The sequence below is a fragment of the Rhodococcus sp. P4_F3_2 genome, from assembly GCF_056401335.1.
Genome location: NZ_JBFUJN010000028.1, coordinates 1 through 57,671, shown reverse-complemented (window position 1 = coordinate 57,671; position 57,671 = coordinate 1). Strand labels below are relative to the sequence as shown.

Below are 57,671 nucleotides of genomic sequence, written 5' to 3'. Positions count from 1 at the left end.
CGATCGCGTCGACACCGATCGCATGAACACCGAAGACGACTCGACGACGGTCCTCGAATTCCTTCAAGGTGGTGCTCCGGCCCCGGCATTGCCGAACAACACGGTCGAATCGATGCTCGCCGGCATACCGGTTCCGGCATTACCCGGAATCGAAGATCTGTTCGCGCCGTTGATCGAACTCGGGAAGAGCCTCGGCACCGGCACTTTTGCCGGCACCGATCCCGTCGGCATCTTCAACCAGGCGTCCACTCTCATCGACCAAGCCATGGGACTGTCCCAAAGGGCAGTCGCCGAGGTGGGCCAGACCTGGAACAGCACCGGCAGCGAAGCCGCGACCGAACTGTCGCGATCCGCCCAGAACAGCGGCGCAGAATTGAGCGAACGCGGAACCGCGATATCGAAAACCGCTGCTGCCGCCGCGGAATCGGTGCAGCGAGGCAACGCGAATCTCGCGGCGATCGCGCAGTCCTTCGCGACCACGGTTGCAGCTGCTGCACCGATCGCGTGGACACCACCAGGACAGGCGATGCTGATTGCCTCCGCAGCCGAACACATGCAGGCAGCCGTCGCGGCGGTGACACAGACTCGCGGGGAAATGCTCGGGCACACCGCTGCCATGAACGCCCTTGCCGGGTCGATCCCCGTGCCGACTCCACCGATCGGTGAGGCTCTCGCCAACCTTGCCACTCCGGAGGCGCTCGCCGACGCCGCCCGTCAGATCGCCCAACCTCTGGCGGCATCAGCCGCGTCGGCATCGCCGCTGTCTGGATCGCCGCTGTCTGGATCGACCGATGCCGGCGACGCACCGTTCTCCACCCGCTCAGGCGCCGACGCCGTTCGGACCTCGGCAGCGCAGGCAGGCGCCGGACTTCCGACCGGCGTCGACAAGCTGTGGGGCGCAGGCAATTCGTCGACGTCACTCGCAGCCGGCGGGTCGCCGTCGCCCAGTGCGACAGCGAGCTCCGGCGGAGCATGGGTGGGTGGAAGCGGCACTACCGGTGGAACGATGAGAGGTGCAGCGGGAGTTGCTGCAGTTCAACCGGTTCCGGTAGCAACGCCCGGCCTGGGTGCACCATCTTCGGCGGTCGGCAGTAGCGGCATATCGCCGGGCGGCATGATGGGCGGCGGTCCTCGCGGAACGCGGGACGACGAGTCGTCACGCACGACTCCGGGGTATCTCGTCAGCGCCGGTGACGAAAACTCGATGGTCGACGATCTACCGATGGTGTCACCGCCCGTGCTCGGTGCCGAGAATCCCGATCAGTACCTGTTCCGAGATCTCTGATCGGGACTCCCCGGCCGGGGCGGCATTACAACCTCAAACGAAGCCCAACTCCCGTACCGCCGCACGCTCCTGCTCCAATTCGCTGACGGACAGGTCAATCCGTTCGCGTGAGAAGTCGTCGATCGCGAGATCCGGAACGATAGCGAATTCACCATCGGCACAGGTCACCGGGAAGGACGAGATCAATCCTTCGGGCACCCCGTAGGAACCGTCCGAACAGACGGCCATGGATACCCAGTCGTCCTCGGCCGTTCCGATCACCCAGTCACGGACGTGGTCGATCGACGCGCTGGCCGCACTTGCCGCAGAGGACGATCCACGCGCAGCAATGATGGCGGTGCCTCGCACCTGCACAGTCGGGATGAAATCGTTCTCCACCCAGTCTCGGTCGTTGATCACCGCGAGCGCAGGCTCACCCGCGACGGTCGCGTGGGACAGGTCCGGGTACTGCGTCGCCGAATGGTTTCCCCAGACGGACACCTTGCGCACCGACGACGCACGAACGCCGGTCTTCTTCACCACCTGCGCAATCGCTCGGTTGTGGTCGAGGCGCGTCAGCGCACTGAACCGAGTATCGGGTACATCCGGCGCGTTGTTCATCGCGATGAGAGCGTTGGTGTTGGCCGGGTTTCCGACGACCAGCACCTTGACGTCCGAGGCTGCGTTGTTGTTGATCGCCTTCCCATGCGCTGCGAAAATAGCGCCGTTCGCGCTCAGCAAGTCGGCGCGCTCCATCCCCTTGCTCCGCGGACGTGCACCGACCAGCATCCCGACGTTCGCGCCGGAGAAGGCGACATCGGGATCGTCGGTGATGTCGATGGAGCTCAGCAAGGGAAATGCGCCGTCTTCGAGCTCCATCGCGACGCCTTCGGCTGCGGACACGGCGGCGGGAATCTCGAGCAGTCGAAGTTTGATCGGTACGTCAGCGCCGAGCATCTCCCCCGCAGCTATGCGGAAAAGCATGCCGTATGCGATCTGACCCGACGCTCCGGTCACCGTGACGGTTACGGGCGCAATACTCATTGCCGACTCCTCACCTGCCGTTTTCACGACTGTCCGTTCTACAACGCTGTAAGAACGGTTTCCACGCTAGTCGAGTAATCCGGCCACTTCGTGGTCCGTCAGTGTGGTTCTCGGCACTCGTCCCTCCGCCGTCACGAGTTCGACGGCGCGGTAGAGCGGACGCTCGGCCAGTCCGGCGCCGCGGGCTTCGGCACGCAACTGTTCGATCAGCACCGAGGACAACGCGGCAGCCGGTACCAACTCACTGGCCGCCAGGGCGTCGGCGAGCTTGCGGAGTGCAAGGATCTCCAATTCGCGCCCGCCCCCTGCCGTGTAGAGCGCGAGCGGTATTCGCACGGTGGACCGACCGTCACCGAGTGTCAGGCTGACCTCGCTGATCCGGCCGGATCGCACCGTCAACGCCGCCGTGAGCACCTCGGCCACGTCGACGTCGTTGGTGCGAAAACCAGCTTGTGCTCGAATCCTGTTGCCATACAAGGTGATATGCCGGCGCAGCGTCATCAGAATCGCCAGTGACGTCGGAACCGCGATGACGGCACCGACGATCACTCCGACCGTCATCGTCGAGAACACACTGACGATCAACCCGACGACCACACCGAAGACCACCACAACAACGGCGAACTTCTTCAGCCGCGGCGCGATCAACGCCACGGGAACCAGATCGAGCGAAACCGGTTCAGCCTCAGTGCTCAACGAGATCCCCGAGCTTGTCGACAACTTGGTCGAGCGGCACCGTCTCCTGCTCACCCGTCGCCAATTGTTTGACAACGACAACGCCCTCTTCGAGCTCGCGCTCGCCGAGAACCAACGCGACTGCGGCGCCCGAGCGATCGGCCGCTTTCATCGAGCCCTTGACGCCACGATTTCCGTACGCCAGGTCGACGCGAATCCCATTGGCACGCAACTGGTGTGCGATCTTCACCAGTGCCGCCTTCGCCTCGGCTCCCATCGGTACACAGAAGACGTCGACACGTGCCGGTGGCGCAACCGACTTACCCTCGGCCTCGAGCGCGAGAACCGTGCGGTCGACGCCGATTCCGAACCCGATCCCCGAGAGCGGCTGTCCGCCCAGCTGTTCCATCAGTCCGTCGTAACGACCACCACCACCGATTCCGGACTGCGCGCCCAGTCCGTCGTGCACGAATTCGAAGGTCGTCTTGGTGTAGTAGTCGAGGCCGCGGACCATGCGCGGGTTGACGACGTAGGGAACTCCCAAGGCGTCGAGGTGCGCTAGTACCTCGTCGAAGTGCGCCTTGCAGCTCTCCGAGAGGTGATCGAGCATGAGCGGTGCGCCGGCCGTCATCTCGCGTACATCTGGGCGCTTGTCGTCGAGCACCCGAAGCGGGTTGATCTCGGCGCGTCGACGCGTGTCTTCGTCGAGCGGGAGTGCAAAGAGAAACTCCTGCAGCAGTTCGCGGTACTGCGGTCGGCAGGTGTCATCGCCGAGAGAGGTGATTTCGAGGCGGAAGCCGTCGAGCCCCAACGACCGGAATCCGGCGTCGGCGATCGCGATGACCTCAGCGTCGAGCGCGGGGTCGTCGATCCCGATGGCCTCGACGCCGACCTGCTGCAACTGGCGGTAGCGGCCGGCCTGCGGGCGCTCGTAGCGGAAGAACGGGCCCGCGTAGCTGACCTTGACCGGCAACTGTCCACGATCGAGGCTGTGCTCGATGACGGCACGCATGACACCGGCGGTTCCCTCGGGACGCAACGTCACCGAACGGTCACCGCGATCGGCGAACGTGTACATCTCTTTGCTGACGACGTCGGTCGACTCACCGACACCGCGCGCGAACAGGCCGGTGTCCTCGAAGATCGGCAATTCGATGTGGCCGTACCCGGCCAACCTGGCGGCGCGCGTCAAACCGTCACGAACGGCGACGAATTCGGCTGACTGCGGCGGAACGTAGTCCGGAATTCCCTTGGGTGCAGAGAAGGTGCTGGCTTTACTCACGAGAGGTACTTTTCCTTATTCTTGTGCGCTGAGTCCAACGAGAAACGGGTTCGAGCTTCGCTCGGCGCCGATCGAACTGTTGCCACCGTGCCCGGGCAGGACCACGGTCTCGTCACCGAGTACCAGTAGCTTCCGGGCGATCGAAGCGAGCAACTGCTCGTGATTTCCGCCTGGCAGGTCGCTGCGCCCGATGGAACCCTGGAACAGGGTGTCACCGGTGAACGCCAAGTCCGCAGGCCCGCTCTCGGTGTTCGCCTGGGTGCGGAACACCACCGATCCCTGCGTGTGCCCGGGCGTGTGGTCCACGACGAACGTCATTCCGGCCTCGGTGATCTTGTCTCCGTCACTCAGTTCGATCACCTCGTCCGGCTCCACGAACGTCATGCCCTGAATGAATTCCTTCATCGTCGGGCCGATCCCTCGTGCCGGATCGCTGAGCATGTAGCGATCCTCGGGATGGATGTACGCGGGCACGGAGTACCGCTCACAGACCTCGCGGGCCGACCACACGTGATCGAGGTGACCGTGGGTCAGAAGTACTGCATTGACCGACATGTCCTTGGAGTCGAGATATTCGAAGAGCGGCTCGGCTGCATCCTGACCCGGATCGACGACTACGCATTCGCACGCGTCGTCCTGAGCGAGTATGTAGCAGTTGGTTTGGAACATCCCGGCCGGAAAACCAGTGACGAGCACGGGGGCAACTCCTCTTCGAAGGGTGGAAACGAACAACACGCTGTCGGTTACAGCCTAAGCTGCTGCCCCGCCAGTAAGTTCTCAGGTTGCAATGGGAGACTCTGACGACGAGTAGAGCCGCTTGCCGAAGCCGACCCCAGGGTGTCGCTCGGCGGGCCGACCACGATCCACCCGCGATACGGAGGACTACAGCAGTGCCGAGTAACGAGCAACGCCGCGAGGCGGCGAAACGCAAGCTCGAGCGTCAGCTCGAACGTCGCGCAGAACGTGCCCGCAAGCGCAAGCAGATGACGATAGCCGGAACTGCGCTCGGCGTGGTCGTCGTAGTCGGTGTCGTCGGTGGACTCATCTGGTTCAGCAATCGCAGTGACGACGACGCGAACACCACCAACACTGCTGCCGACGATTCGAGCCTCACGCCGCAGACCGCGGGTGCAATGCCGGCCGGTCTGTCGACGCCGCTGGCCGACACGGTTTCCTGCTCGTACCCGGCTGACGGCGCTACCGCGTCCAAGGCCAACAACCCTCCTCGTACCGACGGGATTCCCACCACCGCGCCGGACGCGACGCCGAGCATCAGCGTCGAGACCTCGCAGGGAAACATCGGGCTCACGCTCGACGGAACGAAGTCTCCGTGCACGGTCAACAGCTTCGTGAGCTTGGCGCAGCAGGATTACTTCAACGACACCACCTGCCACCGCATGACGACGAGCCCCTCGCTCCAGGTTCTGCAGTGCGGTGACCCGTCGGGCACCGGCTCCGGCGGACCGGGCTACGGATTCGACAACGAGTTCCCCACCACGGCGTACGCCACCACCGACCCGGCAGCGCAAGAGCCAGTCACCTACGCGCGCGGCACGGTTGCGATGGCCAACACCGGGACACCCGGTAGCAACGGCAGCCAGTTCTTCCTCGTCTACGGCGACTCACAACTCCCGCCGCAGTACACGGTTTTCGGCACGATCGACGAGACCGGTCTCGCCACTTTGGACAAGGTCGCGGCCGGCGGATCGACACCAGAGGGTGACGGCAAGCCGAATCTGACCACCGACATCAAGACAGTAAGGCTCGACTGATGCGACGTAATCCTGTGATGCGCTTTCCTGTAGTTATTGCCGCTGCAAGCGCCGCAGCGCTGCTTCTGGCTGGTTGTTCCAGTGATTCCGGTAGCTCGGACTCGCCGTCCAGCACCTCCAAGGCGAAGACGACAACGGCTGCCATGCCGCCGCTCGACATGTCACAGTTCGACGCACTCCCGCCTGTCCCGACTCCGGCGTCGGCGACTGTCGACTGCTCGTACCCGAGCGCGGCGGGCGCTGCAAAGACCGTCAATCCGCCGAACTCCACGGGCGTGTCCACCGAGGGAACCGTCAACGTCGCGCTCACGACTACGGCCGGCCCGATCGGGATGGAACTGAACCGGGCAGAAGCCCCATGCACGGTCAACAGCATCGTGAGCTTGACCGAGCAGAAGTATTTCGACGACACCCCGTGCCATCGACTGGTCACCACACCCGGTCTTCAGATCCTGCAGTGCGGCGATCCCTCGGGCAAGGGCACGGGCGGACCGGGCTACGGATTCGACAACGAGTACCCGACCACTGCGTACTCCGCTAACGATCCGGCGCTCTCCTTGCCTGCCGTCTACCCCCGCGGCACGCTCGCAATGGCCAACTCGGGTGCACCGGGCAGCAACGGCAGCCAGTTCTTCCTCGTCTACGAGGATTCGGTCTTGCCGCCCAACTACACGGTCTTCGGAAAGATCGACGACGCCGGCCTGGCGACGATCGAGAAGATCGCAGCCGACGGCGACGTGTGCGCCTTTATTAACCCCCCGCGGTTAATAAAGGCGCACAGCAGTTTACGAAGCAGAGGTCACGCGGTAGACGTCGTAGACGCCTTCCACATTGCGAACCACGTTGAGCACATGACCCAGATGCTTTGGGTCACCCATCTCGAAGGTGAACTTGCTGATCGCCACTCGGTCACCTGAGGTGGTGACCGAGGCCGACAGGATGTTCACCTTCTCGTCGGCCAACGCCTTGGTGACGTCGGAAAGCAACCGATGACGGTCGAGCGCCTCGATCTGGATCGCGACCAGGAACACCGAGGTCGCTGACGGTGCCCATTCGACGTCGATGATTCGCTCCGACTGATCGTGGAGCGAGTTGGCGTTGGTGCAGTCGGTACGGTGCACGCTGACCGCCCCACCGCGCGTGACGAAGCCCAGAATCGAATCGCCCGGAACCGGCGTGCAACACTTTGCGAGTTTTGCCACCGTACCGGGTGCTCCGGGAACCAGAATTCCGGAGTCACCCGTACTGCGGGTGCGCACCGGCATGGTCGACGGCGTCGAACGCTCGGCCAGTTCCTCCTCGACGGCGCCGACGCCGCCCAGATGAGCAACCAGTCGCTGCACGACGTGGTGCGCCGACACCTGGCTCTCGCCTACCGCCGTGTACAACGCCGAGACGTCGGGATAGCGAAGTTCGTGCGCGATCGTGCTCATCGATTCGGCGTTCATCAACCGCTGCAACGGAAGTCCCACACGGCGGACTTCCTTCGCGATCTGATCCTTGCCGGACTCGAGCGCCTCCTCGCGGCGTTCCTTCGCGAACCACTGACGGATCTTCGCCTTGGCACGCGGCGAGACGACAAACGTCTGCCAATCTCGACTCGGCCCGGCGGTTGCGGCCTTCGACGTGAAGACCTCCACCACTTCGCCGTTTTCGAGAGTTCGTTCCAGCGCGACCAGTCGGCCGTTGACCCTGGCACCGATGCATCGGTGCCCGACCTCGGTGTGCACCGCATACGCGAAATCGACGGGGGTCGATCCGGCAGGCAACGTGATCACGTCACCCTTCGGTGTGAAGACGAAGATCTCCTTGACCGCGAGGTCGTAACGCAACGATTCGAGGAACTCCCCCGGATCGGCCGCTTCTCGTTGCCAGTCGAGTAGCTGACGCATCCACGCCATGTCGTCGACCTCGGCGATGTCGCCCGCGTGCTTGCCCTTGGTCTCCTTGTACCGCCAGTGCGCGGCGATACCGAACTCGGCGGTCCGGTGCATGTCCTGGGTCCGGATCTGGACCTCCAGGGGCTTGCCTTCCGGTCCCACGACGGTGGTGTGCAGCGACTGGTAGACGCCGTAGCGCGGTTGTGCGATGTAGTCCTTGAAGCGTCCGGCCATCGGCTGCCACAGCGAGTGGACAACACCGACCGCGGCGTAACAGTCACGCACTTCTTCGCACAGAATGCGCACGCCGACCAGATCGTGGATGTCGTCGAAATCGCGGCCCTTGACGATCATCTTCTGGTAGATCGACCAGTAGTGCTTGGGCCGGCCCTCGACGATGGCGTTGATCCGCGAGGCGGACAGAGTCGAGTTGATCTCGGCGCGAACCTTGGCCAGATAGGTGTCACGAGAAGGCGCGCGATCGGCGACCAGTCGAACGATCTCGTCATACTTTTTCGGGTGCAGGATAGCGAACGAGAGATCCTCGAGTTCCCACTTGACGGTCGCCATTCCAAGTCGATGTGCAAGTGGCGCAATGACTTCGAGAGTCTCTCGCGCCTTACGTGCCTGCTTCTCGGGCGGCAGGAATCGCATCGTGCGCATGTTGTGCAGACGATCCGCGACCTTGATCACGAGCACGCGCGGGTCCCGCGCCATCGCGATGATCATCTTGCGGATGGTTTCGCCCTCGGCGGCGGTACCCAGAACGACCTTGTCGAGTTTGGTGACTCCGTCGACGAGGTGAGCGACCTCGTCACCGAAGTCCTTGGTCAACTCGTCGAGTGAGTACCCGGTGTCCTCGACGGTGTCGTGCAGCAGGGCTGCGACGAGGGTGGTGGTGTCCATACCCAACTCGGCCAGAATGCTTGCGACGGCCAACGGATGCGTGATGTACGGATCGCCGGACTTGCGACGCTGGCTCGAATGTCTGTCCTCGGCGACGTCGTACGCACGCTGGAGCAGCGCGAGGTCGGCCTTCGGATACAGCTCACGGTGGAGGCTGACCAACGGCTCGAGCACCGGGCGGATGGTGGCGTTGCGCTGACCGGTGATGCGCCGAGCAAGCCGAGCGCGCACCCTACGGGAGGCGGAAGCGGGCACGGCCAGGTTCTGCCCACCCCGATTGCCGGCAGTTTGCGCAGATCCCGAATCGTCGGGCACCGCGGACTTCGATGGTGTCGTCTCCGGAGCCGGATCTGCACCCGTCCCCTGCGACACTGCACCCGAGTTCTGTGATCGATCAAGATTCGACGTCATGTCGCCACCTCCTACCACCGAGTTGGTTGAGGCAACCGCCCTGCATCGGGTAATTGCCCTGGAGGTCTAACTCGACCCCCAGGAGACAACTTTAATACTCAGACCTTCACCAGGGATGTCAGTGGGTACTTCAAGAAGCGATCTCGACCGCGCAGTTCCTCGATCTCGAGCACCACTGCGACGCCGACGACGTTCGCTCCACCCAACTCAACCAACTGTACAGCCGCCTCGAGTGTCCCTCCGGTAGCCAGAACGTCGTCGATCACCAGAACATTCCGCCCGGTGAGATCGAAGCCGTTTGCGGGGATCTCGAGAGTCGAGGATCCGTACTCGAGGCTGTACGAACGAGAGAGTACCGGCGGCGGCAATTTGCCGACCTTCCGCACGGCCACCACCCCAGCACCCATCTTCGCAGCCGCGCCGGCACCGAGCAGGAACCCGCGAGCATCGACGGCGGCAATCGTGTCGGCGTCCGGAGCACAGGCGACAAGGGCGTCGAGCACGGCCCCGAACCCCTCGGCGTCGGCGAACACCGGAGTCAGATCGGCGAACCGAACCCCGGGCCCGGGAAAGTTGTCTGCCCAGCGAGTCAGCCGAACAACGGCGTCTCCGGCAGCCCGGTGGATTGCGATCAATTCTTCAGGCGTGTGCAAGGCAACACCATTCGAGACGCTCATCTGCGTAATACCCATCTGTCCATGTTCCAGCCGGTAGCGGCCCGAGTCGGATTGACCAACACTGCCGACATGCCTGGAGCTACAGCGACAGTTCGTAGTTGATTGAACAGTGGAATCGTAGGCACCTGGGTCCACAGGATGTTCTCCGCCTCCACCGAGAGTCCCAATTGCGCACTGGTGCTCGCATCCACGTTCAACTGATCGATGATCTGATCGATCCGTGCATTTCCGTACGTACCGAGGTTTGCGCCGTTGCCCGATCGCAACGCTCCGCGCGCGTCGATCATGCTCGCTGTTCCGCCTGCCCCGACTTTGCCTGCCATGCCGGAAAGCACAGCGTCGACTCCCCCGGACTGCAGACTCGCAGGATCGAAGCTGTCGGTACTCGCGTCCTCGATCGTAATTCCCGCCGGAGCACACGCGGCTTTCGCTTCAGAGACGATCTGCGCCCGCACCGGGTCAGGTGCGAGGTACCCGACCCGGACGGTCAACTGGTCGAGATCGGCTTCCGACAACGACGTCTTCGCGGCATCGACGTCGGCATTGGCGTACCGGTCACCGTCGACCGCAGCGGCGTCGCTGTACACGAGTGAATCCGGCGCCATCAGTCGCGAATCGACCACGCCGGAACCCAGACCAGCCTGCGGCGCGTTATCCGTCTGCCCGAACTTCTCGAACAGAGTTGTCCGCGGAACACAGTGCGCGAACGCTCGACGGGCGGCTTCGTCGCCCAGCGAACCAGACGTCGCGAGAACGAACTGCTCGATCGACCGCGACGGAATCTGTTGGACGTCGAACCCGGACGGAGTACCGAGCTCGCCGGCCGACCCGGAAGCGACGTCGACGACCTCGATCGAGTTCTTGTCGAGATCCTCGGTCAGATTCACACCACGTGGCCAGACGACGATGCGATCGGTCGCGGGCTTGTTGCCCCACCACCGCTCGTTCGCGACCAGCACCAGGCCGTCGTCGGCGCTGTACGAGTCGATTCGATACGGACCAGCGGAAGGCAGTACGGAGGTGTMCACCTGACCTGGAGTCAGGTTCCACCCGGTGTTCCAGAAGTCGGCGATCTTCGACAACGCTTCGGTGTCACCGGCATTCACCGCGCTCACYACGTCGCCGACTCCGGCGCGCTGCGTCACGATGTGTGAAGGCATCAATGCAGTCGCACCGAACAACGACCGCCAATCGGTGAACGATCGCCCGGGCTTGAAGAAGACAGTCGCGTCCTTCGACCCGCTCTGGCAGTCGATCCGGTCGATGTCCGCGTAACCGAGATTGTTCGCCGTGTCGAACATGGGCTTCACCGCACCATCGACGTCTTTGGTGAACTTGCCACTCGACGCCGCCCAGGTGAGGACCAGATCGTCACAGGACATCGGAATCCCGTCGGAGTACACCGACGCCGGATTGAGCTTGTACGAGACCGTGAGCACGTCACCGGGCAACTCCGACGCCGTGCCGATGTCGGTGTCCGACACAGGAGCACCGGCCGGACCGGTGAACGTGAAGCCGGGAAGCACCCGGCCGAACGCGGCCATCGCCCCGGACACCGATCCAGCTGTCGTGTTGGCGTTGTACGTGGAGATGGAGTTGTCGATGGCATATCCGATGGACGGAACCTGCTCGGCGCTTTCCGAGCAGGCCGCCAGCGAACCGGCAGCCACAGCAGTGGCCGCAACGAACGTCATCGATCGAACCAGTGTGCGTGTTCTTGGGAGCATGTTCAATGCCCCTTCTTGTTTCGCTTTCCGGTCGGCCGCACACCCGGCTGCGGAGCAACCGGCGCACGGCGTGCAACTGGTGCGCCGACGGCAACCGTCTGCGTACCCTTCTCGGCCAGCGTAGCCCGGCGCGAGAGCACCTTACGAGTGTGCGCGGCAACGGGTCCCCAGCGTTCCTTCATCGACACCAGGAGCGGCGTCGCGAAGAAGATCGAGGAGTACGCACCCACGATGATGCCGACGAGCTGAACCAGCGCAAGGTCCTTGAGCGTGCCGACGCCGAGCATCCAAACCGCGACAACCATCAGAGCGATCACCGGGAGCACACTGATGACGGTCGTGTTGATCGATCGCATCAAAGTCTGATTCACCGCGAGGTTGGCCTGCTCGCCGTACGTCCGTCGCGTCAGATGCAGAACACCGCGGGTGTTCTCTTCGACCTTGTCGAACACCACCACTGTGTCGTACAGCGAGAAGCCGAGAATGGTGAGCAAACCGATCACCGTCGCGGGCGTCACCTCGAAACCGACGAGCGAGTAGACGCCGGCAGTGACGATGATGTCGAAGAACAACGCAACGATCGCGGCTACGGCCATGTCCCGCTCGAAGCGGATGGCGATGTAGATACTCACGATCACCAGGAACACAATCAGCGCGATCAGCGCCTTCTTGGTGATCTGACCGCCCCAGGTTTCACTCACGTCCGCAAAACTGATGGCCTGCGCCGACGGGTTCCCGTTCTTGTCCTTGGGCTGGAACTCGTCGAAGAGCGCCGACTGCAGATCGTTGATCTGCGTCGCGTTCAACGTCTCCGACCGAATCTGTACGGTGGCGCTGGCACCCGAGCCGACCGTCTGCACGCTGACCGGCTCGAACCCGAGTGTGTCGGAGTAGACGGTTTCCACCTCCGACGTCTCGACTCCACCCTCGGCCGGGAACTGAATGCGCGATCCGCCCTCGAAATCGATACCGAAGGTGAAGCCGCGCAGGATGATGCTGAGCAGCGCAATGGCGACCAGAGCGCCGGTCAGTCCGTAGTAGAAGCGACGCCTGCCGACGACCTCGAACGCACCCGTTCCCGTGTACAGCCGCGAGAGCCAACTGTGCTTGGGCATCGCGCCCTGATCGACGCCGGAGTCGGTGATCTCCGACCGGGCTGCGGCATCGGCGGACTCGGCCGAGGAACTGTTGTTGGGCCCCACCGGGGAGTTGTTGGACTCGCTCATGCTCGTGTCTCCTTAGCCGACGCAGCGGCGGCAACCTTACGTTCGCGGGCAACCTCTTGCACTGCGCCGAGACYGTTGACGCTGGGCTTGGACCAGAACGCCGAACGGGACGCCATACTGACCAGTGGCCACGTCACGAGGAACACGACAATCACGTCGAGGATGGTGGTCAGACCCAAGGTGAAGGCGAAGCCTCGCACCTGTCCGACCGCCAGCACGTACAGAACTGCAGCGGCGATGAAGCTCACCGCGTTGCCGGAAAGAATTGTTCGGCGCGCTCGCGCCCAACCGCGTGGCACCGCGGAGCGGAAGCTACGGCCCTCACGCATTTCGTCCTTGATGCGTTCGAAGAACACGACGAACGAGTCGGCGGTCATACCGATACCGATGATCAGACCAGCCATGCCGGCCAAGTCGAGTGTGAAGCCGATGTATCTGCCGAGCAGAACCATGATCGCGTAGACCATGACTCCGGAGAGGATCAGCGACAACGCCGTCAGGACGCCGAGCATCCGGTAGTAGACGAGGCAGTACAGCAGAACGAGAACGAGACCGACCGCGCCGGCAATCAATGCCGCCTGCAGTGAGGCCAGGCCGAGCGTTGCCGAGACCGTCTCGGCCTCGGAAGCTGCGAACGACAGCGGAAGCGAACCGTACTTCAGAGTGTTGGCAAGTTCTTTGGCGCTCTCCGCAGTGAAACTGCCCGTGATCGAGGTCGCGCTACCCGCAGGCGTTGCACCTTGAATCGTGGGGGCGCTGACGACCTTCGAGTCGAGCGTGAACGCTGCCTGCTTGCCGATGTTGGCTGAGGTGAACTCGGCCCAGGTGTTGCTGCCGGTCGTCTTGAACGAGAGGCTGATCTCGTGGCGCGACTGCTGCGAGTTGAAGACCGAAGACGCGTCGGCAATCTCCTGGCCGTCGATGATCGAAGGACCGAGAAGATAGATGTTCAGTCCGTCTTGCGAGCACGCAACCAGCGGAAGAGTCGGGTCGTCGTTTCCACGGAGCGGATCCGCGACGGAGCAGTCGAGGTTCGCCACTGCTTGCTGCTGCACCGTCGGATCGCTGCTCTGTCGGAGGGCGCGCGCTGCGGCGATTTCCGCTGCTGCTGCGTCGCCTTCGTCGGTGCCGTCACTCGATGCGTCCACGGGGGGAGCCGGTGTTGTCGTCTCCGGCGCAGGGGTTGCCTCCGGAGTGGTCGGGTCCTGAGCCAGGAACGGGCGGTTCTGCGGCGTCTGGGTCCCGTCGGCCGGCGCCTCGGGAGCCGGAGCATCAGTGGCCGGAGTTTCAGCCGCTGGCACCTCTGGGGTAGCTGTCCGGTTCGCGTCACGGGTGGCGACGTCGATCGAACCCGTCACCGGGCGGATGTACAGACGGGCGGTCTGGCCGAGCGAGCGAGCCTGCGCACTGTCGTCGCCGGGAACGGTGATGACGAGGTTGTCACCGTCGACGACGACCTCGGAGCCGGAAACGCCGAGACCGTTGACGCGGGTCTCGATGATTTCCTGAGCCTGCTTGAGACTGTCCTGACTGGGAGCGCTGCCGTCCGGGGTACGAGCGGTCAACGTGACGCGCGTTCCACCCTGCAGGTCGATGCCGAGTTTCGGCGTGGCCGACTTGTCTCCAGTGAAGAACACCAGGGCATACAGTGCCACCACCAGGACCCCGAAAAGGGCCAGGTAGCGGACCGGATGCACCGTTCCGGTGGAAGGTGCCACGATCTTTAAGTCTCCTCAGTAGGTGCAGAGCTTCAGTAAATGCAGGGCTCGGGCGGTCGACGACCACCCGAGCTGCGGCGTTCGAACTGCAACGATTGATCAACGGGATGAACTGAGCTGCTGGTGAAAGAACTACTCCGATGAAAGAACTACTACAGACCAACCGATCTGGACGTGTGTCCGAGTTCACAACTCTAGAACWCGTGCCAGGTCGACGAAGTCAGGACTCCTTGGTGAGCCGGATTTCGGTGTCAGCAGCTGATTCTTCGATCTCGGAAACCGAGTCGTCGTCGTACTCGTCGGTTTCGGTCGTCTCGACAACGCGCTCACGGATGACCAGACGCGACCAGGTGGTGATGACACCGTCGGCGATCTCGAGGTCCACGGTGTCGTCGTCCAGAGAAGCAATCGTGGCATAGAGCCCGGCCGTGGTCTGCACTCGATCGCCGACCTGCAGCGAGTCCTGCATCTCGGAAGTGGCAGCCAAAGCCTTCTTCTGCTTGCGCATGCCCAGGAACATGGGCACCAGCAATGCGAGGATCAAGAGTGGGAAAAGCAAACTCGACATGTGTTGATCAACCTCGGTTGTGTTGCACGTTTTACGCCGCGATGGTCCCGGATGGACCTACGCAATACACCAGTGTGCCATTAGTTGCTGAGGATTCCTGACAGATCGGCCGTTCAAGTAGGCCTTTCCAGTCGAAATTCACTCTCCGTTCGGATCGAACAACGTGGCCTGCGGTTCGTTGACACGAACCTCGATACCGCCCGCTGCGGCATCCGGCGGCGGTGTCATTCCGAGTTGAGTCCAGGCAGCGGCGGTAGCCACGCGTCCTCGCGGCGTCCGGGCGATCATCCCGGCCCGAACCAGGAACGGCTCGCACACTTCTTCCACCGTCGACGGTTCCTCGCCGACGGCCACCGCAAGCGTCGACACGCCGACTGGCCCGCCGCCGAACGACCGCACCAACGCACTCAGTACGGATCGGTCGAGACGGTCCAAGCCCAACTGGTCCACGTCGTAAACAGCCAAGGCCGCCTGAGCGACGTCCATCGTGACGATTCCGTCGGCGCGAACCTCGGCGAAGTCACGAACCCGGCGCAGCAATCGGTTCGCGATACGCGGCGTCCCTCGCGAGCGTCGTGCGATTTCGGCGCCGGCGTCAACTTCGAGATTGACACCCAGAATTCCGGCCGAACGCATCAGAATCTGTTGCAGCTCTTCGGGTTCGTAGAAATCCATGTGAGCGGTGAACCCGAAGCGGTCGCGCAACGGACCGGTCAACGCACCTGACCGTGTAGTCGCACCGACCAGCGTGAACGGTGCAACCTCCAGAGGAATCGACGTGGCACCCGGCCCCTTACCGACGACGACGTCGACACGGAAGTCTTCCATCGCCAGGTACAACATCTCCTCGGCCGGACGAGCGATTCGGTGAATCTCGTCGATGAACAGCACGTCACCTTCGACGAGGTTGCTCAGCATCGCGGCCAGGTCTCCGGCGCGTTCGAGCGCCGGTCCGGACGTCAACCGCAGAGAAGAGCCCAACTCCCCCGCGATGATCATCGCCATCGACGTCTTGCCGAGTCCGGGGGGACCGGACATCAGGATGTGATCAGGTGTGCTGCCGCGAAGTTTTGCTCCGGTGAGCACGAGCTGCAGTTGTTCGCGAACACGGGGTTGCCCGATGAAGTCGTCGAGACTCTTGGGACGCAAACTCGCTTCGACATCACCGTCTCCCGCCACCAATTCGGCAGAGACCTGCGACTCGTCGTCGAAATCGTCGATCGGGTCGAAGTTCATCGAGTCTTACCGAGCAGCGACAGAGCAGAACGCAGTGCTACCGACGTTGTGGCCTCGGGCGATTCCGCCAGGACCGAATCCGTGGCTTGCTCGGCCTGCTTGATCGGGAAGCCCAGACCTTCGAGAGCCTCGACGATCTGATCACGGATCGAACTGCCGACGACGACACCGGAAGCCGCGCCGGCCGTCGTCGCGACGGCGTCGACCTTGTCGCGCAGTTCGACGACCATGCGCTCGGCGCCGCGTTTCCCGATACCGGGGACCCTCGTCAACGCCGTCAGGTTGCCTTCCGAGAGTGCCCGCCGCAATGCGTCCGGTTCGAGCACTGCAAGAGTTGCCATCGCCAGGCGCGGTCCGACTCCGGAAACCGTCTGCAAGAGGCTGAACAGGTCCTTCGACTCGGTATCGGAAAAACCGTAGAGCGTCATCGAGTCTTCGCGAACGATCATCGTCGTGAACAGTCGCGCTTCGCTTCCCCGATGCAGTGCACCGAGAGTCACCGGGGTGGCATTGACCCGATAGCCGACACCTGACGCTTCGATGACCGCGTGGTCGAGCGCAATATCGAGTACCTCGCCGCGTACCGACGCGATCATCGTGAACCTGCCTTCTTCATCTCGGCCAATTTTGCCTGATACTTACGCATTTGTTCAGCGGCCATCGCCTCGGCGCGGGCCATTCGCTCGATCATCGGTGCTCGCCAGCAGTGACAGATCGCGAGCGCCAGAGCGTCAGCGGCGTCAGCCGGTTTCGGCGCCGTCTTCAAGTTCAGGATTCGCGTCACCATCGCGGTGACCTGCGCCTTGTCGGCGTTACCGCTGCCGGTAACGGCGGCCTTCACCTCGCTGGGCGTGTGGAAACACACCGGGATGCCGCGTCTGGCGGCAGCGAGCGCGACAACTCCGCCTGCTTGTGCCGTCCCCATCGCCGTACTGACGTTGTGCTGCGCGAATACACGCTCGATCGCGACGACCTCCGGCTTGTACTGCTCGATCCACAGCTCCGCCGCATCGGAGATTCGCAGTAGCCGAGACCCGAGGTCCATCTCGGGCGGGGTCCGCACCACGTCGACAGCAATGGGGCGCACTTTCCTGCCGTTGCTCCCGTCGACCACACCCAACCCGCAGCGAGTCAAGCCTGGGTCCACTCCGAGCACGCGCACTTTGTCACACCTCTCCATACCGAACAGCTGTTCGATAGCTTAGCGGTGCGCGGGCCTACTACCCCGCATCAACACGCAACCCGGCCGAGACGCGGACGTCAGGGCCGGGTTGAGTTGAAAAGCAATCAGTCTTCGAGAGCCGCGAGAACCTCGTCGGACAGATCGATGTTGGTGTAGACGTTCTGCACGTCGTCAGAGTCTTCGAGCGCGTCGACGAGCTTGAAGATCTTGCGTGCGCCGTCGACATCCAAGGGAACCTCGACGGAAGCGCGGAAATCGGCTTCAGCGGAGTCGTAGTCGATGCCGGCTTCCTGAAGTGCCGAACGGACGGCAACCAGATCCTGTGGCTCACTGACGATTTCGAAGGTTTCACCGAGATCGGTCACTTCCTCGGCACCGGCGTCGAGCACAGCCATCAGGACGTCGTCCTCCGACTGGCCGTTCTTCTCGAGCGTGACGACACCCTTGCGAGCAAACAGGTAGGAGACAGAACCCGGGTCAGCGAGGTTGCCACCGTTACGGGTCATCGCGGTGCGAACTTCACCGGCTGCGCGGTTGCGGTTGTCGGTGAGGCACTCGATCAGAACGGCGACGCCGTTGGGTCCGTAGCCCTCGTACATGATGGTCTGCCAGTCTGCGCCGCCCGCTTCTTCACCGGCGCCGCGCTTGCGCGCACGCTCGATGTTGTCATTGGGAACAGACGTCTTCTTCGCCTTCTGGATGGCGTCGTACAAGGTGGGGTTGCCCGTGGGATCGCCACCGCCGGTTCGTGCCGCCACCTCGATGTTCTTGATCAGCTTCGCGAAGGATTTGCCACGACGTGCGTCGATCACAGCCTTCTTGTGCTTGGTGGTGGCCCATTTTGAGTGGCCGCTCATGCGATTCAAGCCCCTTTCCTGCTGCGTTGCGCACGCCGAATGCGCGTCTTTCAGCTCTGCCGATGTTACCCGTCCCACGTCACAACGCGCTGCATCCCCCGACACGAATTAGTCAAACCGCGCATTGTTTGCATAGAATGCAAACATGTTGGTCCGAATAGATCACGCCTCCACAACTCCACTAGCGGAGCAGATTGCAGCCGGGGTTCGTGGCTCGGTCATCCGCGGTGAGATCGGACCAGGTGACCGCCTGCCGTCCGCTCGCGCTCTCGCCGAGTCGATCGACGTCAATCTCCACACGGTTCTTCGTGCGTACGCAACACTCCGCGACGAAGGCCTGATCGACCTCCGACGCGGACGTGGCGCCGTCATTCGCGCCGAATTCGACTCGGGAAGAACAGCTCTCAACGAATCTGCGCGCGAGTTCGTACGGCAGGCCCGCAATCTCGGACTCGACACTGCGCACATGCTCGACCTCATCAAGGAGACCAGCACACAATGACGACCAGCAAGATCCGACTCTGGACAGCAGCTTCGCTGACTCTGATCCCGACCCTGATTCTGGTTCTCGCACGCTTCGCGTGGGGTGACCGCATACCCGAGACCGTCGCGAGCCATTGGTCCGGATCGACCCCGGACGGGTTCAGCACCACGACGACGTTTTTCGCCATCGCACTGGTGATTTCACTGGCGGCTGTCGTTTGCGCCTGTGTCGTCGCGGCCCGTTCGAGCGACAACGCGCCCTTGTTTCTCGCCGTAACCTCGATCTCGAGTGCGACACTGGCGACGATCTGGATTCTGAGCGTCGCCTTGACGATCGACGCCGGGTCGCCGGAAGACGCGCGTATCGGCTGGTGGATTCTTGCGCCGATCGCGGCGGTACTCGTAGGAGTTCTGGCATACGCGCTGCCTGACCAGCAACGAAGCCGCCGGGAGTCGCCACTGCCAACCCCGACGCTCGATACTCCGCTGACGGCCTCCGAACGTGCAGTGTGGGTCGGGCAGGTCCGCAGCGTCTGGCCGTGGATCGTTACCGCCGGCCTCGTAGTTCTCGTGATCGCGACTGCCGCGTACTCGGATTGGTGGGTTGCCGTGATCCTGGGTGTGTCCACCCTCGCCGTCACAGCATTCGCGTCGGTCACCGTGCGCGTCGACCGTCATGGTGTCGGCATCAGTTCCTGGGGCGTTCGATGGAAGAAGATCCCCATCTCGAAGGTGAAGTCCGCATCAGTCGACGCGATACGTCCGGCCGAATGGGGTGGATGGGGTTACCGAATGACACCGCGCGGAACAGCCGTCACTCTCCGCTCGGGTGAGGCCATCGTGGTCACTCTCGCGAACGGACGACTGTTCGCCGTAACCGTCGATCACCCGGAAGACGGTGTGAAGCTGATCAATTCGTTGGTTCAGGCTGGTTGATTCACGAACAACGTCAATTCACGAACAACACGGCAGCGGCATTGCCGGCGAGGTAGAAGCCGGCAATGCCGAACACCCAACCCATCGCGCTGTCGCCGTGGCGTGAGATGAACGAGTCCACCCCGCTCAGCGGCTTGTCCAGTCGGTCGCCGGCCACGATCCGCCCGCACAACAGAAGCACTGCCGGAGTGGCCATGATCAGGCAGTATCCGGCAAGTATCGACGCAGACGTGACTGCGGACAGCCCAGCAGCGGTGATCATCGCGATCGCCGCCAAGTAGGGCAGCATCGTCACCAATTCGGCGGTCCCGGCAGCAATTGCCAGAAGTACAACACTTCTCGCGGAACTGGCCGAGCCGAGCACCCGCTCTCGCCAAACATGGGTTCGATCGGCTTGACCGGATGTGCGCCTCTTCTCGGAATCGAATCGAAAGCTCCACGCGAACAACGCGATACCGAGTATCAACTGCGCACCGCGGGCGGCGGGGGTTTCGAGCAGCGGGGCGACGACAGGCATACCTGCCCGTGCCGTCGTCCAGACTGCCACCCCGACGACAAAATAGAACGTCGTGATGACCACCAGATACGTCAGCAGCCTGCGAACCTGCGGTCGTCCCGGCATCAACAACATCCAGACCGGGACGACCAAAGTTCCGATGCTCGTACTGTCCAGCAGGGCGAGCCCGCCCAGCGTGGTGAGCAGGACGAGTTCCACGTCAGTCGTTTCGGCGCTCGGGTATCGCTGTCTCCCTCGTTCGGACTGCATTCACGATGTCGAAGGCACCGATGATCGCGAGGATCACGCCGAGTGGTCCGCCGCGAAACCAGAAGAACTCGGCGTCACGCGCGAACAGCCACAGACAGCCGCCACCGACGACCAAGAGAATGCCGATCATCAACTCGAAGCGAATTTTCATACGTCGAGCCTGTCTTCTCTATCGAATCCGCACATCAGCCATCGGAACAACGCCGACCTCATCATTTGGTATGACAAGTCAGGCGCCCCGATGTGCTCTGATAAGTCTGTGGTGACCAGAAGTCGGAGTGTCGGCAAGTGGAACGATCCGCTCATCGCCTTCGGCCTGTTCGCGATCGGGGTACTCCTCTACCTGGTCGGCCTGTACCAAATGTGGACCGATGTCGGAGGTGTCGCCGAGGTTCCCGCCGGGGTTCGGATCGGGATGCTGGCTCTGCTGTGTGCGATCGACTCGTTCCGGCGGGTGCGTCCGGCAACAGCTTTGGCGGCGGGGGCCGTCATCGTCGCGGTCGACGCTGCCCTGGGACCCACTCTGCCGATGTGGCTGGTCCTCTCGGATCTCACCTACGCCGCAGTTCTGTACGGGACGGCGCGGCTGGGCCGAGTGGTGTGTTCTCTGACCGCGGTGACGGTTGCCGCGCTCACCGCACTCGTCTACCTGTCCACCCAGGACGTCCGCGCTGCGGCTGGGGCAGGCGTGGTGACGGCACTGTTCTTCGGTACGCCGGTGTGGTGGGCACTGGTCATCCGTCGACAAGTCGAACTGACCGAGGCCGAACGCGAGCGTTCCAGAGTCCACGAAGCACTCGCCACTCTGGACCGCGAGGCCGCAGTCGCTCACGAACGAGCAACCAWGGCGCGCGATCTGCACGACGTCATCGCAAGCCACCTCTCCGCCATCGCAATCCATTCGGAGGCGGCACTGTCCACCACAGCTCTCTCCGGTGAACGGGGCGAACCAGACGACGGCTTGAGGGAGATGATCGGAGCGATCAGATCGAGCAGTCTCGCGGGCCTTTCCGAGATGCGGTCGATGATCGAACTGCTCCACGCCGGGGACGACGAGACCCCGGACCCGCGTTCCTCTCCCCCGCGGCTGACCGAGTTGCCCGTCGTCCTGGACGCAGTTCGGGCAGCCGGCGGCACTGTGCACGTTGCGATCGACATCGATGCTGCCGACCTGCCGAGCGTGGTCGATCACACGGCGTATCGGATCACCCAGGAAGCGTTGACCAATGCGCTCAAGCATGCACCTGGTGCGCCGATCTCGATGTCGATCTCTCTCCAGCACAATGCATTACAGATCGAGATCCGAAACCCGGTCGGTCGCGACACATCCCATCCGCGGACTGGAACGCGTGGACTTGCAAACATGCGTCACCGCGCCGAGCTGCTGGGCGGTTCACTCGACGCACTTCCGGTCGACGGAGAATGGACGGTATGCGCGCAGCTACCGGTCCCCGCACCGAACGGAACGGATCGGTGATCACCGTCGCCCTGGTCGACGACCACGCCGCAATCCGCTCCGGCCTGGCGATGATCCTGCGGCAGCACGACGACATCGATGTCGTTGCAGAAGCCGGTGACGGAGCGTCGGCGATCACCGTCACCCGCACGCATCAACCCGACGTCGTACTCATGGACGTCCGGATGCCAGGCACCGACGGCATCGAGGCGACGCGTCAGATCATCGGGACGACCCGCAGCCGGGTTCTGGTGTTGACCACCTTCGACCTCGACGAATACGTCTTCGCGGCCCTGCGCGCCGGCGCGTCGGGATTCCTGCTCAAGACTGCGACCGCGGACGAACTGACCAACGCTATCCGCAACGTCGCGGCCGGAGATGCAGTGCTCGCTCCTCGCGCGGCGCGTGCACTGATCGGCGAGTTCGTGCAGCGTGCACCCAAACCCACCGAACCGCTGGGATTGAGCGAGCTCACCGACCGTGAACGTGAGGTGCTCGCGCTGCTGGGGACGGGTATGTCCAATGCCGAACTGTCGCGTGAACTCGGTGTCGGTGCTCCGACGGTGAAGTCGCATGTGTCGCGAGTTCTGTCGAAGTTGCACCTCACCTCACGCGTCCAGGCAGCGATCCTTGCCCGCGAACTGGAGCTGTAGGTTCGGCCGAGGCTGGCTACTCGAGTTATCCGCGAACCAGATCGACGAACATCTCGTGTACTCGACGGTCACCGGTTACCTCGGGATGGAAAGAAGTGGCGATCACCGAGCCCTGCCGAACCGCGACGATCCGGCCCGCGGCCTCCCCCGCGGCGGCGGGAACCTGCGCAAGGACCTCAACGCCCGGTCCAACTCGCTCCACCCACGGCGCGCGGATGAAGACGGCGCGGATGGGATCTCCGATGATGCCCTCGAACTCCAGGTCGGACTCGAAAGAATCGACCTGTCTGCCGAAAGCGTTGCGGCGCACCGTCATGTCGATGGCGCCGAGATGCTCGGCGTCCGGCCGGGTGTCGAGTACCTCGCTCGCCAGCAGAATCATGCCGGCACACGAACCGTAGGCCGGCAGACCGCCGCGAAGACGCTCACGCAGCGGATCCAACAGTTCGAACACCTGCAGAAGCCGGCTCATGGTGGTGGATTCGCCACCCGGAATCACGATTCCGTCTACCTTGTCCAGCTCCTCCGGCCGACGGACACCCACGGCATCCGCACCCGAATCATCAAGTGCAGCAAGGTGTTCGCGAACATCACCCTGGAGGGCGAGTACACCGATCAACGGACGCGTCATCACACAGTTCCTGTCTTGTTCTCACGGCTGTCGGGTTCGCGTTCCAGACGCGTCAAACCCTCCTGAACCACCGCTGCCACCATGTTGCCATCGCGATCGTAGATACGCCCCTGAGTGAGCGCGCGACCGAAACCTGCCGACGGCGATGTCTGGTCGTAGAGCAACCACTCGTCGGCCCGGAACGGACGCAGGAACCACATCGCGTGATCGAGCGAAGCAGTCTGCGTCTTCACGCCCCGGTGCGGGACTTTCGAAGTTCCGAGCAGGGTCATGTCACTGAGGTACGCAAGCGTGCAGATGTGCAGCAGCGGACGATCCGGCAGAGGCTCGCGGTAGCGCATCCACACGCGCTGTTGTGCGGCGAGATCCGGCGCTGACGCACTCTGCTCGGCCGGCACAATTCTGATGTCCCAGTTCTTCCATTCTTGGTAGAACTGCGATTCCGCCAACTTGGGAACGGTCTGCGCGTCCTGCAAGTCCTCCGGCGCCGGAACGGAAGGCATCCGATCCTGATGCTCGATACCTTCGTCCTCGACGTGGAACGAGGCCGACATCGTGAAGATCGTCTTGCCGTCCTGGACTGCGTTCACCCGGCGGGTGCAGAACGAGCGCCCGTCGCGGATGCGGTCCACCAGGTAGACCGTCGGAATCTTCGGGTTGCCCGGGCGCAGGAAGTATCCGTGCAACGAGTGCACGTGGTAGCTCTCGTCGACGGTACTCACGGCAGAAACCAACGACTGCCCGGCAACCTGCCCGCCGAACGTCCGCTGAAGTGCGGTGGGATGGACCGCACCACGGAAGATGTCCTTCTCCAGGTGTTCGAGCGCGAGGATCTCCTCGATACCAACCATGAGTCCTCCGGAAATAGACCGCCGCAGTGGGCGCGATGACGGTTCACAATATCGCCTCGGCGAGCGGGCACGGCACCATGGTGGGCGTGAGCACATTCATCCCGTCCACTCCCCTCGCCCTGGCCGAGCAGATCGCAACGCTGACCGGATCATTTCCGTCGGTGGCGGTAGTAGCGATCGACGGACCTGATTGTGCGCAGCCGTCTCGGCTCGCGGAACTGGTCCGGGCCGCCGTCGAGTCGCACAGCAGGCCGAGTGCTGTTGTGTCACTGCACGACTACGTGCGGCCGGCTTCGCTGCGATACGAGTTCGGTCACGAGGATGCGCTGAGTTACCGCACCATCTGGTTCGACTATCCGGCACTCGATCGTGAAGTGATCACCGCTGCCCGCACCAAACGAGCGTTGTTGCCGAAACTCTGGGACGAACCCACCGATCGATCGGCTCGCTCGACCCGCGTCCCCGTCCATGAGCGCGCGGTCATCGTGATCGCCGGTCCGATGTTGCTCGGGCGTGGGCTGGAGTTCGACGTCAGCGTCCGCCTGGACATGAGCGAACCTGCCATGCGGCGGCACACTCCGGAGGCGGATCTGTGGACCGTCGACGCACTCCTCGAACACCGATCAGAGGTGTCCGAGGAGGTCGATTTCGAGGTCAGGTACGACCATCCGGCCCGGCCTGCGGTGCGGTCTCGCCAGTGAAGGTCTCACTGCGATTGATCTCACTGCGGCCGACCTCACTTCGGGCGATACAGCCTGGTCAGGCCTTCCTGAACGACTGCAGCAACCATATTTCCTCGGCTGTCGAAGATTCGTCCCTGCGTCAATGCGCGACCGAAGCCCGCTGACGGCGACGTCTGGTCGTACAACAGCCACTCGTCGGCCCGGAACGGCCGCAGGAACCACATGGCGTGATCGAGCGAGGCGCTTTGCATTGCGACGTCCATGTGAGGGCCTCGGGAAGATCCGAGCAGCGTCATGTCGCTCATGTACGCAAGCGTGCACACGTGAAATACCGGGTCGTCCGGGAGAGCCTCGCGGGAACGGAACCATACTTGCTGCTGTGCGGCAGCGCCTGGACGTTTGTTGATGTCGGCCTTCGGCACCATCCGGAGGTCCCAATCGGCCCACTCGCGAGCCAGCCACGCAGTCTCGGGATCTTCCGAATCCTGGGCGATGGCCAAGGTCTCGGGGTCAGGGACCGGTGGCATCTCGTCCTGGTGCTCGATGCCTTCGTCTTGGACGTGGAAGGACGCCGACATCGTGAAAATGGCTTGCCCGTCTTGAATTCCGGTGACCAAGCGGGTCGCGAACGATCGACCGTCCCGAACACGATCAACCAGAAAAACGGTCGGCTCCATCGGATTGCCCGGACGCAGGAAATATCCGTGCAACGAATGAACTGAATAGGCCGGATCGACCGTGCGTACCGCTGACACCAATGCCTGACCGGCGACCTGGCCGCCGAAAGTGCGGGTCAGGGTGGTCTCCGCGATGATTCCTCGAAAGATGTCACGCTCGAGGCGTTCCAACTCCAGAATTTCTTCGATCCTCGCCATCGATGCTCCACATCTTCCCGTGTACCGACGTCTACCGACCTTCACACAATGCCTGACGCACCCCCGGCCACCAAAGTGGGCATCCGAAAACACTGAGCGACGGGGCGCATCGACTCAGAATGGCGGTGGATCGTCTCCGCCGTCGAAGGTCCTCCTCTGTGCCTTCTTCATCCGCCGGTGCATCCGTATCCGCTGACGCCGGCGTTCACCCCGCACACGAGAGGCCTTGTTCTCCAGACGTGTGCGCCGACGCCGACCACCCTCGGGCAGTACAGGCTCGAGCATTCCCGCCAGCAGACCTGACGGCCTGGTTCGGTAGCAATGTCCGGTCGGCGAAGTCAGCATGACACTCCGGTCCGGGTTCGAGGTGTGCAACCACTGACCGGAATGCTTGAGGCGGTGATGGTTTCGACAATACGCACTCATATTCGACGCCACGGTCTTTCCACCACGAGTGGGATCGCGATGATCAAAGGGCTCCGTGTGATCAAGATCTGAATTCCATGCAGCGACATCGCAGTGCAACCACTGGCAGCTTCCTGCGATCACCCGCACCCAGGTGTCGAGGACAGCGCCTGGGCGGTAGACCGACGCCGAAGGAACAACGGGCGGAGGTACTGGCTCGCCCTCACCGGAAGACTCGAGCGCGGCATCGACTGGTACTTTCACCTTCCGAATCAGCGCACCCGCGGCGATGTCACGCGCATGCTCTGCACTGATCACTCCATAACCGTCAAGGTGAGCGGGTTCGTCTGCACCTGGTGCGTCACCGCCCTGAAGCGTTGATTCCAGCATGACCACGTGAACCAACGGCCGACGCACCACGACAATCCCGCTTCGATCTTGTGGGCAATCGTCCCGGCCGCAATCGCACGGCAGAATCGTCGACCCGGATACCAACGCTCCCAATGCGTCAGCTCGTCGTTGCTCGTACTTACGGGAATCGTGTCGACACACCGACATTGCCAACTCCCGCAACCGACGGTCGAAAGCCCGTGCTTCCTCCGCCGGAATACTCCCCAATATCCGCGCCATTCCGTCCTCGGCAGCGCTCACACCCACGAACCGATCAGCCAGGGCGCGGCGTCGACGTTCGCGCATCCCCTCGGGATCCACCACGGCGACGATCCGGTCGATAGCCGCTGTCAATCGGCGACCGGTCAAGCCAGTACCGCCAGGCATCGGTGGCGCCGAGATCTTTTCGAGGAGTTGCCGTTCCACCTCGTCGATCAAATCGTCGGCGACGTTGGCCGTAGCGGAGTCGATCAATCCGACTCGATATAGATCCAGTTCTCCGCGCGCCATGGCGGCACGCGTGCGATGGAGCCGAGACTTGAGAGAAAAGCCGAGACCGATCAACTTTCCCGCTGAGGCACGGCCCATGGTCAATGCCGCGCCGAGCTCGGCCTCAGCCAGTTCGTGAGCGGTAGACGACCAAGCACCATTATCGGTGTGGTCAGCGCTGCGACGCTCGAAAAACTCGGCAATGGCAGCCAGTTTCCGTTCCACGAGCATCGATTCGCGCGCATGCAGATCGGCGATGAGATCGATGAGGGCGCAGTCGGATTCGGCACCAGGCAGCTGCGCTGCGGTACCCGAACTTCCTACTCCGTCATCGAACATTCCTCAACATTATTCGAATATACGTTCGATATCCATGATTTCCAGGAATCAGTCCGAACAATCCCGATTGACCGAAAATTGTTGCGGAGCAACCTTTGCGGCCACTCGTGTTCCGGCAACGGATTCCCCTACTGAACCAGGGCGTTGATAATGCGGGCAGCTTCGGCCGGGTAGATAGGGCGGTCGGACCCACCACTCAAAACCCAGTGGACTGGACTACCTTCGTCGAGGACTCGGAGTTGCACGTCGAGCGGAAACGCATCGATGTCAGCTGAGTCGACTGCAAAGACATGGACAATCTCATGCCCAGGTCGCCCCTCGAACTCGAAGATGTTCTCGACGACCTCGAGCAACTCGACGCTTCCCAACCTGACGCCGAGTTCCTCCGCGAACTCGCGTCGCAGCGCTGCCTCGGCCGTCTCACCGAACTCGATACCGCCACCGATCAATCGATGAAAGTTCTCCCCTGTGACAGAGTCCGTGCCGTCGAGCATGAGTACGTGACCGGAACGGACAGGTATCCCCAGTGAGATGTTACGAATTGACGACATACGACACAGTTTAGGTGTCCAACTCGAACATCATTTTGAATCCGACGACGGCGAATATCACCAAAAGTGATGGGGTGGGCGCAAATACGACTTGGACTTGCCGAGACTCCCGATGACAGACTCGAACACCATTCCCGGACAAAAGAACCCATTGAGGAACCGATGAACGACGCAAGTACCTGGACCGCACGACTCGCCGCACTCGACCTGACCCTCCCGCCTGTTGCCACCCCCGCAGGCTCATACCTCCCCGCCGTTCAGACGGGGTCATACGTCTACACGTCGGGGCAATTGCCGCTCGTCGACGGCACTACGACGTGCATCGGCAAGTTGGGCGAGGGCGTCTCCGTCGAAGACGCCGCCCAGGCGGCGCGGTTGTGCACTCTCAACGGACTCGCGGCCGTTGATGCCTTGGTCGGTCTCGACCGCATCGTTCGGGTCGTCAAGGTCGTTGGATTTGTTGCTTCGGGATCCGGATTCTCGCAGCAACCCCAGGTGATCAACGGTGCGTCCGACCTGCTGGCCGAGATCTTCGGTACCGCTGGACAACACGCCCGCTCTGCGATCGGCGTGGCCGAACTCCCCCGAAACAGTGCTGTCGAGGTCGAGTTCGTGTTCGAGGTATCGGACAGCATCTGACGGTCCGCCACACCCCGAAGGGCGGCGGTTGCCAATGCAACCGCCGCCCTTCTTGTGTGAAGACTTTCAGGCACTGAGCCCGGTCGTCGAACCTGCTGTCACCAACCGCGCTCTGCGAGGCGGTGTCCGACGGGCAGGTCGTCGACGTTGATGCCGACCATTGCCTCGCCGAGTCCGCGCGAGACCTTGGCGAGCACGTCCGGGTCGTCGTAGAACGTGGTGGCCTTGACGATGGCCTCAGCGCGCTGCTTCGGGTTGCCGGACTTGAAGATGCCCGATCCGACGAAGACGCCCTCGGCGCCGAGTTGCATCATCATCGCAGCGTCTGCCGGGGTGGCGATGCCGCCGGCGGTGAACATGGTGACAGGCAGCTTGCCGGCCTTGGCGACCTCGACGACCAGTTCGTAGGGGGCCTGCAGTTCCTTGGCGGCTACGTACAGTTCGTCCTCGCTCAGCGAGGTCAACCGGCGGATCTCGCCGCGGATGGTGCGCATGTGAGTGGTGGCGTTGGAGACGTCTCCGGTGCCGGCTTCACCCTTCGAGCGGATCATGGCCGCGCCTTCGTTGATGCGACGGAGCGCTTCACCGAGGTTGGTGGCGCCACAGACGAAGGGAGCGGTGAACTTCCACTTGTCGATGTGGTTGGCGTAGTCGGCCGGGGTCAGGACCTCGGACTCGTCGATGTAGTCGACGCCGAGGCTCTGCAGGATCTGAGCTTCGACGAAGTGACCGATGCGTGCCTTCGCCATGACGGGGATGCTGACGGTGGAGATGATGCTGTCGATCATGTCCGGGTCACTCATGCGCGAGACGCCGCCCTGTGCGCGAATGTCTGCGGGGACCCGCTCGAGTGCCATGACGGCGACGGCGCCGGCGTCTTCGGCGATCTTGGCCTGCTCAGCGGTGACCACGTCCATGATCACACCGCCCTTGAGCATTTCAGCCATGCCGCGCTTGACGCGGGCGGTGCCGATGGCGGTGGTGGGGGCAGAGTCGGGGGTGCTCACAGCAAACTCCTGCAGTAGTGGCGTGACGAAAGAAACAAGGCACGGCGAACACACGAGTTCATACGCTCGGAGGCCTCTGGCCAGAACTCTAGGACGAACCGGCCTTCGATTCCGTATCCAATTTGCCATTGCTGGCCTTAAACGGCCGCGAGCACTGAACGACCGAACGATCAGCGGATGGAACGCACTTCCGGATCCTCGGAACCGTCCGCAATCGTCGCGGCCTCCACCAGGAGGTTTGCCAGATCCAACGGGTAGACGGGCTCACCGGACTTGGCCAGTCGGCGGATCTCGTCGGCGCTGCACCAGCGATGGCCGGTGATGGCACGCTGTTCCAATTCCGTGTGGCCTTGGAAGACCGGCTCGAAGCCGTGAGTGCGCGTAGCGAAGAACAGCTCTTCCGAACGGATCAGCTCACCGTCGAACGGGAAGATCGCCACCCGACGCCAAAGCGGACCTCGCAGATTCTCCGGCGCTACCTTGAACCCCGTTTCCTCCTCGATCTCACGAACCGCGGCCGCTCGCAGATGTTCGCCGCGTTCGAGCCCGCCGCCGACGGTGAACCAGAAGTAAGTGTTCGGGATCTTGGGATCGTGCCCGCGCAACAGCAGCACCCGATCTTCCTCGTCCAGCATCACCACGCGGGCAGAGGTCCGTGACGTATCCACGGTGATTCCCTCGGGCACCGCCGCCGCGGTCGTGCGCTCAGAGATCTCGAAGTATTGAGGCAGTGGCGCCGTTCCGCCGAGATGTAGCCATCGAACAAGTCGTCGGGTACGCAACGCGAGAGTGTCTCGCACCGCGTCGTTGTGGAACCGCCGGGCGATCAGCACGCGCGCCTCGGCATCGGCCAACTCGGCCACCAGTTGAGGTCGCAGCGAGGTCGTGCCGTAGGCAGCGAGAGCATTGGACAGCCGGTTCTCGGCAAGCTCGCGATCCTGACGATCCGCCCGTTCGGCGGCGTCCGCCAAGGTGACGAATCTGCGGGCGTCGTCGGCGCTCATGTCCACAGCCGCCGCGCGGACAACCGCGGCACGACGGGACAGAGCCGCATCGAGCGCCAACCACGACTGATCCGAACGCACATGCAGTCGATCGAGTCGGTTCGCCGTCCCGTACGCCCACAGTCCGACGACCAGGACGACGGCAGCGACGAGCCCGAGAATGAAGATCGTCAGAGCGGAGAAGGTCATGAACCCACCACGCGTACGCCGGTGCCGCCAACCGTGACGGTCTCGTAGACACGCAGGATCTGTTCGGCCACCACCGGCCAGTCGTATTCGGCAACAACACTTGTCGCGGTGTTGACCAGCGCGCGTCGTCGATCCGGGTCACCGAGAACGGAATCGATTGCCTCGGCCAAGGCATCGGAGTTCCCGATGGGGACCAGCAAGCCGGCCTGACCGTCGCGAAGAACACGGCGGAAAGCGTCCAACTCACTGGCCACGACGGCAGTGCCAGCCGCCATGGCCTCGACCAGCACGATCCCGAAGCTCTCACCGCCGAGATTGGGCGCACAGTAGACGTCCGCACTGCGAAGCGCCGACGCTTTCTCCTCATCGCTGACCTGCCCGAGCAGGCGGAGATGCTTGAAGTACTTGCCCGCCTCTTTGCGGAGTTTCTCCTCGTCGCCGCGTCCGACCACGATCACTTCGAGATCCGGGTGACGCTCGACCAACTCCGGCAGTGCGCCGAGGAGGACGGCCATCCCCTTGCGCGGTTCGTCGTAGCGACCGAGGAACAGAATGGTTCCACCTTCGCGCGGGTAGCCGGGCAACAGATCGGCCTCGGCAAACGCTGCGACATCGACGCCGTTGGGAATTTCGACCGCATCGGATCCGAGGGACTCGACCTGCCAACGACGCGCCAACTCCGAGACTGCGATCCGGCCACTGATCTTCTCGAGATACGGAGCCAAGACACCCTGAAAAGTGCTCAGCACCAACGACTTCGTGGTCGACGTGTGGAAGGTGGCGACGATAGGGCCTTCCGCGATACGCAACGCGAGCATGGACAGACTCGGCGCATTGGGTTCGTGGATATGTAGAACGTCGAAGTCACCTTCCGCGATGAACTTGCGGAGGCGGTTGTTCGCCGTCGGGCCGAAAGACAACCGCGCAACAGAACCGTTGTAGGGAATCGCGACGGCTTTACCTGCGGAAACCACAAAATCCGGCAACTCGTCGTCATCGGACGACGGCGCAAGCACACTCACTTTGTGACCACGTTCGATCAGCACCTCGGCCAGATCCACCACGTGCGCCTGCACGCCGCCGGGGACGTCGAAGGAGTACGGGCAGATCATGCCGATTTTCATTCACCCTCCATGCGGGCGAGCCGCGATTCGGAGAGGTCGGAGCGCCACAGCGGCTGAAGCATGTGCCAGTCAGCGGGGTGCGCTGCGATGTTGACCGCGAAACGGTCGGCAAGCGCCTGCGTGGCCGGGCCGACTCCGCCGGATACGTCGATCGGCGGGTCGATCTTGAAACCCCAACCGTCGGGAGTGAACCAGCAGTGGACCGGAAGTAGCGGCGCGCCGGTGTCGATCGCGAGCTTCGCCGGGCCGGCGGGCATGCGAGTAGGTTCGCCGAAGAAGGTGACGGGCACACCCTTCTTCGCCAGATCGCGCTCCCCCAACAGGCACACGATCTTGTTCTCACGCAGATGCTTGGAGAGTTCGACGAACGGTGGATGCTCCCCGCCGCTTAGCGGGAAGATCTCGAAACCGAGACTCTCGCGGTATTCGACAAACCGTTCGTACAGGGATTCGGGCTTGAGCCGCTCGGCAACGGAGGTCAACCCACCCCATTGCTGAACACACCACACGCCGGCCATGTCCCAATTACCGCTGTGGGGCAGCGCCAATACCGCGCCATGACCTGCCGCCATTGCTTTTTCCAGATGTTCCTGGCCCTCGACCAGCGCATGCAGCGCTTTACCTGTCGCGACCAGGTCCATCGACGGAAGACGGAACGCCTCACGCCAGTACCGGGCGTACGAGCGCATTGAATCCTTGATCAACTGATCCGGAACTTCCGCCGGCGTCGTGCCCAGAACTCTCGCGAGGTTCTTCCTGAGTTGTTCGGGTCCGCCCTTGCGTACCGCGAAATCCGCTCCGGCGTCGAACAGCTTGACCGCCACCGATTCCGGCAGGCTTCTCACCAGCCGCCAACCCGCGGCATATCCCAGATCGGTTGCGCGCTCGGAAAAACTCACTGCTCTGCCTCACCTTCAGGCTTGGGATCGCCCTCGGTGCCCGCCGCGCCTTCGACCGTCGATGCCGCCGGGGCGATCGGCAGAAGTTCCCGGGCGCCAGGCGAATTGCGCACCGCGAGCACTCGTTGGAAGACCGTCACGATACTTCCGGCGGCAAGTACCCACATCGCGATGTGAATCGCCCACGGTAGACCCATACCTGTCAGGCCAGATCCGACCAACACGATGATCAGTCGGTCCGGGCGCTCGATCCACCCGCCGTCCGCAGTCAGCCCGCTCGCCTCTGCGCGCGCCTTCGCGTACGAGATGACCTGCGAGGTGACGAGGCAGATGAGCGTCGCGACGAGCAGCCACTTGCTGTTCTCGTGGTAGACCGCCCACCAGGCCAGGCCGGCAAAAATCGCGCCGTCGGCCACGCGGTCGCAGGTCGCGTCCAGTACCGCCCCGTACCGCGTTCCGCCGCCGCGAGCACGAGCCATTGCGCCGTCGAGCATGTCGAACATGACGAAGAACCAGATGAACAAGGTTCCCCAGAACAGATGTCCGGACGGAAACAGCGTCACCGCACCGGCGACGCTTGCCACCGTGCCGATCACCGTCACCGAGTCCGGCGTCAGACCGGTCTTGACCAGCGCCTTCCCCATAGGTGCCGTCACCTTGGACACCGATGCGCGCCCGAAGAAGCTCAACACCGCAGGAACCCTCCCCGTCGTGAGTTCCGGTTCGGAACTCGTTGCAGCAATGCATCCTGCCATGAAGCCGGATCCATCAACCTATTGTTGCCAGGCACCGGCGAGTAGTCCCCTGGTCTCCCGCAGCAATTGCGGCATCACCTTGACCCCACCGAGCACGGTGATGAAGTTGGCGTCGCCGCCCCAACGTGGGACTACGTGTTGGTGAAGGTGCTCGGACAGCGAACCGCCCGCGGCAGCACCGAGATTCAGACCGACGTTGAATCCGTGCGGATTCGACACGCTCTTGATCACCCGCAACGCACGCTGGGTGAACGCCATCAACTCGGCGCTCTCCTCCGGCGTGAGGTCTTCGAGGGCCGCGACCTTGCGGTACGGCACCACCATCAGGTGACCCGGGTTGTACGGGTACAGGTTCAAGACCGCGTAGACGTGTTCACCGCGGGCGACGATCAACCCTTCCTCGTCCGACATTTTCGGAATGTCGATGAACGGTTCACCCGTCGTACCCGGGGTGTTGGGCGCCTCGGTGATGTACGACATCCGATGTGGCGACCAAATACGCTGCAAATGATCAGGATCGCCGACGCCGTGGTCGATCAGCGAACCCGGACCATCGTCACCGGGGGCGCTCACTGCGCCACGCTTGGCTGCACCAGTTCGGCTGTCGGCGAGGCATTCTCGCGGCGACCGATCCACTCGGTGATGATCCGGACGGCGTCGTCGACGGGAATTCCGTTGATCTGGGTGCCGTCACGGAAACGGAAGCTGACCGCGCCGGCTTCCACGTCACGCTCGCCCGCGAGGAGCATGAACGGGACCTTTTGCGTGGTGTGGTTACGGATCTTCTTCTGCATCCGGTCATCACTGAAATCGACCTCGGCGCGAACACCGGCTGCCTTGAGCTTCTTCGTGACGTCGAACAGGTGATCGGCGAAGGCCTCGGCCACCGGGATTCCGACGACCTGCACCGGCGCCAGCCACGCCGGGAACGCGCCCGCGTAGTGCTCGGTCAGGACACCGAAGAACCGCTCGATCGAGCCGAACAGCGCGCGGTGGATCATGACCGGACGAGTCTTGACGCCGTCGTTGCCGGTGTACTCGAGTTCGAACCGCTCGGGCAGGTTGAAGTCGAGCTGGATGGTCGACATCTGCCAGGTGCGGCCGAGTGCGTCCTTGACCTGAACGGAGATCTTGGGACCGTAGAACGCGGCTCCACCCGGATCCGGCACCAGAGTCAGGCCGGAAGCTTCGCCGACCTCGGCAAGCGTTGCGGTCGCCTCTTCCCAGACGTCGTCGCTACCGACGAACTTGTCCGGGTTCTTGGTGGACAGTTCGAGGTAGAAGTCGTCGAGGCCGTAGTCCTTGAGCAGGTTCAGAACGAACTGCAGGGTGGTGGTCAGCTCGTCGCGCATCTGCTCACGGGTGCAGTAGATGTGAGCGTCGTCCTGGGTCATGCCGCGCACGCGGGTCAGGCCGTGGATGACGCCGGACTTCTCGTAGCGGTAGACCGAGCCGAATTCGAAGAGCCGCAACGGCAATTCACGGTACGAGCGTCCGCGAGCACGGAAGATCAGGTTGTGCATCGGGCAGTTCATCGGCTTGAGGTAGTAGTCCTGGCCCGGCTTGCGCACGGTGCCGTCCTCGTTCAGTTCCTCGTCGACGTGCATCGCCGGGAACATTCCGTCGCGGTACCAGTCGAGGTGACCGGAAACCTCGTACAGATGTCCCTTGGTGATGTGCGGAGTGTTGACGAACTCGTAGCCCGCCTCGATGTGGCGGCTGCGCGAGTAGTTCTCCATCTCGGTGCGGATGATGCCGCCCTTGGGGTGGAACACCGGCAGGCCCGAACCGAGCTCGTCGGGGAAGCTGAAGAGGTCCAGTTCGGTACCGAGCTTGCGGTGATCACGACGCTCGGCCTCGGCGAGCAGTTCGAGGTACTCGTCCTGAGCCTCGGTGGACTCCCACGCGGTGCCGTAGACACGCTGAAGATCGGCGTTGTCCTGGTTGCCACGCCAGTAGGCGGCGGAGCTTCGGGTCAACTTGAAGGCCGGAATGTGCTTCGTGGTCGGAATATGCGGGCCGCGGCACAGATCGGACCAGATCTTGTCGCCGGTACGAGGATCGAGATTGTCGTAGATGGTCAGCTCGTTGCCACCCACCTCCATGATCTCGGGATCGTCGATACCGGACTTGTCGTCGATCAGTTCGAGCTTGAAGGGCTCGTCGGCCAACTCGACCCGAGCGTCCTCGATCGAATCGACCACTCGACGCGAGAAACGCTGCGATCCCTTGATGATCTGCTTCATACGCTTTTCGAGCTTGGCCAGATCCTCCGGAGTGAACGGGCGGTCCACCGCGAAGTCGTAGTAGAAGCCGTCCTTGATCGGCGGACCGATGCCGAGCTTCGCGTCGGGGAATTCCTTCTGGACCGCCTGCGCGAGGACGTGAGCCGCGGAGTGCCGGATGACGCTGCGGCCGTCCTCGGTGGATGCTGCCACCGGCTCGACGTCGACATCGACCTCAGGTGTMCACGACAGATCCTTGAGCGTTCCCTCGCCATCGCGGACAACGACGATCACGTCGGGCCCCTTCGTGGGGTATCCGGCTTCGCGCACTGCAGTCCCGGCGGTCGTCCCCGCGGGCACCCGAAGTGGGGCGGCTGAGTGCTCTGGCGCGGGACTGGTCACGGCGATGTGCTCCTAAAGGTATTGCGACAAGTTCGACAGGCGTCGTACCCACTGCGAGCACGCGCACGATCATGTTATCGGCCCTACCGACATGGTGAGACAACCGAGTGAAGGAAACCGGGCCGCGTTCAGCTCACAGTGGCGACTCGAGCCACGAGTAGTCCAGGCCCACCCATGTCCCGATCAGGCCGAAGGTGCCGAGCACCCACAAAGTCGCCAGGACGATCACTGTGGTGAACAGAACGCCCAACCCCTTGACGAACAGCGACTGCTTGCCGAACCATTCCATGAACCTGTCGTATCGAGCCTTCGCGAAATGAAGGAGTCGATGTGCCCACGCGAACTCCGACGCCAGTATGCCGAGGCCGGCGAAGACGATGAGCCAGCCGGGCCCGGGGTACGGAATAGCCACGATGCCTGCTGCGAACACGATCGTGCCCACGACTCCCACACCGATGCGGTACGCAAGATTGAGGGTGGGCCGCGCGGCGATTCCAGCGCGCCACCGCTCCCAGCGGGACTCTGCGTCTTGGAAGACGGACAGGTCTGAATTGTCGACGGGAGAATCGACCTTTTCGGTACTCAAGTCGGTCACCTTTTCGGTCGCGAAATGTCTCTTCGACCAGGCTACCGAAATCATTGGCCGGCGACCTGCGACGACGGTCTGCATGCCGAAACAACCGTGCCCTCGAACAGCTGTGCTCTCAAACAGCTATGCTCTCAAACGACTGTGCTCTCAAACGACTGTGCTCTCAAACGACTGTGCTCTCAAACGACTGTGCTCTCAAACGACTGAAGGCGTCCCCGATGATCGGGAACGCCTTCAGTGTTTTTCTGTGGTCCCGGCTGGGATCGAACCAGCGACCTTCCGCGTGTGAAGCGGACGCTCTCCCACTGAGCCACGGGACCGTAAGTCATCCGAACGCATGCGCTCGAACGAGTTGGAACATTAACACGGCTGCGCGATGAATACGAATCACCAGGTTGGCATTCGTTTTGCCCCAGGCGACCCCGAAATCTCCGAATTCGAGCTGATTTCAGACCGTATTCATCGCCAAGACGGACAGTTGCAACGCGCGCGACGGGCCGATTCGACTCCGAACACGCCACTGAGCTGGTGATTTGTGTGTATCCGACACGGTCGGCTAATGTTTCCAACGCACCGAGGAGAGCGAGCAGCTCCCCAAGCAACACGGTGCGATGCGGACGTGGCGCAGCTGGTAGCGCACAACCTTGCCAAGGTTGGGGTCGCGGGTTCGAATCCCGTCGTCCGCTCGAGAGGTGTGACTCAACCTTTTACGGTGGAGTGGCCGAGTGGTGAGGCAACGGCCTGCAAAGCCGTGCACACGGGTTCGATTCCCGTCTCCACCTCGCGCGATTAGCTCAGCGGGAGAGCGCTTCCCTGACACGGAAGAGGTCACTGGTTCAATCCCAGTATCGCGCACCACGTCAGGCCCTCGGGCCTGATGGTCAAGACCTGCTTGCAGGTCTGATAAGTTAGAAAAGTACTGAGTTCCGGTAACGGAGTTCATTGCTCATGCGGACGTGGCGCAGCTGGTAGCGCACAACCTTGCCAAGGTTGGGGTCGCGGGTTCGAATCCCGTCGTCCGCTCCATTTTTCTCCAGAACCCGCGCGATTAGCTCAGCGGGAGAGCGCTTCCCTGACACGGAAGAGGTCACTGGTTCAATCCCAGTATCGCGCACCATTTGAAATTGCAAGAAGCCGGAACCTCAGGGTTCCGGCTTTTTGCGTTCGAGCGCCGAACACATCAACCGCAGTACAGACGCAAGCCCTCTCGGGAATCCACGTCAGTACTGCGGTTGATGTAGCTGATCAGATTGTTGTAACTGATCAGTGAGAGAAGCGGTTCGCTGCCGAAGTCATCGCGCGCAGCGAGGACTCAGTCGACGACTCCGCAATCCCCATCGCCCAGCTCCGACGGCCGTCGCACTCGGTGAAGATGAACGTCGCCGTGCGGTGGCCGATCTGGTGCTGATGGAAAGACAGGATCTCGAGCGAGATTCCCGCGTCGTGCAGCATCGACGTCATGGCCGAGATCGCGCCAGTCGAGGTGGCGGAAGCCTTCTGGATGCGCTCCCCCAGACCGAGAGTCGCTTCGAAAGTCCAACGACCCGGCGCAATCTTCTCGGAGGACCACGCGCCCAAACGGATCGGGCCGCTCATAGCCGCATACGTGGACTCGAACTCGGTCCAAGACATCGCTGAGCATTCGGTGCGCAGGCCGGCTGGCAGAGATTTTCCGTGACGCGTCGCGAAAGGATCAGCAGCGGTAGAAGAAGAATCAGAAGCGAAGGCAGAATCAGAAGCGAAGGCGAAGTTGTAAGTCATGATCGTGGTCTTCCTGGAATGAAGTGGAGGACCAACTGGTAGCAAGACGACCCGCAGCGAGGGGTCGGTCCGATTCAGACCCCGCTACGGCGGCTTACTACGAGAATTCGCTTCATGAGAGACGAGGCTAGGCGGCCCGGTTCGAGAATGCAACCCGGACCGCCTCCGCACAGGTCAGACCTGAGCCGATTTGTGCCCGGCGATCAGGGCGCGATACCACTCGAACGAGGTCTTCGGTGTGCGCTTCTGGGTATCGAAATCGACGTGGACCAGGCCGAATCGTTCCTGGTAGCCGGCTGCCCACTCGAAGTTGTCGAGGAGTGACCACACAAAATAGCCACGGACGTCGACACCGTCGTCCATTGCCGATCGGAGGGCGCGAAGGTGCGCATCGTGGTAGTCGATTCGCGCTTCGTCCTCGACGACGCCTGCGGCATCCGGTGCGTCGTGGAATGAACATCCGCTTTCCGTGATGTAGATCGGCGGCAGTGCGTCACCGAACCGAGCTCGGAACGTCCGCAGGATCTCACCCAGCCCTTCGGGAACGATCGGCCATCCGAAATCGGTTGTGGGATAACCGGTAATCGCGACAGGCGCAAAGGGCAGGCCCGGCGGTAGGTCGACCTCGAGCACACCTTCGGTCCCCTGGCCTTCCACCGGAGCGGCAATCATCGTCGGCTCGTAGTAGTTGATCCCGTACCAGTCGAGCGGCGCCCCGATGATTTTCAAGTCCTCGTCGACGGGACCGCTGAGCAGCTGGGCGAATTCGTCGGCGGGGTACTTTCCGACCAATACCGGGTCGGCGAACATCCAATTGACGACGTGGTCGTAGATGTCGGCAGCCATCACGTCTTCCGGGGAATCGGAAGCGGCCCGCACCGGTGCATGGTTCGAGGCGATTCCGATGTTCGTGCATCCGGTTGCCCGAAGCGCTTCGACAGCGAGGCCGTGCCCGAGCAGCTGGTGATGTGCGGCTTGGAAAGCCTCGAACCCCAAGGCCAGGCCGGGGGCATGAACTCCCAGGGCATGACCGTAGAGCGTGTGCACTACCGGTTCGTTGAGCGGCATCCACATTCCGACGCGATCGGACAACCGTTCGCCGACGACCTGGGCGTACTCCCCCAGCCGGTACGAGGTGTCTCGGTTCATCCAGCCGCCCTGCTCTTGCAGTGCGAGGGGCAGATCCCAGTGAAAGAGAGTGACGGCAGGAGTAATTCCCACCGAACACAGTCGATCGATCAGGCGGTCGTAGAAGTCGAGCCCTTTCGCATTCACAGCCCCCGATCCGGTGGGCAGAATTCGCGACCACGACAGGGACAGCCGATAAGCGTCGAGCCCGAGGTCTTTCATCAACTCGATATCCGATTCCCAGCGGTGATAATGATCGGCAGCAACCGCTCCGGTGTCGCCCCCGACGACTACACCGGGGCGGTCACAGAACTCGTCCCAAATCGACGGTCCGCGACCGTCTTCGGCCACAGCTCCTTCGATTTGGTAGGCCGCGGTGGCGGYTCCCCAGACGAAGGAAGACGGAAATTCTGGTGTCGGCTGCCGAGTCATGTCGGTCAGTTAATCAAAGAAACGTGCAAAACACGCAGCTTTGTTGGACACTCGACCAGTATCAAGATCCAGTACCGTTCGGCCTAACCGAACGAACGAGACAAAGGCCCTGCTTGATGACGGATAACACCCGCACCCTGACGAGGGCTCGGATCGCCACTTCGGTGGCCTTCGGACTTCAAGGATTTCTGCTCGCCGCCATTCTGACGCAGCTGCCGCAGTACAAGGACTTGTTCGAGCTGAGCGAGACACTGGTTGTGGTTGCGGTTGTCACCGTGTCCGTCATCGCCGGGCTCGGCAGCGTGCTCGCCGAGATTCTGGCCGTGAGAACGTCGAGCAAGATGACTCTGCGAACCGGACTCGCCGTCATCGCAGTCTTCGGCGGGGCAACCGGAATTGCGCCCAACGCGGCGATGTTCTTCGTCTTCCTGGCGATCTACGGCATCGGACTCGGCATGGTCGACGCGGCCGCCAACATGCAGGCAGTCTCGATCCAACACGCCAAGGGCCGCTTCATCCTCTCCTCGTTCCATGCTTCCTGGAGCGTCGGAGCGATTGTCGGCGCTCTGTTCATCTCTGCTACCGCAAGCCTCGACATCTCGATCCGCATAACGCAGGTGATCGCGGGAGTTGTTGTCGGACTGATGCTTCTGGCCTTCGGCCCGCAACTGCTCGATCGCTCCGAGTCTCCGGTTGCCGATGCAAACATCACGAGCACCGCGAAATTCACCGTACCCACCCGCGCGTTCGTCCTCCTCGGCGTCGCGATGGCATTGTTCTATGCGGTCGACTTCAGCGTCGGAAACTGGTCGACGCTGTACGTCAAGGACGAACTGCTCGCCGACGCCGGGACGGCCGCCCTTTCCGTGGCGGCGTACCAAATCGCGGCACTGGTCGCACGACTGACCGGCGACTACTGGGTCGGCAAGTTCGGTGAGACCACCGTCGTGCGGATCGGCTCTCTCATCGGCGTGGTCGGCATGACGATCGTTGTCCTCGCGCAATCTCCCGCCGTTGCCATCGCCGGCTTCCTGATCGTCGGCCTCGGCGTACCGGTGATCGCCCCGATCTGCTTCAGCGCCGCCGGACGGATGGCTCCCCCGGATCAGGTCGACGCGGTGATCGCACGCATCAACCTCTTCAACTACGTCGGCACGGTGGTCGGCGGCGGCATCGTCGGCGCGGTCGCTGCCTTCAGTGACCTTCGAATCGGGTTCCTGATTCCGCTGGCGTTCTGCGCGATCTTGATAGTTCTTGCTCCCGCGTTCGCACCGAAACGAGCCACGACGCCGGTCGCCGAGAACGCCGCGTGAGCATCACGCTCGACGAAGGTGGTGTACTTGATCAACCGAATCATGTGCGCGAGAGGTAGAAACTGACGTGACGATCACCGTTGACCGGGCCGGAATCTGGGATTCCGAAGCAATCGCCGACGTGGCAGCGGTGACGTTTCCGCTGGCTTGTCCGCCGGACGCATCCGACGACGACATCAGTGCCTTCATCGACAACGTTCTCTCGGTCGACAAGTTCTCCGAGTATCTGACGGACCCGACACGAACCGTTCTCAAGGTCATTCGCGACGGCTCGATCGTCGGCTACGCGATGCTCGTCGACGACGAGCCCGCCGATCCGGACGTCAAAGCTGCTGTGACACTTCGCCCGACGACGGAACTGAGCAAGTTGTACGTGCTTCCGGGAAACCACGGAACCGGCGCGGCAGCATCCCTGATGGACGCGGTTGTCGACCATGCACGACGCAGCGGAAGTGCCGGGATCTGGCTGGGTGTCAATCAGGAAAATCTGCGCGCCCAGAAGTTCTACGCCAAACACGGCTTCACCCAGGTCGGCACGAAGACTTTTCTCGTGGGGGCACAACTCCACCACGATTTCGTGATGGAGCGCCCCGTCAGCTGACAGGCCTGCTGATCAGCCGGCCGCGACCTCGAAACGAGAAAGTGCGAGCAGACGCGAGGTCGCGCGCAGGTACTTCTTCTTGTACCCACCGGCGAGCATCTCGGGAGTGAAGATCTCATCGAGGCGTGCGCCGGAAACGGTGACCGGGATGCTCGCGTCGTACAAACGGTCGGCGAGAACCACGATGCGCAGTGCAACAGACTGATCCGTGGCCGGGTGAACGCCGTCGATGAAGACTGCCTTCACACCCTCGACCAGCTTGTTGTAGCGCGACGGATGCAGTGTGCTGAGGTGCTTGCACAGCTCGTCGAAGTTGTCGAGCGTGGCGCCGTCGATCGCCTCGGCCCGAGAGACCAATTCCTCCGAGGAGATGGGCTCTGGTGCGGGCGGGAGATCGCGGTGACGGTAGTCGGGGCCGTCGACGCGAATCGTCTCGAAGATCGAGCCGAGCTTCTTGATCTCACGCAGGAAGTCCTGAGCCGCGAAGCGACCCTCACCGAGCTGGCCGGGAAGCGTGTTCGACGTCGCGACGATGGACACGCCGCGCGCGGAAAGCTCCGAAAGGAGGCGAGAGACGAGCATGGTGTCGCCCGGATCGTCGAGCTCGAACTCGTCGATGCAGAGAACGCTGTGGTCGGCGAGCGCTTCGACCGCTTTGTTGAAGCCGAGAGCGCCGACGACGTGTGTCAGCTCGACGAAGGTTCCGAAAGCCTTCGGCGACGGAACGCTGTGGAAGATCGACGCCAGCAAGTGAGTCTTACCGACACCGAACCCGCCGTCGAGGTACAGGCCGGCGCCGGTCGCCTGGGTCTTCTTGCCGAACAGTCCGCGGCGTCCACCACTACGGATCTTGGTTACGCGCTTGGAGAATTCCTCGGCCTTGGCGACAGCAGCTGCCTGGCTCGGTTCCTTCGGATCAGGAATGTAGGACGCAAAACTCACCTCGTCGAACATTGCGGGAGGCACCATTTGAGCTACCAGTTGATCGGCGGGTACCACCGGGCTGCGATCGACAAGACGTTCATGCATCCGTCAAGGGTATCTACGTGATGTGATCTCTCATGTGCACCGTATGGATATTGCGACCTACTTCACACCAGGCCACGAAGACGAACTCCGCGGCTTGTACGCCTATCCGGAGAACCTCTCCCAACCCTGGATGCGCGTGAACTTCGTTTCCAGCATCGACGGGTGCGTCTCCGTCGACGGAGTGAGCCATGGACTGGGCACACCTGCAGACAAGTCGGTATTCGGGATCTTGCGCGAACTTTGTGACGTCGTCGTGGTCGGCGCAGGCACAGCGCGAGCCGAGAACTACGGGGGTGTGCAGATCTCGGACGCAGCCCGGGCGCGACGAAAGGCGGGCGGCCTCGCTCCGGTCCCACCGATCCTCGTCGTCTCGGCGCACGCGTCGATCGACCCTGAAAGCCGGCTCCTGCGAGATACCGAAATTCCGCCGATTCTTGTTGTCGGTAGCGCCGCGGACAGCGCAGCGATTTCAGCGCTGAGGTCGGCCGGAGCGCAGGTGGAGGTGACGGACTCACCGAATGTCAGCAGCGGCGACATCGACAGGGCCTTGTCGGCTCGCAAGCTCCGTCGCGCGCTGTGCGAGGGCGGGCCGTCACTTTTCGGGCAGTTGATCGAGGACAATGCCGTCGACGAACTCTGCATCACCACTTCACCTCAACTGGTGGGGAGCAAAGTCGGCCGAATCTCGCTCTCCCCCAATGCAATGCCCACGTCGATGCGTCCCGCTCACATTCTCGGCGATTCGGACGGCACGATCCTCACTCGATGGGTTCGTCAGCAGCCACGTCGGTGAACCTGGCACTCTGGTCGGCATGCGCAGAGTTGCTTTGATGGCCGTCGTCCTCGCGACGTGTTGTGCGTGCGGCGCCGGGCCGTCGCTTCGGCCCGCCGTCGCGGTCGAAGGCCGCACCGACGGCAGCCCTGCCCAGAGCGAGGGGCCGTCACCCGATGCGCCGCCGGTCGACCCCGGCGTCCCGACCGACGACATACCGTGGCGAGACTGCACCGGCACGTCACTCGCCGACCAGGCTCTCGCAGCGTCGAGCGCCGGCGTCATCCTCGAATGCGCGGAATTCAGTGCCCCCATCGACGTGACCGGCGCCATCGACGGCAACTTCACTGCCGGCTTGACCCGCGCTCGAACGTCGTCGACGCCTGCCAACGCGTATCCGATCGTGTTCACGTCCGGCACCGACCGTTCGTCGGGAAACTCTCTGGCCATGCTCGCTACGTCCGGCTTGACGACGGTACTCGCGGATCACCCCGTCGTTGCCCTGGATCGACGCGGAATCGACAGGTCCACCGCAATCGACTGCATGACGCCGGAGATTCGGCGCGGCCTTCACGATCTGGGCCAGTTCGACGCGGACTCCACCGGCGACGCCGCCGACGCGGTCGCCGCTCTCGGTCACGATGCAACCATCGCCTGTACCGACTACCTCGATCCTCAAGAACTGAAGTTCGGCGCGGACTCCGCTGCCGAGGACATCGACGCTCTACGTACGCGGTGGGGCGTCGAGACCATCGCTCTGTGGTCGGCAGGGTCCGGCTCGGACATCGCGCTGAGCTACGCGGCAGCCCACCCCGACAACCTCGCGAGGTTGATCCTCGATTCTCCCGCTCCGGTGGCCACCGACGCTGCCACCGAGGCGGAGAGCCGCGTGCAGGGCGAGGAAGCGGCGTTGACCGCATTCGCTCAGCGATGTGTGGCGCTGGGGTGCTCTCTCGGACCTGATCCGAAGAAAGCGGTCACGGACCTGATGGAGCGCGCTCGGGCCGATGAATTCCAGCCGCTGTCCGCCGCTGCGGTGTCGAACGCGATTTCGGCGAGCCTGTGGACTGCCGGAACCAACCGTGAGCAAGAGACCCGCTCGCTCTCAGACGCTCTGTCCGCGCTCGGTACCGGCAACGCTTCGCCGATTCGAGAGCGCGCCGCCCGGGCAGAGAACGAGGTGGACGGTGACGGCCAGTTCATCGGACGATGCACCGACGGCATGCAGTGGCCGGGGATCGGGCGCGTCCGCGAACTGGCGGACACCTGGGGCACCAACTATCCGGTATTCGGTCGAGAAGCCGCGCTCGGTTTGCTCGCATGCGCCAGCTGGCCGTCGACCGCCAACTCTCCCCTGCCGAATCAGTTGAAGCCCGCCGTCCTCGTGCTGAGCGGTCAGGGCGACCCGGCCGTCGGGAACTCCGGACTCTCGACCGTCACCGGCGTCGTGACCAACGCGGGGTCGCGCTTCGCAACCCTGGACTGGCAGGGTGCAGGTCACCCCGCGGCACAATCCACCTGCGCGCAGCAGGCGATGAGGGCATACCTCACCGATGCCTCCCTGCCCAGCAACGGAAGCGTGTGCCCGGCCTGACTCGGGCGCTTGTCCACCACGACGGAAAAGGGGTGCATCCCCCGATCACACCCTGCTCCGGTGTACCGTGCCGAAGTGTTCCTTCGACAGCTCGAGCCGCGTACCGGGCGGACAACCCAACAAGTCGTCAACTTCGTTTTGTGGCCGATCGCCGTGATGACTGTGCTCAATCGTGTCATCGTCACAGCAGTCAACGGCGCCATCACCGATGACTTCCGACCGGTCTACAACGCCGCGCTGGCGTTCTGGAACGGGCGCGACGTCTACACCGCAGATTTCAACTCCGTAGACCCCCATTATCTGTACCCACCATCGGGTTCCTTGTTGATGGCACCCCTGGCGATCCTCGATCCCGAGCGCTCGCGGTGGCTGTTCATCGGTGTCAATGCCGTCGCCATTCTCGTGGCTCTCTACCTGCTGTTGCGCTTGTTCGACCTGACGATCAGTTCCATCGCGGCGCCGATTCTGGTGCTCGGCGCTTTCATGTCGGAGACGGTCACCAACACGTTGGTGTTCACCAACATCAACGGCCTCGTACTACTCGGCGAAGTTGCCTTCCTCCTGCTGCTGATGCGCAAGAAGGATCTGTGGGCCGGCGCCGCGATCGGTCTCACCATCGCAGTGAAACCCACTCTCGCGCCACTGCTCCTGCTGCCGCTCGTTCGCGGTCAGTGGAAGGTGCTCGTCACCGCCCTGGGCATCCCGTTCATTCTCACGGTCGTGGCATGGCCGCTTGCGTCGGATCCGATGGACTTCGTCCGCCGCACCGTGCCGTACCTGCTCGAATCTCGTGACTACTTCAACAGTTCGATTGTCGGAAACGGCGCTTACTTCGGTCTGCCCGAATGGTTGATCCTGCTGTTGCGCGTCGTGTTGGCCGCCATGGTCGTCGTCTCTCTGTGGCTTCTTTACCGCTATTACCGCAACGACGAACTCTTCTTCCTCACCACCGCGACCGGTGTGATCATGACCGCGTCGTTCCTGCTGCCATCGCTCGGCCAGATGTACTACTCGATGATGCTGTTGCCGCTGTTGATGTCCGTGGTGCTCAAGAACTCGGTCATGCGGAACTGGCCGGCGTGGCTCGCCGTCTACGGCTTCATGACGTTCGACAGCTGGTGGTCGAACCGCTGGCCGACCTTCGGCCGGGCAGCCGAATACACCAAGAGCACCCTCGGCTGGAGCCTTCTGCTGATCGTGATCTTCTGTGTCCTCGGATACCGGTATCTGGTCGCGCGTCGCGAGGGCCGCTTGGATCGCGGAATCGATCCCGCCTACCTCCTCGATCCCCCACTCGATACCGTCTCACCTGCCGACGAAGCCGAAACGGCGACAAAGCATTAGCGTGGAGGCATGAGTTCTTCACACGATGGCATCGACAGCACACCTGAGGTCACGTACACCGAGAGCGAGTGGCGCGAAAAGCTGACGCCGGAGGAGTTCGCCGTCCTGCGCCAAGCCGGCACCGAACGCCCCTTCGTCGGCGAGTACACCGACACCACCACGGAAGGCGTTTACTCCTGCCGTGCGTGCGGAGCCGAACTGTTCCGCAGCACCGAGAAGTTCGAATCGCACTGCGGGTGGCCGTCCTTCTTCGATCCGGCGGATTCGGATGCCGTGATCCTGAAGGAAGACAGCTCACTCGGGATGCGCCGTGTCGAGGTCATCTGCAAGAAGTGCCACAGCCACCTCGGTCACGTCTTCGAGGGCGAGGGATACCCGACGCCGACCGATCAGCGGTACTGCATCAACTCGATCTCGCTGGTTCTCAAGCCCGCTCAGTAGCCAGGTCGTGGGCTACCCCGAGTCACTGGTAGCCCACGATTCGAGACTTCAACTCAGAAGTCCCAGTTCAGCGCAGTCGGGCTCAGACCAGCCGCGTTCAGGTCCTCGTTTCGAGCGACAAGACCGTCCTTGACTGACCCGATCCCACCACCGATCGCGCCGGAAGTGATGTCCGTCAACGAGGCATCGCCGCCCGTGACTTCCTTCGTCACGATCGCAGCGGACGCTCCCGATACCGCATCGTCGAAAGCCCCCCGCGCGATCTGCTGCAATCTCGAACCGGTCGGGAGCGGGTTCGGGTCGGGGCCGACACGATCCGGCGTCGTCTTCAACCCTCCGTTCGCAAGTCCCTTGATGAAACCGTCGCGCCCCTCGGTCACGACCTTGCCACCGTCGATCGACTGGCGATGATCCATCGTCATCTGCCCGAGTTGAATGGCGAGGCCGGAGAAGACGGCAGCGGCAGCTTCCACTGCTGCAGCCTCGATCACTCGTATCAACAATTGCTGCAACAGCATTCGGACCGTGAGTGTTGTTGCCACCTCAGCCGCCACGATTCCGGCGGTACTCGCACCCAGTGTCGGGACAGCGGCCGCCACCATGGCGGCAATCTCGAGCGCCAGTGCGCCCAGCGCCGCGAGGATCGACAGTTTGGTGTACTCGATGTCCGTGCCGGTATCGGTGCATGACTGACCCAGTTCGGCCGCGGCAGAGGACAACCGCTCGAAGACATCCGCAACTCCCCCGGCCTCCGACCAATACCGAGACAACGAGTCGCCGGCTCGACCGTCGATCGATGCCAGTACTGTTTGCAATCCGTAACCACCGGCAGCGGCCGAAGCCTCGATCCGATCRGCCGCGCCTGACCAGGCATCACCCAACCTCCACAGTGCCGTTTCGTCTCCTTGCGGCCAGTCACTGCCCACCGCGACCGACGCAACCGCCTGTAACCAGCCTGGAATCTCGAGTCCCATCAGAGCCCACCCGCCATGTCGTCGGCAAGCGAGGTGTCGATCGATTCGAAACGATCGGTGATCTCGATCAGCGTGGCGGTCAATTCGCGGAGCGCGCCCGCGACCAGTGTCATCCCACCGACTGCTGACTCCGCACCGGGAACATACGCGTCCGAGAATGCGGTTCCGAACTGGTCAGCGCCCCAGCACCCCTCTTCGTCGCCGGCCACTGTTTCCAGAGCACTCCGTGCCTCGTCGAGATCGGCAGCGACCACCTCGAATGCTGGTGCAGCACTTCCCATCGCGGCCACGTCCACGTCCAGTTCAGACATTGCCGGAGCTCCTCAGAACGGTGCGGTCCCAGTGCTCGTCGCCGCCGACCGGCACCGACGCCGGACGAGGCGCGAGAATCTCACGCAATCCGAGCACACCGGGAACGAGGTCGGGCAAATCGATCCTGGCCGCTTCGGTGAACGGCCTCGACATCTCGGCAATCTGTCGGCGCATGTCCTCCGCCGCAGATGTGGCCGTGGCCAGGATCAGATTTCCCAACGCTACCGGCGAATGCTTGCCGTAAGCGCTCCCGGAGAGGGCGACTCCCACGGTCGCCCCCGAAGCGTCTACGACGACTTCCACACTGCCATCACTCGAGCGCGCGCTCGCCGTCGCTCGTGCGATCTTCTCCTGCATATCCGCCAGCGATCGCGTTCGCTCCAACAGATCAACCTGCATCGAATCGATCTGAGCCCGAAGAACTTCGACCTGTCCCCTCATCGAACCAACATCCGCCCCACTCACGATGGCCCCCACCTTCGATAGATCGTGACACCTGATTCAGGCGCTCACGAGGTTCGACGCGGGAGGTGGCCGATCGGTTCCGTCAGCGCGAACGAAGCACGGGCGGATCGAACGCCTTGACCGGCGGCAGAACCCCTTCGAATTTCTCGATCTGCACCAGAACGTGCTGGCCGGTGCACCCGTGCGAAAGCGAAGACGTGCCGACGTCCGGCGTAAGAACGTTGGGATTTCCGTGAACACACAGCGAATCGGGATCGGCAGGATCGAGCGGGTCGTACCACGCCCCGGTCGACAACTGGACGACGTCGCTCCGCAAATCCGAATCGACGATCACACCAGCCAGGCACGCCCCGCGATCGTTGAATACGCGCACCACGTCCCCAGCCGACACGCCGCGCTGGGCCGCTGCATCGGGGTGCATACGAATCGGCTCGCGTCCCTGAATCTTCGATGCCTGGCTCGCAGCGCCGTGATCGAGTTGGCTGTGCAGCCGCGTCTTGGGCTGGTTGGCGATCAAGTGAAGCGGGAATTGCGTGGCCCGTGGTCCACCCAGCCACTCGTCGGGCTCGTACCAGCGCGGATGGCCGGCGCAGTCGTCGTAGCCGAAAGACTCGATGGTCTCGGAGAAGATCTCGATCTTCCCACTCGGAGTCGAGAGCGGATACTTCTCGGGGTCCTCGCGGAAGTCACCGAAGAGCACGAGGTTGTCTTCGGTTCGCATCCGGTAGTGCCCGTCCGACCAGAAATCCTCGAACGTCGGTGTGTTGCCGCCGTCTGCATCGACGAACGGCCGCCATTGACCGTAGAGATGCTCGATCCACTCCTGTGAGGATCTCCCCTCGGTGAACTGCTCCCCGAATCCGAGCGCAGAAGCCAGAGCGGCAAACGTGTCGTAGTCGTCTCGCGAGTTCGCGAAAGGTGGAACTACTTGCTGCATCGCGACCAGAAGTGGATCATTTCGTGTGCAGCTCAGGTCATTTCGTTCGAGCGACGTTGTCGACGGGACAACGATGTCGGCATTGCGGGCCATCGGCGTCCAGTAGGGATCGTGAACGACGATCGTGTCCGGACGCGCAAATGCCCGTCGCAGCCTCGGGAGATCCTGGTGGTGGTGAAACGGATTGCCACCGGCCCAGTAGACCAACCGAATATCCGGATAGGTCAGGCGCCTGCCGTCGTAGTCGAACTCCTCGCCGGGCGAGAGCAAGAGATCGGAGATCGCGGCCACCGGAATGAAATCGGGCACCGGATTCACACCTTGTGAGAAGGTCGGCAACGGATACGGCACCGGAGCCAGACCCGGCTCGTTCATCGAACCGTAGCCGTGGCCGAAACCGCCACCCGCAAGCCCGAATTGGCCGAGCATCGCGGCGAGTGTCACGCCCATCCACGGTGCCTGTTCACCGTGTTTGATGCGTTGCAACGACCACGTGACGGTCACCAGCGTCCGGCCGGACGCCATTCTCCGAGCCAGGTCGGTGATGAACTCCGCCGGCACCCCGGAGATCTTCTCCGCCCAGCGCGGATCCTTCGGTACACCGTCGGCACGTCCGAGCAGGTAATCCTCGAAGCGTTCGTAGCCGACGCAGAAGCGGTTCAGGAAATCGCGATCGTGCAGGTCCTCCGACGCCAGGACAAACGCCAGGGCAAGCATGATTGCCACGTCGGTTCCCGGAATGGGTGCGATCCACTCGCAGTCGCCATCGACGTCGTCGCGCAACGGACTGAAGGAGACGATCTTTCCGCCGCGGGCACGAAATGCGTCGAGCGCCCCGCTCGTCGGATGATCGCTCGTACCACCGGCATTGACGCCGGTGTTCTTGATCGGTACTCCCCCGAACGAGACGAGAAGATCGGAGTGCTTGGCGATGACGTCCCACGACGTGGAGCGCGCGAACAACTTCCAGTGAGTTCCGACCACACGCGGCATGATGACACCGGTGGCACCGAGCGAGTAGCTGTGGACCGACTTGGTGTATCCACCCAGCTGATTCAGAAATCGGTGAACTTGGCTCTGCGCGTGATGGAATCGACCGGCGCTGGCCCAGCCGTACGAGCCGCCGAAGATCGCTTTGTTCCCGTGCGTGTCGACCACGCGACGCAACTCGCGGGAGAGGAGTTCGGTCAGTTCGTCCCACGAGACCGAGACGAACTCGTCCGCTCCACGTCGGTCGCTGGGACCAGGCCCGTTCTCGAGCCAACCGCGGCGTACCGCCGGGCCCGAAACGCGAGCCCGACTGCGCACCGAACCGGCGAGGTTCCCGAGCATCGGCGAGGGATTCGAATCACCCTCGTACGGATGCACGGCGGTCACCTCGCCGGCGACCGATTCGGCGGTGAACATTCCCCAATGGGACATGTGTTGACGACGCCGGTTCGGTGCAGTTGTCACAGAAACTACTTTCGAAGTAGATCAGGGAAGGGAAAGGACCAGCTTCTCGATGTCCACGCGCGGCCCGGTGAAGAACGGCACCTCTTCGCGAACGTGCAAGCGAGCTTCGGTGGCACGCAGATCGCGCATCAGATCGACGATACGGATGAGCTCAGGCGCTTCGAACGCGAGAATCCACTCGTAGTCCCCCAGAGCGAAGGCCGGGACCGTGTTGGCGCGAACGTCCTTGTACGAACGAGCAGCCATACCGTGATCGGCGAGCATCTTGCGACGCTCCTCGTCGGGGAGCAGGTACCACTCGTACGAGCGGACGAACGGGTAAACGCAGATGTAGTCACCGGGATCCTCACCCGCGATGAACGAGGGCACGTGGCTCTTGTTGAACTCCGCGGGGCGGTGCACCGCCGAGTTGCTCCAGATGGGAGCACTGGCCTGTCCGAGGACGGTGGTGCGGCGGAAATCCGCGTACGCGGCCTGCAGTTCCTCGATGCTGGCCGCGTGGGTCCAGATCATGAAGTCCGCGTCGGCGCGCAAGCCGGCGACGTCGTAGATGCCGCGAACCACGACGCCCTTGTCTTCGAGACCCTCGAAGAACAAGCGGGCGTCCTTGACCGCAGCTTCCCGATCATCGCCCAGCACACCGGGTTCCACCTGGAACACGGAGAACATGAGGTAACGGATTTCAGAGTTCAGTTTGTCGAAATCAAGGCGTGCCATGGGTCTATCGTGCCACTCGCTCGAATATCCGTGTAGCCGCCGTCGTGCCGACTGCGACACACGCCGGAACCCCGACGCCGTGCAGCCACGACCCGGCCACTTCGAGGCCGTCGAACTGCGTCATCCCGGACTCGATTTCAGCCACGATTTCCGTGTGACCTGGGGAGTACTGGGGAAGACCGCCGTGCCACCGCTGTACGAAGCTCGCTCCTGGCTCCTCGGTGATTCCGGTCACGGTCGCGAGATCGGCGCACGCAAGTTCGATCAGTTCACCATCCGGCCGGTCGACGATCTCCGATGCGCCGAATCGACCGAACGACACCCGAACGAGATGCTCGCCGCGATCAGCGAGGTGCGTCCACTTTCGGCTCGACAGCGTGAACGCCTTGGCGGTCAGGTCGGCGTCGGTGGCAACCAGGATCCCCGAATTCTGCGGAAGGTCGACCTGACCGGGCAAGCGGAGCGCCACCACCGCGGACGACGCCAGTTCGATCCGCGACGCGATACGCGCAATATCCGCATCGACGCCGGCCAACAGCACCGCTGCGCGCGGCGCCGGAACAGCCAGAATCACCGCGTCGACGCTGCCGAGCGGATCGACGTTCCAACCTTTCCCGTCCCTGCGTAACTCGGAAGCCTCGCCGCGGACGAACGTCGCGTCGGCGGCCTGCCGCAGCGCATCGAGCAAGATGCCGTAACCGTCCCTGAGCGCTCCGAACACTGGTCCGGGTGCAGGTGTCGGCACTGCGGCTGCAACTGCATCCGTGAGGCTCTGAGCGCCCGCATCGAGCGCCGCAGCGAGTGTCGGCAAAGCTGCACGCACTCCGATGGTCTCCGCCAGGCCCGAGTACACCCCGCCGAGAAGGGGATCCACCGATCGGCTGACCACCTGATCACCGAATCGCCCTGAAACCAGTTCGGCAACACTGCAATCGGAACCGCGTGTCCACTCGAACGGAACGCCTGGTTCGGCAGCTATGCGCGACAGCGTCTGCTCGTCGACTAGATCTCTCACCGACTCGGACGATGCCGGGATTCCCATCAGGGTTCCGGCAGGAAGTCGATTCAGTGAGCCCTGGGACCAGATCAACGGGCTCAACCCCGCGGGGTAAACGATCTGATCGGTCAGTCCCAGCTCGGCGAGAAGCGCAGGGACTTCGGGCCGACGGGCGATGAACGCCTCGGCGCCGATGTCGATCGGGCCACCACCGAGATCAATCGTTCGCAGCTTCCCGCCCAGTCGCGGAGAGTCGTCGACGACCGTGATGTCGGCAACGGAGCCCAGACTGCACCGAAGCCGGTACGCGGCAACCAGACCGGAGATTCCGCCTCCGATCACCGCGACCGACGGCCGAGTGGTTGTCACAGCGAGTGCACCAGCTCCACCGCCGAGGTGATCGCCGTGGGATCGGTGTCGGGAAGAACTCCATGGCCGAGGTTGAAGATGTGGCCGATGGCACCGGCCTCGATCGCGCGGTCACCTTCAGCGGCGATCCGGCGCACCTCACGATCGATCACCTCGGGGCCCGCGAACAGTACAGCGGGATCGAGATTGCCTTGCAGCGCCTTGCCCGGACCGACACGACCGGCCGCGACGTCGAGCGGAATCCGCCAGTCGACACCCACGACGTCGGCACCTGCCTCCCCCATCGCGCCGAGAAGTTCACCGGTTCCGACACCGAAGTGGATACGCGGAACGCCGGCAGCTGCAACCTCGGCAAACACCCGTTCGGAATGCGGGAGAACAAATTCCCGGTAATCGGCCAGCGAGAGCGCGCCGGCCCACGAGTCGAACAGCTGAACCGCGTCGACACCCGCCTTGAGCTGCGTCTGCAGGAAGCAGATCGTGGTGTCTGCCAGGCTTCCGAGCAACGCGTGCCAGGTCTTCGGATCGGAGTGCATGAGCGCCTTGGTCTTCTCGTGGTTCCGGCTCGGACCACCCTCGACCAGATACGACGCCAAGGTGAACGGTGCTCCGGCAAAGCCGATCAGCGGAGTCGAGCCCAACTCGGTGGTGAGAAGTCGAACGGCCTGCGCGATCGCCCCGACCTCTTCGGGAACCAATCGAGGGAGGGCTGCGACGTCGGCGATGGAGCGAATCGGATTGGCAACCACCGGTCCGACGCCGGCAACGATGTCGAGATCGATTCCCGCAGCCTTGAGCGGAACAACGATGTCCGAGAACAGGATTGCCGCGTCCACATCGTGACGGCGCACCGGCTGCATCGTGATCTCACAGACCAGCGCCGGATCGAAACACGACTCCAACATGCCGATCCCCGCGCGGATCTCGCGATACTCCGGCAACGAACGTCCGGCCTGGCGCATGAACCACACCGGCCGTCGACTCGGAGTGCGTCCGGTCGCCGCGGCGAGCAACGGTGCGTCGGGCAAAACTCGCCGAGCGCTGTATTCCGCCGACCCGGTCATGCCTGAATTCATGTTGTCCAACCCGCTCATCAGTCCTCGCGCTCTCCGCCAACGTGTGTCTTCGATCGACTCAATGCTGCCATGTCCCACACTCGGGATCGGACACCCGAGCGGTTCGTGAGCGGCCACACACCCGAACCACACTCGGTCGGCGCGCCTCCACCTACCCGCCCTTATCCCCGACTAACGTCCTGACCTGTGACGACATCCGGATCGACAGCCGACCCGGCCGAGTTCCGTGCCGCCGTGGAGGCGATGACCGCTGCGCGGGTTCGGCCCGAGATAGAGGTCGGTCCCATCCGTCCACCGCAGCGTCTCGCTCCGTACAGCCACGCAGTGGGAGCCGAGGTTCTGCACCCGGACTCCGACGTCGTGGCCGAGCAGTCCGAAGGCGACGCTTTCGGCCGCCTGATCCTGTTGTTCGATCCGGACGGCGACGAGGCGTGGAACGGCACCATGCGGTTGGTGGCCTACATACAGGCCGACCTCGACGAAGCCGTCGCCGCGGATCCACTACTTCCCGAAGTAGCCTGGAGTTGGCTGGTGGACGCACTCGAAGCCGGACCGGAACCTTTTGTGGCCCTGGGCGGTACGGTCACAGCCACAACTTCCGTGCGATACGGCGACATCGCGGGCCCGCCACGAGCCCACCAACTCGAGTTACGAGCATCCTGGACTGCAACGTCATCGGAATTGGCTCACCACGTCGAGGCTTTCTGTGAAGTTCTCGCGTACGCGGCAGGACTTCCGCCTGCCGGGATAACCACGCTGTCGCGGCAGGGCGACTAACTCCACTACTCGTTTACGCATTCCCCCGGAAAAATACTAGAACCTGTTCTAAAATGAGTCATGCAACGTCTCAGCGGACTCGACGCGACCTTCCTCTACTTGGAAACACCGACCCAGCTATTGCACGTTTGTGGACTCGTACTGCTCGACCCCTCGACCATTCCGGGCGGTTACGACTACCGGAAGCTGCTTCGCGAGTTGGACTCGCGGATGGCCACGATGCCGACCTTCCGGCGCAAACTCAAAGATTCCCGCCTCAATCTCGACTACCCGGTATGGGTCGACGATCACGATTTCGACATCGAGCGGCACTGCCACCGGACCGCGGTACCTGCTCCGGGCACACACGCGGAACTGGCAGAACTCGCCGGACACATCGCGAGCCAACCGCTGGATCGTTCCCGCCCACTGTGGGAGATGTGGGTCATCGAGGGACTTGCCGACGGACAGATCGCCGTCATGTCGAAGATTCATCACAGCGCTGCCGACGGCGTCACCGGCGCGAACATCCTCGCTCAGCTGTGCAGTCTCGAACCGGATTCACCGGCGCTCGTGGATCCCACCGCACAGGGTGCGGGCGACGCGGGAACGCTGGACATCGCGATCGGCGGACTCATGGCCGTCATCGCCCGACCCGCAAGAATTGCCCGTCTGGTCCCCGGCGGAATCGCGATGCTCCCCAAGTGGGTGACGCGTGCACGCAAGGGTGAAGCGATGCCTGCTCCGTTCACCGCGCCGCGGACCTCGTTCAACGGCGCTATCACCGGTCACCGCAACGTCGCCTTCAGCCAGCTCGATCTCGCGAAGGTCAAAGCCGTCAAAGACCGTCACGGCGTGAAGGTCAACGATGTGGTTCTCGCGCTGTGCGCGGGTGCTTTGCGGACCTACCTCGAGGACCGCGACGAACTGCCGGAGGACTCACTCGTCGCGATGGTCCCCGTATCGGTCCACGGTAAATCCGATCGGCCGGGCACAAACCAGATCTCGGGCATGTTCACGCAGCTGGGCACCCAGATCGGCGATCCGGTCGAGCGTCTGCACGCGATCAGCGATTACAACGCCACCTCGAAGAACCACAACGAGGCTCTGGGCGCGAACATGCTCCAGGACTGGTCCCAGTTCGCATCGCCGGCGGTGTTCGGCGCCGCCATGCGGGTGTACTCGTCGCTCAAACTCGCCGAGCGTCACCCCGTCGTGTCCAACCTGGTCGTCTCGAACGTGCCCGGGCCGCCGGTCCCGCTCTACTTCCTCGGCGCCCAGATCAAGGGAATGTTCCCGCTCGGCCCGATCTTTCACGGGGCAGGACTCAACGTGACGGTGATGTCACTCGACGGAAAACTCGACGTCGGCATCGTCAGTTGCTCCGATCTGGCACCCGAATTGGACCAGCTCGCGCAAGGTTTCGGAGCCGCACTCGACGAACTGTTCGACGCTGAGGTGACAACCCCGGCCCCGACTGCGACGTAGAGTCAGTGACCATGTCCGAAGTCACCGATGATGCAACCGAGCCCACCTCCGACGTAGTTCCGCTGCTCGTTCCGCGTGACGGAGTTCCGGACGTCATCACCACTGCCGCCGGTGTCGCCGACGCCGCGGCCGCGCTGGCCTCCGGCCACGGCCCGCTCGCCGTGGACGCCGAGCGAGCATCCGGATTCCGTTATTCGGCACGGGCGTACCTGATCCAGCTCCGACGCGAAGGAGCGGGATCGTTCCTGCTCGACCCGATCCCGACAGCGCAGGACCTGCAGCCGTTGGCCGAGGCGATCAATCCGTTGCAATGGGTGCTGCACTCGGCCGATCAGGATCTCCCCGGCCTCGCCGAACTGGGCCTGACACCGGCCGAGCTGTTCGACACCGAACTGGCCGGTCGACTGGCCGGGTTCGAACGAGTCGGACTCGCCGCGATAGTGGAACGAACCCTGCGGGTGGAACTTCGCAAGGGTCACGGGGCCGCGGACTGGTCGACACGTCCGCTGCCGGACGCCTGGTTGAACTACGCCGCCCTCGACGTCGAAGTGCTTCTCGAACTGCGCGACGCCATGGAAGCCGAACTCGAATCCCAGGGCAAGCTCGAGTGGGCGAAGGAGGAGTTCGAGTACATCCGTCTGGCCGGCCCGCCCAAGCCCAAGCCCGACCGTTGGCGTCGTACATCGCACATCACCTCGCTCAAGACCACTCGGCAGTTGGCGGCAGTACGGGCGCTGTGGCAGGCGCGTGAGGATCTCGCGCGCAAGCGCGACGTGTCGCCGAGCCGGGTTCTCCCTGACTCCGCAATCATCGACGCCGCCCTCAAAGATCCTCAGTCGCTGGATGCGCTCCGTTCGCTTCCCGTGTTCGGCGGACCACGTCAACGCCGGTATTCGCGTGTGTGGATGGACGCGCTGGAAGCTGCGCGCAGGCTCCCGGACAG

The 57,671-nt window shown here is 63.1% G+C and carries 56 protein-coding genes, 6 tRNA genes and 1 pseudogene (1 of these 63 running past the window's edge); 23 read left to right on the top strand and 40 right to left on the bottom strand.

What is annotated here, in order from left to right:
* Positions 1-1,285, top strand: partial view of a hypothetical protein gene (locus AC1DWA_RS25470; protein ID WP_477846757.1) — the 3' portion only. It extends 8 nt beyond the left edge of the window; only the last 1,285 of its 1,293 coding nucleotides appear in the window; its start codon lies off the left edge, out of view; it ends in the stop codon at positions 1,283-1,285.
* Positions 1,286-1,318: 33 nt separating this feature from the next.
* Here AC1DWA_RS25470 and AC1DWA_RS25465 read toward each other — a convergent pair whose 3' ends face one another.
* From AC1DWA_RS25465 to AC1DWA_RS25450, 4 genes are all read right to left on the bottom strand, one after another.
* Positions 1,319-2,308 (bottom strand): malate dehydrogenase, encoded by a 990-nt coding sequence (locus AC1DWA_RS25465; protein WP_477846758.1) that lies wholly within the window; start codon positions 2,306-2,308, stop codon positions 1,319-1,321.
* A gap of 66 nt (positions 2,309-2,374) precedes the next feature.
* Positions 2,375-3,004, bottom strand: a complete 630-nt coding sequence (locus AC1DWA_RS25460) for a hypothetical protein (RefSeq protein WP_047888379.1) — start codon at positions 3,002-3,004, stop codon at positions 2,375-2,377.
* On the bottom strand, positions 2,994-4,265 hold the full coding sequence (gene hisS, locus AC1DWA_RS25455; RefSeq protein WP_019748310.1) for a histidine--tRNA ligase: 1,272 nt from the start codon (positions 4,263-4,265) through the stop codon (positions 2,994-2,996). Before hisS ends, AC1DWA_RS25460 begins: the two co-directional genes overlap by 11 nt.
* Positions 4,266-4,280: 15 nt before the next feature.
* Positions 4,281-4,961 (bottom strand): MBL fold metallo-hydrolase, encoded by a 681-nt coding sequence (locus AC1DWA_RS25450; protein ID WP_477846759.1) that lies wholly within the window; start codon positions 4,959-4,961, stop codon positions 4,281-4,283.
* Positions 4,962-5,155: 194 nt separating this feature from the next.
* Here AC1DWA_RS25450 and AC1DWA_RS25445 point away from each other — a divergent pair, with 194 nt between their 5' ends.
* Together AC1DWA_RS25445 and AC1DWA_RS25440 are read left to right on the top strand one after the other, a co-directional pair.
* Positions 5,156-6,037: a peptidylprolyl isomerase gene (locus tag AC1DWA_RS25445; protein ID WP_070796917.1), complete on the top strand. Its 882-nt coding sequence runs from the start codon at positions 5,156-5,158 to the stop codon at positions 6,035-6,037.
* A pseudogene (locus tag AC1DWA_RS25440) lies at positions 6,037-6,774 on the top strand (peptidylprolyl isomerase); the annotation flags it as partial. The gene AC1DWA_RS25445 and the pseudogene AC1DWA_RS25440, both read left to right, overlap by 1 nt.
* 48 nt (positions 6,775-6,822) lie before the next feature.
* Here AC1DWA_RS25440 and AC1DWA_RS25435 read toward each other — a convergent pair.
* The 10 genes from AC1DWA_RS25435 to AC1DWA_RS25390 form a co-directional block, all read right to left on the bottom strand.
* Entirely contained in the window at positions 6,823-9,234 is a 2,412-nt protein-coding gene (locus AC1DWA_RS25435) for a RelA/SpoT family protein (protein WP_477917180.1), read from the bottom strand.
* Between the two features lie 98 nt (positions 9,235-9,332).
* On the bottom strand, positions 9,333-9,911 hold the full coding sequence (locus AC1DWA_RS25430; protein ID WP_019748305.1) for an adenine phosphoribosyltransferase: 579 nt from the start codon (positions 9,909-9,911) through the stop codon (positions 9,333-9,335).
* Positions 9,908-11,638 carry an ABC transporter substrate-binding protein gene (locus AC1DWA_RS25425; protein WP_477917178.1) on the bottom strand — a complete coding sequence of 577 codons (1,731 nt, stop codon included), beginning with the start codon at positions 11,636-11,638 and terminating at the stop codon, positions 9,908-9,910. Before AC1DWA_RS25425 ends, AC1DWA_RS25430 begins: the two co-directional genes overlap by 4 nt.
* Before the next feature lie 2 nt (positions 11,639-11,640).
* Positions 11,641-12,864: a protein translocase subunit SecF gene (secF, locus tag AC1DWA_RS25420; RefSeq protein ID WP_019748303.1), complete on the bottom strand. Its 1,224-nt coding sequence runs from the start codon at positions 12,862-12,864 to the stop codon at positions 11,641-11,643.
* Entirely contained in the window at positions 12,861-14,582 is a 1,722-nt protein-coding gene (gene secD, locus AC1DWA_RS25415) for a protein translocase subunit SecD (protein WP_477917176.1), read from the bottom strand. Before secD ends, secF begins: the two co-directional genes overlap by 4 nt.
* 220 nt (positions 14,583-14,802) lie before the next feature.
* Positions 14,803-15,150 carry a preprotein translocase subunit YajC gene (gene yajC / locus AC1DWA_RS25410; protein WP_019748301.1) on the bottom strand — a complete coding sequence of 116 codons (348 nt, stop codon included), beginning with the start codon at positions 15,148-15,150 and terminating at the stop codon, positions 14,803-14,805.
* Between the two features lie 138 nt (positions 15,151-15,288).
* A complete protein-coding gene (gene ruvB, locus AC1DWA_RS25405; RefSeq protein WP_019748300.1) occupies positions 15,289-16,386 on the bottom strand; it encodes a Holliday junction branch migration DNA helicase RuvB in 1,098 nt (365 codons plus the stop codon).
* Positions 16,383-16,982 (bottom strand): Holliday junction branch migration protein RuvA, encoded by a 600-nt coding sequence (gene ruvA, locus AC1DWA_RS25400; RefSeq protein WP_007732953.1) that lies wholly within the window; start codon positions 16,980-16,982, stop codon positions 16,383-16,385. The genes ruvB and ruvA overlap by 4 nt, the downstream gene beginning before the upstream one ends.
* Positions 16,979-17,548: a crossover junction endodeoxyribonuclease RuvC gene (ruvC, locus tag AC1DWA_RS25395; protein WP_020907638.1), complete on the bottom strand. Its 570-nt coding sequence runs from the start codon at positions 17,546-17,548 to the stop codon at positions 16,979-16,981. The genes ruvA and ruvC overlap by 4 nt, the downstream gene beginning before the upstream one ends.
* A 125-nt stretch (positions 17,549-17,673) precedes the next feature.
* Positions 17,674-18,426, bottom strand: coding sequence for a YebC/PmpR family DNA-binding transcriptional regulator (locus AC1DWA_RS25390; RefSeq protein WP_007732951.1), 753 nt, complete (start codon positions 18,424-18,426; stop codon positions 17,674-17,676).
* A 145-nt stretch (positions 18,427-18,571) separates the two neighbouring features.
* On the opposite strand from AC1DWA_RS25390, the gene AC1DWA_RS25385 reads away from it, so the two are divergent.
* Entirely contained in the window at positions 18,572-18,928 is a 357-nt protein-coding gene (locus AC1DWA_RS25385; RefSeq protein ID WP_003943322.1) for a GntR family transcriptional regulator, read from the top strand.
* A complete protein-coding gene (locus tag AC1DWA_RS25380) occupies positions 18,925-19,845 on the top strand; it encodes a hypothetical protein (RefSeq protein ID WP_477846761.1) in 921 nt (306 codons plus the stop codon). The genes AC1DWA_RS25385 and AC1DWA_RS25380 overlap by 4 nt, the downstream gene beginning before the upstream one ends.
* Positions 19,846-19,858: 13 nt before the next feature.
* Here AC1DWA_RS25380 and AC1DWA_RS25375 read toward each other — a convergent pair whose 3' ends face one another.
* Entirely contained in the window at positions 19,859-20,560 is a 702-nt protein-coding gene (locus tag AC1DWA_RS25375) for a GAP family protein (RefSeq protein ID WP_019748297.1), read from the bottom strand.
* A 1-nt stretch (position 20,561) separates the two neighbouring features.
* Positions 20,562-20,762, bottom strand: a complete 201-nt coding sequence (locus AC1DWA_RS25370) for a hypothetical protein (RefSeq protein WP_003943331.1) — start codon at positions 20,760-20,762, stop codon at positions 20,562-20,564.
* 111 nt (positions 20,763-20,873) lie between these two features.
* Between AC1DWA_RS25370 and AC1DWA_RS25365 the strand changes: the two genes are divergently transcribed.
* Positions 20,874-22,088, top strand: a complete 1,215-nt coding sequence (locus tag AC1DWA_RS25365) for a sensor histidine kinase (RefSeq protein ID WP_477917174.1) — start codon at positions 20,874-20,876, stop codon at positions 22,086-22,088.
* On the top strand, positions 22,043-22,720 hold the full coding sequence (locus tag AC1DWA_RS25360) for a response regulator (protein WP_060938512.1): 678 nt from the start codon (positions 22,043-22,045) through the stop codon (positions 22,718-22,720). The genes AC1DWA_RS25365 and AC1DWA_RS25360 overlap by 46 nt, the downstream gene beginning before the upstream one ends.
* Before the next feature lie 25 nt (positions 22,721-22,745).
* Here the strand turns inward: AC1DWA_RS25360 and pdxT are convergent, their stop codons facing one another.
* Entirely contained in the window at positions 22,746-23,351 is a 606-nt protein-coding gene (pdxT, locus tag AC1DWA_RS25355) for a pyridoxal 5'-phosphate synthase glutaminase subunit PdxT (protein ID WP_003943308.1), read from the bottom strand.
* Positions 23,351-24,202 carry an acyl-CoA thioesterase II gene (gene tesB, locus AC1DWA_RS25350; protein ID WP_019748293.1) on the bottom strand — a complete coding sequence of 284 codons (852 nt, stop codon included), beginning with the start codon at positions 24,200-24,202 and terminating at the stop codon, positions 23,351-23,353. The genes pdxT and tesB overlap by 1 nt, the downstream gene beginning before the upstream one ends.
* A gap of 35 nt (positions 24,203-24,237) precedes the next feature.
* On the opposite strand from tesB, the gene AC1DWA_RS25345 reads away from it, so the two are divergent.
* Positions 24,238-24,903, top strand: coding sequence for a nucleoside/nucleotide kinase family protein (locus AC1DWA_RS25345; RefSeq protein WP_225989351.1), 666 nt, complete (start codon positions 24,238-24,240; stop codon positions 24,901-24,903).
* 35 nt (positions 24,904-24,938) lie between these two features.
* On the opposite strand, the gene AC1DWA_RS25340 is transcribed toward AC1DWA_RS25345, so the two are convergent.
* The 3 genes from AC1DWA_RS25340 to AC1DWA_RS25330 form a co-directional block, all read right to left on the bottom strand.
* The gene (locus AC1DWA_RS25340) at positions 24,939-25,760 is read right to left on the bottom strand and encodes an acyl-CoA thioesterase (RefSeq protein WP_092765557.1); all 822 of its coding nucleotides are present in this window, start codon (positions 25,758-25,760) and stop codon (positions 24,939-24,941) included.
* 114 nt (positions 25,761-25,874) lie between these two features.
* The gene (locus tag AC1DWA_RS25335) at positions 25,875-27,383 is read right to left on the bottom strand and encodes an HNH endonuclease signature motif containing protein (protein WP_477846763.1); all 1,509 of its coding nucleotides are present in this window, start codon (positions 27,381-27,383) and stop codon (positions 25,875-25,877) included.
* 128 nt (positions 27,384-27,511) lie between these two features.
* Entirely contained in the window at positions 27,512-27,934 is a 423-nt protein-coding gene (locus AC1DWA_RS25330) for an NUDIX domain-containing protein (protein WP_021332940.1), read from the bottom strand.
* Positions 27,935-28,096: 162 nt separating this feature from the next.
* On the opposite strand from AC1DWA_RS25330, the gene AC1DWA_RS25325 reads away from it, so the two are divergent.
* Positions 28,097-28,573: a RidA family protein gene (locus AC1DWA_RS25325; RefSeq protein ID WP_020969521.1), complete on the top strand. Its 477-nt coding sequence runs from the start codon at positions 28,097-28,099 to the stop codon at positions 28,571-28,573.
* Between the two features lie 98 nt (positions 28,574-28,671).
* Here the strand turns inward: AC1DWA_RS25325 and pdxS are convergent, their stop codons facing one another.
* The 9 genes from pdxS to AC1DWA_RS25280 form a co-directional block, all read right to left on the bottom strand.
* A complete protein-coding gene (gene pdxS / locus AC1DWA_RS25320) occupies positions 28,672-29,580 on the bottom strand; it encodes a pyridoxal 5'-phosphate synthase lyase subunit PdxS (protein ID WP_003943338.1) in 909 nt (302 codons plus the stop codon).
* A gap of 170 nt (positions 29,581-29,750) precedes the next feature.
* Positions 29,751-30,773 (bottom strand): NUDIX hydrolase, encoded by a 1,023-nt coding sequence (locus tag AC1DWA_RS25315; RefSeq protein ID WP_042951805.1) that lies wholly within the window; start codon positions 30,771-30,773, stop codon positions 29,751-29,753.
* The gene (locus AC1DWA_RS25310) at positions 30,770-31,897 is read right to left on the bottom strand and encodes a glycosyltransferase family 4 protein (RefSeq protein WP_003943332.1); all 1,128 of its coding nucleotides are present in this window, start codon (positions 31,895-31,897) and stop codon (positions 30,770-30,772) included. Before AC1DWA_RS25310 ends, AC1DWA_RS25315 begins: the two co-directional genes overlap by 4 nt.
* Positions 31,894-32,796, bottom strand: a complete 903-nt coding sequence (locus AC1DWA_RS25305; RefSeq protein WP_019748286.1) for a phosphatidylinositol mannoside acyltransferase — start codon at positions 32,794-32,796, stop codon at positions 31,894-31,896. The genes AC1DWA_RS25310 and AC1DWA_RS25305 overlap by 4 nt, the downstream gene beginning before the upstream one ends.
* The gene (pgsA, locus tag AC1DWA_RS25300; RefSeq protein WP_020907628.1) at positions 32,793-33,488 is read right to left on the bottom strand and encodes a phosphatidylinositol phosphate synthase; all 696 of its coding nucleotides are present in this window, start codon (positions 33,486-33,488) and stop codon (positions 32,793-32,795) included. Before pgsA ends, AC1DWA_RS25305 begins: the two co-directional genes overlap by 4 nt.
* A gap of 81 nt (positions 33,489-33,569) precedes the next feature.
* Entirely contained in the window at positions 33,570-34,124 is a 555-nt protein-coding gene (locus AC1DWA_RS25295) for an ATP adenylyltransferase (protein WP_019748284.1), read from the bottom strand.
* Positions 34,121-36,178 (bottom strand): threonine--tRNA ligase, encoded by a 2,058-nt coding sequence (thrS, locus tag AC1DWA_RS25290; RefSeq protein WP_477917171.1) that lies wholly within the window; start codon positions 36,176-36,178, stop codon positions 34,121-34,123. Before thrS ends, AC1DWA_RS25295 begins: the two co-directional genes overlap by 4 nt.
* A 133-nt stretch (positions 36,179-36,311) precedes the next feature.
* Positions 36,312-36,764 carry a TIGR02611 family protein gene (locus AC1DWA_RS25285; RefSeq protein WP_477846764.1) on the bottom strand — a complete coding sequence of 151 codons (453 nt, stop codon included), beginning with the start codon at positions 36,762-36,764 and terminating at the stop codon, positions 36,312-36,314.
* A gap of 251 nt (positions 36,765-37,015) precedes the next feature.
* Positions 37,016-37,087 (bottom strand) — tRNA-Val (locus tag AC1DWA_RS25280).
* 293 nt (positions 37,088-37,380) lie between these two features.
* Between AC1DWA_RS25280 and AC1DWA_RS25275 the strand changes: the two genes are divergently transcribed.
* The 5 genes from AC1DWA_RS25275 (at position 37,381) to AC1DWA_RS25255 (ending at position 37,884) form a co-directional block, all read left to right on the top strand.
* Positions 37,381-37,453: transfer RNA gene (locus AC1DWA_RS25275), tRNA-Gly, on the top strand.
* A gap of 25 nt (positions 37,454-37,478) precedes the next feature.
* A tRNA-Cys gene (locus AC1DWA_RS25270) sits at positions 37,479-37,549 on the top strand.
* Between the two features lies 1 nt (position 37,550).
* Positions 37,551-37,625, top strand: a tRNA-Val gene (locus AC1DWA_RS25265).
* A 92-nt stretch (positions 37,626-37,717) separates the two neighbouring features.
* Positions 37,718-37,793, top strand: a tRNA-Gly gene (locus AC1DWA_RS25260).
* Positions 37,794-37,809: 16 nt separating this feature from the next.
* A tRNA-Val gene (locus AC1DWA_RS25255) sits at positions 37,810-37,884 on the top strand.
* Between the two features lie 146 nt (positions 37,885-38,030).
* Here AC1DWA_RS25255 and AC1DWA_RS25250 read toward each other — a convergent pair.
* Together AC1DWA_RS25250 and AC1DWA_RS25245 are read right to left on the bottom strand one after the other, a co-directional pair.
* Positions 38,031-38,528 carry an alpha-isopropylmalate synthase regulatory domain-containing protein gene (locus AC1DWA_RS25250; RefSeq protein ID WP_477846765.1) on the bottom strand — a complete coding sequence of 166 codons (498 nt, stop codon included), beginning with the start codon at positions 38,526-38,528 and terminating at the stop codon, positions 38,031-38,033.
* Positions 38,529-38,702: 174 nt separating this feature from the next.
* A complete protein-coding gene (locus tag AC1DWA_RS25245; protein WP_477917169.1) occupies positions 38,703-40,088 on the bottom strand; it encodes a GH1 family beta-glucosidase in 1,386 nt (461 codons plus the stop codon).
* Between the two features lie 116 nt (positions 40,089-40,204).
* Here AC1DWA_RS25245 and AC1DWA_RS25240 point away from each other — a divergent pair, with 116 nt between their 5' ends.
* Positions 40,205-41,401, top strand: coding sequence for an MFS transporter (locus AC1DWA_RS25240; protein ID WP_019748279.1), 1,197 nt, complete (start codon positions 40,205-40,207; stop codon positions 41,399-41,401).
* A gap of 67 nt (positions 41,402-41,468) precedes the next feature.
* A complete protein-coding gene (locus tag AC1DWA_RS25235; RefSeq protein ID WP_003942603.1) occupies positions 41,469-42,002 on the top strand; it encodes a GNAT family N-acetyltransferase in 534 nt (177 codons plus the stop codon).
* A 12-nt stretch (positions 42,003-42,014) separates the two neighbouring features.
* On the opposite strand, the gene zapE is transcribed toward AC1DWA_RS25235, so the two are convergent.
* Complete coding sequence (gene zapE, locus AC1DWA_RS25230; RefSeq protein ID WP_019748277.1) at positions 42,015-43,031, bottom strand: cell division protein ZapE; 1,017 nt, start codon at positions 43,029-43,031, stop codon at positions 42,015-42,017.
* Positions 43,032-43,074: 43 nt separating this feature from the next.
* Between zapE and AC1DWA_RS25225 the strand changes: the two genes are divergently transcribed.
* From AC1DWA_RS25225 to msrB, 4 genes are read left to right on the top strand one after another with little or no spacing between them, the layout of a single operon-like run.
* Complete coding sequence (locus AC1DWA_RS25225; protein WP_019748276.1) at positions 43,075-43,824, top strand: pyrimidine reductase family protein; 750 nt, start codon at positions 43,075-43,077, stop codon at positions 43,822-43,824.
* A gap of 19 nt (positions 43,825-43,843) precedes the next feature.
* Positions 43,844-45,397: an alpha/beta fold hydrolase gene (locus AC1DWA_RS25220; RefSeq protein ID WP_019748275.1), complete on the top strand. Its 1,554-nt coding sequence runs from the start codon at positions 43,844-43,846 to the stop codon at positions 45,395-45,397.
* 60 nt (positions 45,398-45,457) lie between these two features.
* The gene (locus AC1DWA_RS25215; RefSeq protein WP_019748274.1) at positions 45,458-46,741 is read left to right on the top strand and encodes a glycosyltransferase family 87 protein; all 1,284 of its coding nucleotides are present in this window, start codon (positions 45,458-45,460) and stop codon (positions 46,739-46,741) included.
* 9 nt (positions 46,742-46,750) lie between these two features.
* Positions 46,751-47,182, top strand: a complete 432-nt coding sequence (gene msrB, locus AC1DWA_RS25210) for a peptide-methionine (R)-S-oxide reductase MsrB (RefSeq protein WP_003942631.1) — start codon at positions 46,751-46,753, stop codon at positions 47,180-47,182.
* 53 nt (positions 47,183-47,235) lie between these two features.
* Here the strand turns inward: msrB and AC1DWA_RS25205 are convergent, their stop codons facing one another.
* From AC1DWA_RS25205 to hemE, 7 genes are all read right to left on the bottom strand, one after another.
* Entirely contained in the window at positions 47,236-48,156 is a 921-nt protein-coding gene (locus AC1DWA_RS25205; protein WP_046378502.1) for a WXG100-like domain-containing protein, read from the bottom strand.
* Positions 48,156-48,467, bottom strand: a complete 312-nt coding sequence (locus AC1DWA_RS25200; RefSeq protein ID WP_477846766.1) for a hypothetical protein — start codon at positions 48,465-48,467, stop codon at positions 48,156-48,158. The genes AC1DWA_RS25205 and AC1DWA_RS25200 overlap by 1 nt, the downstream gene beginning before the upstream one ends.
* On the bottom strand, positions 48,460-48,933 hold the full coding sequence (locus tag AC1DWA_RS25195; RefSeq protein WP_020969512.1) for a YbaB/EbfC family nucleoid-associated protein: 474 nt from the start codon (positions 48,931-48,933) through the stop codon (positions 48,460-48,462). Before AC1DWA_RS25195 ends, AC1DWA_RS25200 begins: the two co-directional genes overlap by 8 nt.
* Positions 48,934-49,015: 82 nt before the next feature.
* Positions 49,016-51,292 (bottom strand): molybdopterin guanine dinucleotide-containing S/N-oxide reductase, encoded by a 2,277-nt coding sequence (locus AC1DWA_RS25190; protein ID WP_477846770.1) that lies wholly within the window; start codon positions 51,290-51,292, stop codon positions 49,016-49,018.
* 54 nt (positions 51,293-51,346) lie between these two features.
* Positions 51,347-52,042, bottom strand: coding sequence for a hydrogen peroxide-dependent heme synthase (gene hemQ, locus AC1DWA_RS25185; protein ID WP_019748269.1), 696 nt, complete (start codon positions 52,040-52,042; stop codon positions 51,347-51,349).
* A 4-nt stretch (positions 52,043-52,046) separates the two neighbouring features.
* Positions 52,047-53,408 carry a protoporphyrinogen oxidase gene (locus AC1DWA_RS25180; RefSeq protein ID WP_060938501.1) on the bottom strand — a complete coding sequence of 454 codons (1,362 nt, stop codon included), beginning with the start codon at positions 53,406-53,408 and terminating at the stop codon, positions 52,047-52,049.
* A complete protein-coding gene (gene hemE, locus AC1DWA_RS25175) occupies positions 53,405-54,502 on the bottom strand; it encodes a uroporphyrinogen decarboxylase (protein ID WP_021334677.1) in 1,098 nt (365 codons plus the stop codon). Before hemE ends, AC1DWA_RS25180 begins: the two co-directional genes overlap by 4 nt.
* Before the next feature lie 168 nt (positions 54,503-54,670).
* Between hemE and AC1DWA_RS25170 the strand changes: the two genes are divergently transcribed.
* The 3 genes from AC1DWA_RS25170 to AC1DWA_RS25160 form a co-directional block, all read left to right on the top strand.
* Positions 54,671-55,261, top strand: coding sequence for a DUF3000 domain-containing protein (locus AC1DWA_RS25170; RefSeq protein WP_019748266.1), 591 nt, complete (start codon positions 54,671-54,673; stop codon positions 55,259-55,261).
* Positions 55,262-55,321: 60 nt separating this feature from the next.
* Positions 55,322-56,728: a WS/DGAT/MGAT family O-acyltransferase gene (locus tag AC1DWA_RS25165; protein ID WP_019748265.1), complete on the top strand. Its 1,407-nt coding sequence runs from the start codon at positions 55,322-55,324 to the stop codon at positions 56,726-56,728.
* An 11-nt stretch (positions 56,729-56,739) separates the two neighbouring features.
* The coding region (locus AC1DWA_RS25160) for an HRDC domain-containing protein (protein ID WP_477917167.1) at positions 56,740-57,671 on the top strand (932 nt) is incomplete at its 3' end.

Coding starts and splice junctions, on each gene's coding strand:
- AC1DWA_RS25465 (WP_477846758.1), bottom strand. CDS start 2,308: ATGAGTATTGCGCCCGTAACCGTCACGGTGACCGGAGCGTCGGGTCAG.
- AC1DWA_RS25435 (WP_477917180.1), bottom strand. CDS start 9,234: ATGACGTCGAATCTTGATCGATCACAGAACTCGGGTGCAGTGTCGCAG.
- AC1DWA_RS25430 (WP_019748305.1), bottom strand. CDS start 9,911: ATGAGCGTCTCGAATGGTGTTGCCTTGCACACGCCTGAAGAATTGATC.
- secF (WP_019748303.1), bottom strand. CDS start 12,864: ATGAGCGAGTCCAACAACTCCCCGGTGGGGCCCAACAACAGTTCCTCG.
- yajC (WP_019748301.1), bottom strand. CDS start 15,150: ATGTCGAGTTTGCTTTTCCCACTCTTGATCCTCGCATTGCTGGTGCCC.
- ruvB (WP_019748300.1), bottom strand. CDS start 16,386: ATGAACTTCGACCCGATCGACGATTTCGACGACGAGTCGCAGGTCTCT.
- ruvA (WP_007732953.1), bottom strand. CDS start 16,982: ATGATCGCGTCGGTACGCGGCGAGGTACTCGATATTGCGCTCGACCAC.
- AC1DWA_RS25390 (WP_007732951.1), bottom strand. CDS start 18,426: ATGAGCGGCCACTCAAAATGGGCCACCACCAAGCACAAGAAGGCTGTG.
- AC1DWA_RS25385 (WP_003943322.1), top strand. CDS start 18,572: ATGTTGGTCCGAATAGATCACGCCTCCACAACTCCACTAGCGGAGCAG.
- AC1DWA_RS25380 (WP_477846761.1), top strand. CDS start 18,925: ATGACGACCAGCAAGATCCGACTCTGGACAGCAGCTTCGCTGACTCTG.
- AC1DWA_RS25370 (WP_003943331.1), bottom strand. CDS start 20,762: ATGAAAATTCGCTTCGAGTTGATGATCGGCATTCTCTTGGTCGTCGGT.
- AC1DWA_RS25360 (WP_060938512.1), top strand. CDS start 22,043: ATGCGCGCAGCTACCGGTCCCCGCACCGAACGGAACGGATCGGTGATC.
- pdxT (WP_003943308.1), bottom strand. CDS start 23,351: ATGACGCGTCCGTTGATCGGTGTACTCGCCCTCCAGGGTGATGTTCGC.
- tesB (WP_019748293.1), bottom strand. CDS start 24,202: ATGGTTGGTATCGAGGAGATCCTCGCGCTCGAACACCTGGAGAAGGAC.
- AC1DWA_RS25345 (WP_225989351.1), top strand. CDS start 24,238: ATGACGGTTCACAATATCGCCTCGGCGAGCGGGCACGGCACCATGGTG.
- AC1DWA_RS25340 (WP_092765557.1), bottom strand. CDS start 25,760: ATGGCGAGGATCGAAGAAATTCTGGAGTTGGAACGCCTCGAGCGTGAC.
- AC1DWA_RS25335 (WP_477846763.1), bottom strand. CDS start 27,383: ATGTTCGATGACGGAGTAGGAAGTTCGGGTACCGCAGCGCAGCTGCCT.
- AC1DWA_RS25330 (WP_021332940.1), bottom strand. CDS start 27,934: ATGTCGTCAATTCGTAACATCTCACTGGGGATACCTGTCCGTTCCGGT.
- AC1DWA_RS25325 (WP_020969521.1), top strand. CDS start 28,097: ATGAACGACGCAAGTACCTGGACCGCACGACTCGCCGCACTCGACCTG.
- AC1DWA_RS25315 (WP_042951805.1), bottom strand. CDS start 30,773: ATGACCTTCTCCGCTCTGACGATCTTCATTCTCGGGCTCGTCGCTGCC.
- AC1DWA_RS25310 (WP_003943332.1), bottom strand. CDS start 31,897: ATGAAAATCGGCATGATCTGCCCGTACTCCTTCGACGTCCCCGGCGGC.
- AC1DWA_RS25250 (WP_477846765.1), bottom strand. CDS start 38,528: ATGACTTACAACTTCGCCTTCGCTTCTGATTCTGCCTTCGCTTCTGAT.
- AC1DWA_RS25240 (WP_019748279.1), top strand. CDS start 40,205: ATGACGGATAACACCCGCACCCTGACGAGGGCTCGGATCGCCACTTCG.
- zapE (WP_019748277.1), bottom strand. CDS start 43,031: ATGCATGAACGTCTTGTCGATCGCAGCCCGGTGGTACCCGCCGATCAA.
- AC1DWA_RS25225 (WP_019748276.1), top strand. CDS start 43,075: ATGGATATTGCGACCTACTTCACACCAGGCCACGAAGACGAACTCCGC.
- AC1DWA_RS25220 (WP_019748275.1), top strand. CDS start 43,844: ATGCGCAGAGTTGCTTTGATGGCCGTCGTCCTCGCGACGTGTTGTGCG.
- msrB (WP_003942631.1), top strand. CDS start 46,751: ATGAGTTCTTCACACGATGGCATCGACAGCACACCTGAGGTCACGTAC.
- AC1DWA_RS25200 (WP_477846766.1), bottom strand. CDS start 48,467: ATGTCTGAACTGGACGTGGACGTGGCCGCGATGGGAAGTGCTGCACCA.
- AC1DWA_RS25190 (WP_477846770.1), bottom strand. CDS start 51,292: ATGTCCCATTGGGGAATGTTCACCGCCGAATCGGTCGCCGGCGAGGTG.
- hemQ (WP_019748269.1), bottom strand. CDS start 52,042: ATGGCACGCCTTGATTTCGACAAACTGAACTCTGAAATCCGTTACCTC.
- hemE (WP_021334677.1), bottom strand. CDS start 54,502: ATGAGCGGGTTGGACAACATGAATTCAGGCATGACCGGGTCGGCGGAA.
- AC1DWA_RS25165 (WP_019748265.1), top strand. CDS start 55,322: ATGCAACGTCTCAGCGGACTCGACGCGACCTTCCTCTACTTGGAAACA.